Source organism: Paenibacillus sp. 2TAB23 (genome assembly GCF_052115165.1).
Taxonomy (GTDB): domain Bacteria; phylum Bacillota; class Bacilli; order Paenibacillales; family Paenibacillaceae; genus Pristimantibacillus.
This window is the reverse complement of record NZ_JBFRGD010000020.1, coordinates 115,344-158,198: the sequence shown is the minus strand read 5'-3', so window position 1 is coordinate 158,198 and position 42,855 is coordinate 115,344. Positions and strand designations below refer to the sequence as shown.

Sequence of the window (42,855 nt, the reverse complement as noted above, 5' to 3'; positions counted from 1 at the left end):
CAGTAGCAGACATAGCAGACAGTAGCAGACATAGCAGACAGTAGCAGACATAGCAGACAGTAGCAGACATAGCAGACAGTAGCAGACATAGCAGACAGTAGCAGACATAGCAGACAGTAGCAGACATAGTAGACATAGCAGACATAGCAGACATAGCAGACATAGCAGACAGTAGCAGACGGTAGTAGACGGTAGCAGACACTAGCTGACACTAGCTGACACTAGCTGACACTAGCTGACACTAGCAGACACTAGCGGACAAGAGGTATGCTCCTCTTCCTACGGTTATCGAGTAACCTAGTTTTGCCTGAGACATCTGGGTATATCCGAGTTGCCTCGCATAGTCTACACCATCATTGCTAATTGGTCATTCTACTGCAGAAACTGCAACATAGGGCGGTCGATACTGGATATGTCCCAGTTACTGAGTGTATCCGAGTTACAGGGTATATCCGAAGTGCCTCGTATAGTCTGCACCTGAACCATCTGGGAAGCTACGCTGCAGAAAGTGCAATAGAAACCTCACACTTGTTAGTATCTGAAGGGCTACGTTGTACTAGGTACAACGAAAAAATGAAATTCCGCTGAAACAAACTAGAATCGGTTAATTTCATTGCAGAAACTGCAATGTAGAGTAGGTGTTTGCTTGCTAATTGGTCATTCTACTGCAGAAACTGCAACGTAGGGCGGACGTTACCGGGTATGTCCCAGTTACTGAGTGTATAGTGCCTCGTATAGTCTGCACCATCTGGGTATAACCGAGTAGTCTCGTATAGTCTGCACCTGCACCATATGGGAAGCTACGCTGCAGAAAGTGCAATAGAAACCTCACACTTGTTAGTATCTGAAGGGCTACGTTGTACTAGGTACAACGAAAAAATGAAATTCCGCTGAAACAAACTAGAATCGGTTAATTTCATTGCAGAAACTGCATTGTAGAGTGGGTGTTGGCTTGCTAACTGGTCATTCTACTGCAGAAACTGCAACGTAGGCGAACGTTACTGGGTATGTCCCAGTATGCCCCAGTTACTGAGTGTATCCGAGTTACTGGGTATATCCGAAGTGCCTCGTATAGCCTGCACTAGCTGGGAAGCTACGCTGCAGAAAGTGCAATAGAAACCTCATTAGCATCTTTCATTGACAAACAATTTGAAATACAAACAGGAAAAGACCGGAAGCTCCCATGCCCCGGTCTTTTCTCTATCTGGTATCATCCGTTATTATCCATTAAGAAGCATTATTACTGCACGCGGTGCACGCCAATCATATTCAGTGATTGCCTCTCAATGGTTACGGCAACCAGATCTGTCTTCATGGTACCGTTATTATAATAGACAATAAATTCAAACTGAAGAGTACCATTGGGCAGCTTTGAAAACTCCTCTTTCCACAGCTCTCCCTTCCACTTATCGCGAGATACAGCGTCTACAGGCGTCAATACAGTCTCATAGCCACCCAGCTTCACCACTACTTTTTCTGCCTTCGTCGCGGTTCCCGTCAACGTCGTATTTGCCTCAAGCATAAACTTTTCACCAGCCCAAAAAACAGACTGGCCGCGCGGCGCATTCTCGTTGCCTGACGATTTTAAATTGAAAGCTTTGCGGCGCTGCTCCCACAGCTCGGTATGCTTCACGAGACCGGTCAACTGAAGCGGCAGCACTTGAACCGTTTTCGTCACTTGCACAGGTGCAGCTACTCCATCGTTTACGGTTAGGGTCATTCTCCACATGCCTGATGTGTCTAACTTCAGTGTTGGTCCTACTCCCTTGTATCCCGGGCTGGCAGATACATATGAATAGCTGCTTTTCTTACCAGCAGGATTCGTTAACTCGTAGAAAATGGAGAGAGTATCTCCATCCGGATCACTCGCTGTCGACAAGAAGGAGGTTAGATCTCCCTCATATATAGGCTTCGGCGTCCAATCGAAATCGGCCGTCGGTGGACGATAGGTAACGAAATAAATATAAGCAAATTCTCCTTCGTTGCCTGCGATATCATGATCAATGACTGTTAGACGGTATTCTTGCCCTGCTTCCAATCCGGCTACGCGATACTCTGTGCTCTCAAGAGCCAGCGGCAAGCTGTACTCCGCTTGGCCATCGCGGTTCAAATCGATGTTGGTTACGCTCCCGTTTGCATTTACCTTCTGCAAATAGAACTTCCGCGACGCATGTCCGGAGGATGGCATGGCATCTTTAAATAGTTCAAAGCTAACCGACACAGCTGTTGGCTCAATCGCCAATTGTTCGTTAACGTCAGAAGGTTTAACGGTGTCGACGAAGAAAAAACCGTTATTCGAATAGGGTCCCCATAAATAATTGTCATTGGACCTTGCTCTCCAATAATGCAATCCTTCAGCTAACGCAGCAGGTGAATAACTAGCAGCAGATGTAGCTAATTCGGTATCTGCTACTTTTACTCCCGAGCTGGCATGGAACACTTCATAGTCAATGGCCTTTATCGGATGATTTTCCGGATCTACCGTGAATACTCTCAGCAATGGACGGCTGCTCTTCGTGTAGACCGGCTGATTCGCATTCTCCCCATTGAAAGATAGCAAATAGGTTTGCGGAGGGAGATCAAGCACAAAATATCTGCTATTGCTTAAGTTCGACCAGACTCCTGAGGAACTGACCTGTCCATAAACCTTCACGACACGACCCGGATCGATTGTGTCCTCCAATATCGAATATGAACGTGCGTTGCCCTCATGTTCGAGATACAGAGCAGTTTCATTGTTGTCAGCATACGCAAGTACAAGACGATAGCTCTGCTGTGGATCATTTTGCGCATCGTAGTAAGTCCAATGTATAACAGGCTCTTTGGTCAGGACAGTAGGTGAAGCCGCCGTCAAGCCCGCGGGCGAGGTGATCGTCATGACCGGTTTCGTCTGATTAATGGGAACTATTGCAGCCTTATAAACGATCGACTGTCCCCAAAAGGACCATGCGCCATGTATATCTCTTACTTGCTCCTGAACGATAAGCTCAACGCCCGGGCGGTTATAATACTCGCGTTTTCCTTCAGCCCATGTAGCTTGGTCCGCCCAACGTGTCCGGAAAACCTTGTCCGCTAAAACATGAGCAATATCAGGATCATATGAGCTATCGAACGTTTCGTAATCAAGTGCTTCACCTTCAGCAAAAACCTTCCCTGTAAATCTGACATCCGGCTGAGCAACCGGTCGGCGATGGACATAAAGCAGCTTTTTCACAGGCTCTAACCATTTGCGATAGCTTGTTAATCCAGGATTGTCTTGTGCACGGAACTTTATTTCGTAAACACCAGCTTTTTCAAGGGCATTGATTGTTGTTCCGTAGGTTTGGGCATTATGCATGCTCATTCCTTCTGGGTTTTCGAAGAAATTCGGGTTATGGCTATAACTCCACTCTTCGGCCGCCTTTGGATCCTTTTCAATATCGCTAAACAGTTTCTCATAAGATATTGGATCATTTACGAGTACCGAATCATACGTTTCTTGCGTATACGTATCACCGTAATTGGTTTTCTTTACTTGCGTGAACGCAGCCGATGATTGACCTAGTGACATGAATCCAGATGCTCCTTTTGTGTAGGTGTTGTCTGTCACTTCTATTCGTTTCGTATTATTAATAAATACGTTTAGCTTGCCATTTACTGCTTCGATTTTGAATAAAAAAGTCGTAAACGGTGAACGAGTTACTGGAAYGGACTGAAGCACCGTCTTCACGCCATTTATTGCTTTATACAGAATCAAATGTGATTTGCTCCATTCAACACTGTACATGTTTTTTTCATTTTGAATGTGAAAGCCTGCGCCGATAATTTTATCGTTTTTAATATCGTTCACGCTGACATTAAATTCGAGCGCATAATTTTTCATTACGCTTCCAGCATCGTACAGCAAACCGCCCCAATTATCATCGAAAATACCTACCGTATTCGCATCAATATCTTGTAAACTCGTATTCCCGGATTGCGAAACCATAGGAACGACAATATGAGGCCAATGATGAGTATCAATAAAAAACACTGAACCATTAGGTAGAATAGGTGTTGTATAAACAGATCCACCACCACCCGGCCAATCAGACATTCCAGAAATATTTGACATAACGATATTGGTTTGCTGAGAGATATTAAAGATTCCATATCCATAAAACGACATCCTATTTCTTTTAACACTGACTACATCGCCATTTGGTAAAACGCCTGGTTGGTACGTTATGTTTATATATGAATTGTATCCGTACTCAGGAAACAAGTTGGATTTTAGAAGTAACGTTCCTATTTTTGAAAATAGGTATTGCGCGCTCCGATTCGTTAGTAGAATATTCCCGTCCGTCCTTACGACAGGACTAAAGTTTCCATATTGCGCTTCGTCGTATCTGTCGTAATAATCACTGTTCACGTATTTGTTAACAACGCTTAGATCATTGGCTTTGTACGTAGTAAGTGCATATCTCATTTCATCTCCATTTATGGATGAGACATTAACACGATAAACATACTGTCCATCATCACTGAGCGTTACGGGTGAACCTGATGAATGACCGTCTACAATTGGAGAATCAATCCTTACGCCGTTTGGAGAAATCTTTGTAATGACCGTTCCCGCGATATAAATGGTTCCATCAGGTGCGAAAAAAATCTCCGGAGTAAAAGAGAAGCCACCACCCGCATCTTTACTGTATTCGGGACCCGTAGCAACCCATACGACAGATCGATTTTCAAAACTGTATTTGTAGTAGTTTGTCTGAACCCTACCGTAACTCGTATCATTATGAACAACCGCAATGATAGCTGATTTAAAATCAGGTGTTAACTTAAACGATCCTAAGGATATCCATCTGCTATCAACGCCTGTTAGGTTAAACGTATGTACCTCTTTCGTTTGTCCTCTGTCAGCGTGAGTTGTTATTTTAACATATGATTGATCGATTAATTCTCTTCGATAGAATTTTTCATCTTCTAGTAATTCAGTATCCCATGTACTGCCTCCATCGAGAGTAAATGTTTCTCCTAATTGAGCACCTGTAACAGCATCTCTTATTGCATATTGAAAATTAGAATTCGTTGGGCCCCGATAATGCGTATACATTCGGTTGTTAAAAATAGTTGTTGAAGTTAACCGGTAGTCGAGATTATATTCACCATTGATATACGGCTGTATTTCCCATCCAGGCTTAACGACAAGATCTGATGGGAGTGAATATTTATTTCTATTATTAAGCCCCATTCCAGCATCAGGATATCGAAGGTTGAAGTTAACGAGCTGCCCGACCTTGGTGCTGATGGTAGAGCTATCCGCTTTCCAAGCTACTTTGTCAGCATTTCCACCCAAATATGGCCGCTTGGCTACCCATGAACGGAAAATCGATTGTGCGGTGTAGTTCGTTACGGGCGGGCTGCTATCTTCCCCTTGTCCAGGCTGCTGCGTGATCCCAAAAGCATTGAAGTTTACAGAAGGGGCATAGTTTAGAATATCTGTTGCGGCAATTCCAGATATGTCCGACTTCCCGTAATCCTCCGTTACGGTAGCTCGATATTGTCTTTTCCCTACGGTTGAATAGTTCAAGGAATGAGTGGTCTTATAGGCACCATCATAGATGATTTTCCAAGCTTCCTCGTCAAAATCCCCATTCCCGTTTGCATCATACCGCTCTTCGAGCTTTAAGTGCTCCAACTTGTCATAATCAGGGCTTTCGGCTTCCATATAGAGCATAAATCCATTGCTCCGATAGGCTTCTTCTGGTGCTACGATCTCGATGGTTGGAGGCAGATCAGGAACGACTTCAACGAGAAGATCAGCCCAATCACTTACCCTGCCCGTTGTGTCATATACCTTTCCTTCTAACAGGTATTCTCCAAGCGCTAGATGATTGGTTGTCGGAAAGTCTAACGTGTAACCCGATCCATTAACCTTTTTGTACCTTTTCTCCGATTTACTATGGTCAATGGTAACGCCCCGATCCGCTAAAGGGGTATACGAATTATTCAAGTGATACGGAAACGGAAACGGCCGCCCTTCTATCACCTTTGACGCGCCAGAAACAACGGCAACCGGCTTAGGATCAATGACGGTTAATGTAGCATCAGCTGTAGCTGATCCGCTGCTATCACTCACCGTGATTGTTGCACGATACGTACCAGGTTGTGTGAAGGTTTGATTGTGGTATTCATATTGACTCTTATCTGTAAAGAGTGGATCTAAGTTTGAAGAAAAACTCCAAGTAAATGAATCAAAACCGTCTGAGCTGTTGAGCAATGACGAAGTTTCGCTAGCTATGATTTTATCCGGTTCAAAACGAATGGCAGCTTTTAACTGGGGCCGTGGTGTTGGCGTAGGCTCTGCACTAGGCGCAGGAGTTGCACGATCATCAACATTAATCGTGAGCTGCGCCCACTCAGACACCTTTTTTACACTATTGGTTACGCGCAGCTCAACAAGGTATTTCCCTTCTATAGCAAAATCTTTAGCTACTGGTTTCTTCTGCAACGTCGTTCCTGAAGGAGTTTTGTATTTCCATTCTCGAATGGTGATGGCTTCCTTGCCTGGTGAATAGGAGAGTTTGTCATCCAGCTGGGGGTCTCCCGCAGGCTTAATGGTTAATTCGGGGGTTGTTCGATGGTCTCCCTCAAGGTGAGAGATGATGGCGATGGGTGTTGTGGGTTCATTCTTTTTATTGAATACGATTTTAAAATCCTTTGTATTATTGCTTTCGTTTGACTCGGCTACGGCTTCTCCAAAGTCTGTTTTGGCGGCGAAAGACTTAATGCCGCTTGCAGCAGAGGAGATATTTAAAGTGACTGTTTTGATTTGACCGGGAGGTACATTTGAAATGACTTCTGATTTAATGCTTGTACTATTAATACCTATGGTGAAGGCTCCACTGTTCGTTTTCCCTTGGTTCTTTGTAGTAATCTTAATTGGTACGATATCCCCGACCCAAGCATCTGTAGGAGTAATTAACTCGCTAATTATGAGATCTGGCTGTTTTTTTATTTCCAACTTATTTAATGGTGGAATATAAAACATTTCATACCACCATGAACCATCAGGTTGCCATATGTTCCACATTTGTACTATTCCTGGACTGAAATCAGTCGGGACTTGTTGTATGATTACATAATCTTTTAGTGTGTCACCTGTCCAACCCTTACCAGTTCTTTTATTATAACTCTCTATAAATGTTGCAGATTCTTTATAGGGATCGACTATTGACTCTAGCCATTTACGTGCATCGGGATGTATGGTGAATTCTGGCGTTTCAACTATGAATTTCTTTTTTCCTACTTGAGTATCCCAAGGATCTTTAACCCAATTCTTATCAACATTTAGAGTAGCCCTAGAATCACTTCGAAATAACCAGTTACGGTAAACAGAACCATTTATGTCATACCCAAGATATCGCCACTGCCCTTGATCGAATTGGTTATCAGTAGCACTAGCTGGTGTGCCAAAAACAACAGATCTCCCTCCTAGTCCGCACTTATTAGATAGATAGTTCCCATTAAGCTTATATTTTCCATTTGCTATGGAGGTTGGGATATTAAATTGATCAATGAGCGTTAATGAATCCTCATCATAACTGGTCGACAAAGGACAATCTTGAAAGCCAGCAGCTTGAACTGAAGCTCGGAGGAAGGTTATTACTAAAATAATACATAAAAGAACTATAAGATGCTTAGTCAGAAATATCCTCAAACATTTCACTCTCCGATCAGAATTACAACCCGTTTAGTATTAATACCCTTGTATGATTCAAAAGTACGATTATCAAATCTGGTTTCTATTGTAGACTCCGCGTTGCCACCTGCCGACTTATTAATTTTTAGATAAGCTGAATATGCTTTCTCGAAAGAAGTAGGATAATAATATTTTAAAAGATCTTTAACTATTGCTTGATTGGCTGCTGTTGGATCTGCAATGTTAATCGATGTAACTTTCACTGCATTCTTGTATTCAACTGTTAATGTATAATCAAAAAAATCTTCCGAGCCTTTTGAATTTATTACAACAGCTCCATCATGTCCGAACATGGAAGTTCCATTAAAACTCGAAAGGGATTTAATTAATGCGTTTACTTGTTCCTTAGTCTTCGGATATTCAACCACCTCAGCTGAAGTATTCTTCACCTTCAACGTATTCAAAACCATCACCACAGCCTCTGCCCGAGTAGCGCTCTTAGTACCACCCATCGATCCATCTGGATAACCCTTCATTATCTCCAACTTCTTAGCAACGGCTAAGTACCCCGACTTAACGCCTTCCGGATCCTTACTCAGCGCACGGATCGTCATACGAGCAATCTCCTCACGAGTAATCATCTTATTAGGTTCGAAATTATTCTCTTTGTAATCCCCAACCTTAATAATGGATTGCTTCAATCCAGTCGAAATGTACGAACGGAACCAACCGATATCATCGGTGAACGGTGTATCCGAATCAGCAACTTTAATTTTCATAGCAACGACTAGTGATTTAAGGAACTCCGCACGAGTCATATTAGCATTCGGCTTAAAAGTATTCGCATCATACCCATTAATCCAGCCCTGGCTAACCGCCGAATCGATTTGCGATTTCGCCCAATGCGTCTTCGTGTCCGTAAATGCTGCAGTAGCCGCATTTGCCCCTTGCGTACCTGTCAGCAGCGCAGCAGTCAATGTGAGAGCCACCATCATTCTTTTTATTTTTTGCATATTCAACCACTCCTCGTTTTTTTATATCCGTCATTCATTTGCTTTTTTCGCTATAATCACACAATTATTTACATTCACTTCTTATCCAATTCTTGCTAACATACCAATTTCCTCCTTTATCCCGCTCATCCTCCCCCATCCTTTTCACAAACATCGCTTAGCCATTCATTCCCCCACTCGGTATGCCACTCTCCCAAGGGCATCGCCGAATCCACGCAAAAAAAGCACGCCCCTCCCTCTAACGAGGGTGTAAGCGTGCTTCGCTATACCTTGTCTTAACTACAACAAATCTTACTTCAGGTCATGCAATCTGTCAATATCCGCCAATTCACTAAGCACTCGTCTGCGCGATAAGCGGCTTGTGCTTGAACAAAGGAACCAAGAGCAGCATCCCCAAAAACATAGCTGTACCGGCAACCGTATAAATACCGACGAGCGGAAAGACCAGCTTAAGCTGTCCAGCAACTAAGGTCATGATCACCATCATGCCCATGAACATAGGTGTAAGAACACCATTGACCCTTCCGGTATAGGATTCTTCTGACCATTGCAGAATCATTGTGCTAATCCCGATTTGAATCATTGGGAAACCCAAGCCTCCAATAAACTGCAGCACCAGTGTAAGAGGAATACTCGTCGACCAGCCAATGCCGAGCATGGTCAGCGAGCTGATTAACATGCCAAGCGCGAGCAGCTTCTGCGGTGCGACCTTCTTCACAACCACCATTACGAAACCGCCGCCGACAAGCATCGCAACCCCGTTAACCATAAGCATGTATTGCAAAAATTCTTTAGGCTGACCGAGACGCTCCAGCACGATGAATAAGCCGAGAGTGTTCGCGATACCGACTGCTATTCCAGCCAGCGCGAAGGTGCCTCCTAATGCTTTCAATACAGGACTGCGCCATACATAAGCGAAACCATCCTTCAGCTCCTGCCAGAAGTGTCTTTCGGCAACCACTTCTGTGCGTTCGATCTCGCGGTCACGCGGAATTCGGAACAAGACGACTGCTGATAGAAGAAAAGCAACGCCCATAACGCCAATCGAAACCTCGATGCCGAATTTTTGATACGACATAACACCGAGGGACGGTCCGAGTACCATAAAGATCGCGATTAACGACTGGAACATCGCCATGGCTGACTGCAATTGCTCGGCCGGAATATGCTGCTTGAACAGCTTCATCGCAGAGGGCTGCGAGAACTGCGACAATATCGCGGATACAAAAGTGGCAAAATAGACCATATGCCACGAGCCGTAAAGCAGCGTAATCAGCACGATCAGCACGGATATCGCGGATAAGAAATCGCACCATATCATCGTGAGCCTCGGCTTCCATCGGTCAGCGAACGTCCCGCCAATGAACGAGAATACGAATATCGGCAAAAATTCTACAAAGCCCATTAAACTAATTGCAAATGGATCCTCGTTCGTTTTGTCCGTCACATACATAAGAATGGCAAAGTTTCTTACCCAAATCCCGATTTGCAGCAATACGTTCGATAGCAAAATCGTTTGAAAAAATGTGTTGCGGAGCAAGCTTCCTCCAGCTCCGTTTACTCCTTTTGCAGACATTGTTCAAAACACACTCCTTATTCATTCAAAATTATTACGTGTTTCCGCTCACTTCTCCGGCATGGTAGCCCTTCTCGCCAAATGGCCGCAGCTTCTCCAGCCACTGCTCCTTCAATGCACCGACCTCCCGGTTGTATTGACGTACCATATCAACGGGCTGACGGCCCTCCGGATCCAAAACGTCTTTATAATCATAGCGAATCTTTTGATCCAATTTAACGGTCTCAAGAACGAGAAAAGAAAAGTTTTCACTTCCGAATTGCTTCCATTCTTTCTGCAGCTCTTTACTCGCATGGGTACCCATATTCAGCATAAATTGCTCTCTCCCCCACAGTGCGTCCAGATTGGTCGAGCCTCCGATATATAGCTTGCCATTGGCATTATTTTTAATTTGAAATACACCCATCACACGTTCGCGCTCCTGGTACTCAGCCGTTAATTGCTTGCGCTTCGCTTTATCCATTTTCACTTCATCCTTTCGTTTGTCTTCTTGCTGCTCTGTCATCATCTGCTCTGTCTTGATCTGCTCTGTCTTGATCTGCGCTTTCTGTTTGCTCTGCTTTCCTTGTTTAGCTTTCGCTTCCTGCTTCAAAGCAGTGCCTTGTACCTCTAGATCTTTTTTCTTTGGCGACGCTGCCCCTATGCTGCTGTCAGTTGCATCTTTCACCCAATAAGCACGCCCATCATCGCTTCGGTCAAGAAAGCCATATTCTATTAAATAACGTCTCAGCGTTACGTAATCCTCTTCCCAGAACGTAATCAACTTTTCGTTGACTGCCTTCTCGTTATACTTGGTTCCCTTATTGAAAAAGGAAGCGATATGGCGTAGGACAGCGATTTTCCGCTTCTCTTTGCGTGGAAACGAAGCAAGCGGACCATTCAGCCCTTTCGGCAAATATTGCTTCAGTAATGCAGCATTCTCATCTTCTGTAATGGCATAACGCTCATCCACCTGCGTGGCAGTACGATGAACGGGTACGAATCGCGGAGCAGCCGCGCCTTGCTCCATCATCTCCATTATGGCGAGCAGCAGCTTCGCTTGCTTCGCCTTCTCTTTCAGGACAAAGCGATGATTGCGAATGGTTGATGTGCTGCCCGCACCGCTAAGGCTCATGAGTTCTTGGTCCGACAGCTTGTTGGCAAAACCGCGGATGAGCTCCTTCTGCAAATCGGTCAAGCCGGTATGCCGCTTGTCGAGCTCCAGTAAATAATCAAGCATGGAGCCATGCGACTGTTTCACATGATGTCCAGCGTACTTTCTCGCTTCAAACCATCTCCCCGATGGCTCTTCCCGGAAAATCTCCCCGTCCTCGAAGCCTTCTCCGCATATGAGGCAATAATAATACCCTTCCGCTTCCTCATAGACATACCCCTGCTTCAACTCCTCAATCGAAGCATTCCAAAACCGTTCCTCCGAATTCATATTCAAACACCTCATTATTTTGTTTGTTTAATTTATAGACATTATATAATTTTGTTTGTTAAAATTCAATACAAATAGATAAACGTCTTTATTTTACACACATAAGGCATAAACCAGAGAGACGCCATTAAGCCATGTTTCGAGTTTTGTTGCATAAATTTTCATATTAGAGCATAATTATGCCGACACATTCATTTTGGAGGTTTATTTTCATATTAGAGAAATAGGTTGAGCTTGGAGATGGAGGTGGAGCATGGAGAAGGAGGTGGAGGCAATTAAGCTTCTATGTGAATCAGAGAACCTAGACGATTACTTAACCGAAACAGCCGAAGTGAATTATAACCATCCATTAATCATTGAGTTATCCTCTACATTGGCCAGATCGTCAAAAGATCCAATTGACTTTATTAAAAATAGCTACGAGTATGTTCGTGACGAAATTGATCATTCATGGGATATTCAGAGCTCAAGAGTCACTTGTACGGCCTCAGAGACGTTACTTTATAAAGAGGGCATTTGCTACGCAAAAGCGAACCTGCTGAGTGCACTATTGAGAAAAGCAGGCATACCCGCCGGCTTTTGTTATCAGCGGCTAACGTTAGGAGACACGCCGGAGAGCGGCTATTGCATTCATGCTTTGAATGGGGTCTATATCGCCAAGTACGACAAATGGATACGCCTCGACGCCAGAGGAAATAAAAAAGGGATACATGCCGAATTTTCAATAGACACGGAGCTGCTCGCATTTCCGATTCGATCCGACTATGACGAATTCGATTATCCACATATTTTTAAATTGCCAAACCCTAAGACAATCGAGGCATTACGGCAAAATACGGATTGCAAAACGATGTATCTCCATAGTCTGCCTAGTCAATTATAGCGATAACAGGTAAATAGGATAACTAAAATGCTGCTGCCATGGACGATACGTTCGCATCCATGACAGCAGCATTTTCAAAATCTAGGCCAATCTCTGTTCGGTATCTAAGCTTCTTTCCTATCCTTCGGAAGCAGCATCGCTAACATGCCAATAAGCGGCAGCAGGCTGCATGCCAGCATAACAAAGCTGAGCGAGCGGCTGTCAGCCAAGTGCCCAAGCACGACAGCGCCTAGCCCGCCCATGCCGAACGCTAATCCCGTAATTAAGCCGGATGCAGTGCCCACCTTGCCAGGCATAAGCTCCTGCGCATATACGACGCTTACGGAGAAGCCTGATTGCAGGATGAATCCGAGCAGCACAATCAATGGATAAACGAGCGGAAGCGGCAAATGAGGGAGCGCCAGCGCGAATGGAGCTGCTCCAAGAATAGACAGCAGCATCATTTTTTTGCGCCCAATTCTGTCCGCCAGAATCCCTCCTAGAAAAGTCCCTGCTACACCGGCCGCCATAAACAAAAACAGTGGAATCTGTGCTTGCTTGATGGTAATGCCATAAGATTCAACTAAAAAGAACTGATAGAAATTGCCGATCGCAGCGGCATACCAGGAACGAGCGAACACGATAAAAAACAGGATCGCAAGCGCAAAGCCGACAACTCGAGGCGCCAGAGAAGCTCTCGGTGCAACGCCGCTTGCTTTCCGCTGCTCTATCCTGGCCGCCTGCAAAGCCAGCTGTGACTTATACCAAGGCACGACCTTCATCAATATAATGATGGCAGCAGCGGCCAGCAGCGTACCCCATACCGCGCCTTTTTGACCAAGGGGGATAAAGATCCAGAGCGTCATTAACGGACCGAGCATTTGACCAAAATTGCCGCCGACCTGATAAATGGATTGCGAGAAGGCTCTGCGCGACCCTGCCGCTAAGTGCACGACGCGCGAGCCCTCCGGATGGAATACGGCTGAGCCGAGCCCCACGAATACAACGGCCAAGAGCACCAAATAAAAATTTGGAGCGAAGGCCAAACCGACCATTCCCGCCATGCTGGAGAGCATTCCGATCGGAAGCATCCAAGGGTTCGGCTTTTTATCCGAAATTAATCCAACAACTGGCTGCATGACCGAAGAGGTCATATTAAGGGTAAAAGCAATCCAGCCGATTTGGGCCATGCTTAGCTTGAGCGATTCCTCGAGTACTGGGAACAAAGCTGAAACGACTGATTGCATCATATCGTTCATGAGATGGACAGAGCTTATACATATTAAGATGGCATAAATCGTTGCGGATTTAACCGCCTCTTTGCTGCTATGTTGTGAGGCAAGGGGTGCTGACATGATTTCAGGACCTTCCTTTCTTGTCGAAAAGCCCTCATTTCCTTGTTCGGAGCATGCCGGGCCTAACCTATTTGGCAAATTTGATGCATACCGGGCTTTGCAATTGCAGCGAAGCTGCCGTCTTCGTTAATGTTCCATTCTCCGCATCGACCGCAAATACGGCAATGTTGCCTGTCTTCTGATGCGCTACCAGCAGGTGTCCGCCGTCAGGTGTAATCGCAAAGTTTCTCGGCGATTCGCCGCCGCAATCCACATGCTGGATCAAGCTCAGCTCGCCTGTTGCTTGATCTACGGAAAATACAGCTATGCTGTTATGTCCGCGGTTCGAGCTGTACAAATAACGGCCGGAAGCGCCCAAATGAATATCAGCCGCATCATTGTAGCCGCTGTAGCCTTGCGGAAGCGCCGAGATTGCTTTCCCTGCTGTAAGTATGCCTTGCTCAGCATCCACGTTCAATACCGTAATCGTAGAATCCAGCTCATTCATTACATAACCCGCTTGCAAGGTAGGATGGAAAACCAAATGACGCGGACCCGCTCCACGGTGAACTTTGCTGATGCCGTGAGGCGATAGCGAGCGCTTCTCTTCATCATAGCGATAGAGAACGATTGCATCGATACCCAGATCAACGGCACAGACGAAAGGCGATCCATTCAGCGGCACGATGCAATGCGCGTGCGGAGCATCCTGTCTTGCAGCATTTGGTCCAAGCTCGCCTGCATGCTGCCGAACCGATGCTGCAGCTTCCAGCTTCCCATCCGCCGCAATCGGAAGAAGAGCGACATTTCCGCCTGTATAATTGGCAGCGTACAGCACCTTCCCTGCGGAATCCGAGCTAATGTAACAAGGATGCGCACCGTAAGTAAGAACACGATTTTCCGTTTTAGTGAGCGTTCCGGTTGCTCCATCAATCTCGAATGCAGCAACCGAGCCACCGCTCGCGTCCGCTGTCGCTTCTGTTTCACTTGCCGCGTATAAAACTTCCCCGTTTGGATGAAGCGCCAAGTACGAGGCATTCTCCAGACCGCTCACTTCTTGAATAATAGCAAGCTCGCCGTTCTGTTCATTGAAAGAACAAACATGTAAGGTATGCTCCTCAGCCGATCCGTATGATCCGATATACAGCGTTTGCACGCTTGTCGGTTGTCCATTTTCATTGCTCATTGATATCCAACCTTTCTGGCTTTTTGGCATTACAGTGACCATAGCACATGCTGCTTCAGCAAACAATGTCTTTTTTTTATAAAAGACTTCACAAATACTATTGTGACATGTTACAATGTAAGCGCTAACAATCAGTGGTTCACATTTCTAAAGGGGGAATTGAGATGATGAATGTTGTACTGAGCGAACGGAACGTGTATGAGGATTTCGAGCTGGAGTCGGATGTGCTTTACTTCAAGCTTGGTACGCAGGGGCTCGTAAGCTTTCACGGCAGAAACTACAATATAAAGAAAAGAATGACTGCCGAGCAGATTACACAGCTCACCAGCGAGCGCAGCTTCTATCCGGTAAGCTCCAATTGTTACATTAATATCGGTAAAATCAAAATGATCGAAGGCGGATCCATTTTCTTCGACTCAGAGATAACCGATTCCAAGCAGCTTCCTGTCAACCGCCGCAAGCAATTCGTCATTCAGCAGCTTTTCTCGCAGCGCGCAACGAGCAAAGATTTACGAATCACGCAATAGCAGGCAGAGCAGCCGTCCTATTCCGCAGTAAGCGGTATAGGGCGGTTGTTTGTTTGGCTCCGTCCTGCTATTCTAAGGTTGGATACGTTTTTTGCATATATGCTGTGACGCGTTAAGCTTTTATTCAAATACTTTTTAGGAGGATTTCCATGTCTGTGCAAGGACAAGCTTTCGAACAATTATTTCATGACGAGCAAGCCGTTTGGCTGCAATGGGGTGCATATGAAGCGGCCGTTTTGCCGGCAGTAGGCGCCAATCTCATCGCCTTCCGCGATAAAGTAAACCAATATACATTTCTACGCGAGCCTTCCCTTGAGGAAATGGACGGCTTCCGCGCAAGCCCAGGCGTTCATGGCATTCCGGTCCTATTCCCTCCGAACCGCTATGAGGATGGAACCTTCACTTGGAACGGCAGAACCTATACCTTCCCAGTGAATGAAGCGGCAACCGGCAATCATTTGCATGGATTTCTGCATACTGCCGCGTGGAGCGTCGTGGATTTCGGCACAAATAAGACCGAAAGCTACGTTTCGCTCAAAATTGCTATCGACGAAACCCACCCGATCTATGCTTACTTGCCGCACCGCTTCTCCGTGAGGCTCCGCTACTCTTTGAACGAAAGAGGACTGCTTCAGCATGTATCGGTACATAATGAAGGAACCGAAGCTATGCCCTGCTTGATCGGCTTCCATACGACAATCAATGCGCCGTTCGCTCCAGGCAGCACCGCCGACGACTACCGCTTCACGCTCACAACCGGCAAGCGCTGGGAGCTGAGCGAGCGCATGCTTCCGACTGGCAGCTACCAACCGCTGCTGGCTGACGAGGAAGCGATGAAAACGACGGGTATTTCTCCTTTCTGGGCATCGATGGACAACCATTACACAACTGAGCCGCAGAACGGCCGCAACCTCATGGAGCTGACCGATACGCGCACGGGAGTCAAGCTGGTATATGATATCGGTACGGCCTATAAACAATGGATGATCTGGAACAACAAAGCAACGCCGGGTTTCTTCTGTCCAGAGCCGCAGCTTAATCTGGTCAACGCACCGAACGTTGATCTGCCTGCTGAACAAATCGGACTAGTTTCCCTTGAGGCAGGCGGTATTTGGGAAGAGACAAGCCGCTTGTACGTGAAATAATAAACCAAATGCCAAGGTTAGCAGCGAGACTCGCTGCTAACCTTTTTTTACGCTAAAGGACGAGAGTGACTATTGCCCTGAAAGACTGTAAAATGTAAGAATCACCCCCTCTATGTCGAAATTTGAAGGGAGACTATCATGCGATCATCCATATGGAAGATTCTCGTATTTGCATGCCTCATAACCGTGATCCTTATAGCAGCGCCTCAGCCCGCTGTCCACGCAGGTTTCTTTGACAGGATTAAAGACATATACAACACCCCTGAGAAAATCAGTGAGCTCGAACAGCAGTATATTGAAGCGAAAGAAGAGCTCGCAGCACAGCAGCAGAAACTTGCGGAATCTGCCAAAGCGGCAAAGGAATATGCGATGGAGCAGCAAAAGCTCCTCGAACAGAATGAGCAATTCCGGCAGCAGAACGAGCAGCTCATCGCTCAGAATGCTGATATGCAAGCCGAGATGGCGCGTATGAAGCAGGAGCGCCAATCCTTTGTGAGCAAGCTGATTTACACAGTCGTCATCCTAGCAGCCGTATTTGCTGCTTATATTATCTCCATACGAATCTGGCGCTACCTTGTATGGCGCAAGCAGCGTGGCACGCGCGGCAGAGGCAGAGGCATCAGCGGATGAAGATAACCGTACCTGCACAGACAGGCCATGTCCATATTCAACTCTCTGCACCGGACAAGCTTCATGTCCTCCATCCCAAATCCATTATCGCCTACCAAGGCGATCCGCAAAGCCGTGAGGACCGTTTCATGGACCTTGCCGGCATGTATCGCAAGAAGCGTTGGATTCGTTCCATTCTTTCGGGTCCATCCGAGTTTATTATCGGCTTGCCGGCAGGCTGTTCCCTTGAAACGGTCCATATCGAAGAGAAAAGCGATCTGCTGTTTGATTTCCGACATGTGATCTTCTTCTCTGACGGGATGAAGCTGAAATCGGTCATTCAGAAGCTTAAAAACGCTTGGATTACCAAAGAGTTCGTCCGAATGCGCTTCTCTGGTCCCGGTCAGCTTGGCCTTATAACGGCCGGTGATGTGAAATCGATACAGCTGCATCCCGATCATCCTCTCTACGTTGAGACGGGCGCTCTTGTCGCTTATCCCGAGAATGCCTCTATTCAGCTTTCAGTCTATGGCAATAAGCTGGCAAGCCAGCATATGAACGTTCAGTGGGAAATTCGCGGTTCGGGCCCCGTTCTCATTCAAACGGGCTCACGCGATACCGAGCTGGAGGAACAGCTTCAGAACGGCGGCTTCATCCGAAGAATCCTTCGCGAGGTACTGCCTTTTGGCGGTATTTATATCAAATAAAAGAGGCTGAACGCACGTCATCGGACGAGCGTTCAGCCTCTATTTCAATTAAACACCTTGCAGCGTGAACCGATGCGCATAATTCTGATTCGCATACAACGTATATTCTTTCTCCGGCCGCTGACCCCAGCTGTCATGCCCGCCTACGCCTGTTTGCTTATGGTTGACGCGAATGACCGTTTTGTCACTCTCTGGCAGCAGATGGATATGATCATGTTCTTCAAGCTCAGAAGGCGTGTAAGGGAGCACGTTCAGCTCAAAGTGCGGCGCACCTTTCAGGACAAGCCCTTCGCCTGCCGCATTCGTAATTGCTGCATGGCGTACGTCCATCTTGTTCCCGCATTCCTGAGGCCGGATGTAAGGCACGAACTGATCGCGGACCTTGCCGCTGTATATTCCAAGCTTCCCGCCCGTCTGGCGGTCCCAATAGGTTTCGTCAGGACCTTTGCCGTACCAGCTGATTTGGTTATACTCGGCAGGCATGTGGAACAGAACGCCGACCTCCGGAATTTCCGGCAATTTCGCTCCCGGCTGCAGCTCTTCATACACGCTGATTTCACCGTCTCCGCTCACCGAATAGATGAAAGACAACAAGGATACAGCTGTCGTTGGCAAGCTGTATTGCACGCGTATCGTAACGCTGCTGGCACCAGCATCCCATGTCATCGCACGCAGCTCGCGCTCTGCTCCCGCTTCCCTCCACGTCGCGCAGCGCTCATGCTGCTGATTGCCGCGGTCATTATCGGTGTAGGCGCGCCAGAAGTTCGGCGCAAGCTCCTTGGACAGACGCTCCTTGCCTCTCCATTGATACGCACTCAAATTTCCGCTTGCCAGCTCAAACCGCGCTTTGAAGCTCTCTCCGCTTATGATAAGCGCTTCGGAAGTCTCTTCCACTTGAATGGTTGGCTTGGCCGCTGCCGCACCAATCAACAGCTTAACCGGCGCTGGCAACACAAACTGTTCAAACGCAATTTCGTGGCCAGCTTCAGCCCAAAGCGTATTCTCCTTCAAGAGAAGCGAAGCGGTAAGCACCGCTTCATCTTCTGCCCGTGCAAGCTCAGGCAGCTCGTATGGAATCGCAAGCGACTCTACTTGTTCAGCAGCAGCGCCAGCCTGCGCCGTTCCCGATTGTACAACCTCTCCGTTAACGGCAACCTGCCATGCAAGCGTGAATTCATCAAGCGAGCTGAATAAGTGGCGATTGGTGATTTGAATTAACCCGCTTTTCAGGTCAACCGCTTCGAATTTAGCATTCTGGTAAACCTTCTTAACCTCTTGAAGCTTCGGTGATATCGACCGGTCCGCAAAAATAATGCCGTTCCCGCAGAAATTGCCGTCATGCGGCGACTCGCCGAAGTCTCCACCATACAGCATTTTGGATTGTCCGTCCTCATCGGTTACCCGAATCGCCTGATCGATCCAATCCCAGATGAAGCCGCCTTGCAGAATCGGATACTTCTCGAATACCTCCCAGTAGACGTGCAAGCCGCCGCATGAATTGCCCATCGCATGGCTGTATTCGCACAGAATGAACGGCTTCTTCGGATTGCTGCGCGCATATTGCTCCACGCCTTGAGGACTCGTATACATATGGCTCTCGATATCCGACGCCGCTTCCGAAGCGCGCCAGTGGAAGACGCCCTCGTAATGAACGACACGAGACGGGTCCGCATCGCGAAGGAAATCGTGCATTTTAATAAAATTGTCTCCGCCGAAGGACTCATTGCCAAGCGACCAGATGACGATCGAAGCATGGTTCTTGTCACGCTGGAACATCGAATTGCAGCGATCCAGAACAGCACCCGTCCATTCCGGCAAGCTTCCGGGCACAGCCGCTCCCAGCTCTTTCTGGTCATAGGACCATGCGCCATGCGTCTCCAGATTCGTTTCATCGATAACGTATAAGCCATATTGATCGCAAAGCCTGTACCAAAGCGAATCGTTCGGATAATGGGAGGTACGTACCGCATTAATATTGTACTGCTTCATGAGCAGAATATCCTTCAGCATGTCCGCCTCATTAATCGCCCTGCCCGTATCGCAGGAAAACTCATGACGGTTAACGCCTTTGAACATAATGCGCCGTCCGTTGATTTGCATAAGCCCGTCTTTGATTTCGAACTTGCGGAAGCCAACCTTGCAACTGATCGCCTCATACAAGGTTTCATCCTCTGCTTTCAGGCTAAGCACGAGCGTATATAAATTCGGATGCTCCGCGCTCCACTTGAGCGGGTTTTCAACCGTTGTGCTCAACTGGACTGCTGTCAATCCTTCGCCTTCAACCGACGACTGTACGGTCAACGGAGATTCGAACACGGCGGTGCCATTCCCGTCATACAGCACAGCTTCGACGGTCAGGCTTCCGAGCGGCTTAACGAAATAATTCAGCAGCTTTGCGTCAATGATGAGCTCCGCATTACGGTACTGCTCATCCAGCTCTGTTTTGACGAAATAATCGTAAATATGCGCTTCCGGCGTCGTATACAAATACACCTCACGGAATATGCCGCTCATCCGCCAGAAATCCTGATCCTCCAGCCAGCTCGCATCGCTCCAGCGGTATACCTCTACTGCAAGCTTGTTCTCTCCCTCTGCGAGGTACGGAGTCAGATCGAATTCAGACGGCGTAAACGTATCCTGGCTGAAGCCGACAAGCTCCCCGTTCAGCCATACGTAGAATGCCGACTCTACGCCTTGGAAGCTGATAAATACCGGTTTCCCGCTCCAGCCGGCAGGCACCGTGAACGTACGCGCATACGAGCCGACCGGATTGTATGCAGTCGGAGCGAACGGCGATTTAATATCCTCGTTGCCGTCCCAAGGATATCTAATATTCGTATACTGCGGATAATCATAGCCTTGCAGCTGCCAATGGGCAGGAACCTTAATGCTGTCCCAATCGCTATGGTCGAAGTCCGCCTCATAGAAGTTGGCAATCCGTGCATCGGCATTAGGCGCAAACGCGAATTTCCATTCGCCGTTCAACGTCAAATAGTTGCTCGACTTGCTATGGCTTCCTTCAAGCGCCTCCTCCACTGTATTAAAAGGCATTAACGAAGCATGAGCATCCATTCGGCCGATCCGATAAATTTCAGGGTTGTTGTTCCACTCCGGGTAACCGTTTGCAGGCGGTGAGTAAACGAGCTTCTTTCGCATAAATCCATGCACCTCATTACGTTTAAATTATATGATATTCACATTATAGTTCATTAGGAATGCACGTTTAATAAAAGAATTTTAATATTCTATATAAAAATATGAATATCTTAATCTTTTCTACTCCCGCTGGTCCCCATCATTTTACCCAGTATTTACCGCTAAAATTAAAGCGCTTACTCTATTAGAATGGATGAGCAGGCCATCTTTATACATAGAAGGGAAGAGACCCCATGAAAAAAGGCATGAAACAGCTGCTTTGCAGTGCCGCTGTCTTCGCTCTTTTGACCACAGCTCCTTCGATCAGCTCCGCCGCTTCCTATACCGTACAGCCGAGCGACACTCTATGGATCATTGGCGCCAAGCACAGCACGACCGCTCAGCAGCTGAAGAAGCTAAACGGTTTGACCTCTGACTCGCTTGCCATTGGACAGAAGCTGCTCGTTCCTGTCCCGCCGGAATTTGTTCCCGCAACGGTTCTGCAAGGCGATACGATGTGGAAGATTGCCAAAAAAACAGCCATCCCGCTTCCGAAGCTGATCGCTGCCAACCAACAGCTCACGAACCCGAATAACATATGGGCCGGTCTTGATATCCGTATTCCGAAGCTGCCAGGCCAATATGCAACCGGTGTGTTTCCGCTGCCGAAAGGCACTTATACGCCATTCTCCAACACCTATGCAGATTCTCGCACTTGGTCGACGGACGGCACCGAAACCCGAAGCCATGAAGGCGTCGATATTCTGGCTCCCAAAGGAACTGCCGTTTACAGCGCTCTCCCCGGTACCATCGTTAACGCAGGCTGGAATGAGTACGGAGGCTGGCGGGTAACCGTCCGCGTCGATGCCGCCACCACGTTTTATTACGCCCATTTGTCCAAATATGCAGCAGGCATCAAGGAAGGCGTCAAAGTATCAGCCGGGCAATTGCTCGGTTATGTGGGCAGCACCGGCTATGGACCAGAAGGCACCGAGGGTAAATTCGTTCCGCATCTCCACTTCGGTATTTATAAAAGCTCGCCCAGCTACCGCTCGATTGATCCCTACCTCATGCTCAAATGGTGGTCGCTATAAGCTGCCATGCAATCAAAAAGGTCGATCTGGCTTATTCGCCTGATCGACCTTCTTTCTCCCCTCTTACAGCTGAAGCTGCTTGAGGTTATAAAATTCCCCTTTGCTTGCCATTAGCTCCTCGAAGGTGCCAACCTCGGCAATCCGGCCATGCTTCATCACGACAATGCGGTCTGCGTCGCGAATCGTTGACAGGCGGTGCGCGACGATGAAAGTCGTACGGCCCTTGATCAGCTCCTGCATTGCCTTCTGTACATGAAACTCCGACTCGTTGTCGAGAGCGGATGTCGCCTCATCCAATATGATAATGCTCGGCTGGCGCACGAGCGCGCGGGCGATCGCTATCCGCTGGCGCTGGCCGCCGGAGAGCTTACCGCCATGCTCGCCAACCATCGTTTCCAAACCATTGGGCAGTTGTCCGATAAACTCGGAGAGATTGGCCATATCAACTACGCGCTGTACCTGCTCATCCGTAATATCGCGCAGTCCGTAAGTAATGTTGTCGCGAATCGTTCCCGAGAACAAGATATTCGTCTGCGGCACGACAGCCAGATGCTTGCGGTAGCTGCGCAGATCGATATCCGCGAGATCAATGCCGTCCATCATCACTTTCCCGCCAGTGGGCTGCAGGAAACCGATGACGAGATTAAGAACCGTCGATTTGCCCGCACCGGATGCGCCAACGAATGCAATGCACTCGCCAGCCTCCACGTCAAGCGTCACGTCCTCAAGCACATGATGCTCGCTGCCTGGATAAGACAGCTCGACGCCTCGGAACGAGAATTCGCCGCGCACGCCAGCCAGCTTTCTCTTCCCGCTGTTATTCTCGATATCGGTCGATACCAATATCTCTTTGATCGAATGAATGGATTCGAGCCCTTTTGCAATTTGCGGATAAATATTGATTAGTCCAGTAACAGACCCTAGGATCATAGCGAAAAACCCTTGGTACATGACAACATCGCCAACCTGGATTTCACCGTTATACGCCAGATAGGCGGTAAAGATCAAACAAAGCACCTGAAAAATTTGGAACGTGACCCAGTTCGTCGATCCAAAATAGGCTTCTACCAAATCAAGTCGGTAGCCCTTGCCTTGGATATTGCGCAGCGTCGAGTCGATCCGCTCAATTTCTACCTTTTCTAATCCATGTGCCCGCGTTATTGGAATCATCTCCACCATCTCTGACACTCGCGAGGACATTTGTTCGATTTCCTTGCGGAACTCCTTGTTCGACTTTCTGATTTTGCGGCGGAATATCGTCACAATCGTGATCGACATTGGAATCGTTAGGACAAAGAACAAAGAAACGACCCAGCTGCTGTTCAGCGTAATGACAAAAGAGACAATAATATTCACGACGGCAGGAGCGAGCGCGATCATGAATTGCTTCGACATCATCTCTACCGCTTCTACATCCCTGAGTACCTTGGACTGAAGCTTGCCTGCAGGCAGCTCGCGGTGCTGGTTGATCGAAAGCTGCTGGAGCTTCCGGACAAGCGCGCTGCGAAGTCCCGCTTCCACGTATCTCACCGCGCGGCTTAGAAAGGATATGTAAGCGGCATGAGTCGGTATATTTTGCAAAATGACAATCAGGATGATGAAGAAATTAATCCAAATCCCGCTGATCGAATGCTTCGCCGGGTTTGTCGCGATGTTGATAATGTTCGCGGTAACGATCGGCAGCACGTATATCGGCGCGCTCTTGATCAGCAGAAAAAACAACGAAACAAACAGGTTTGCGAAATTTCCTTTGTATAGAGAAAACAAAAACTTCAACGGACTCGCATCCTGCTCCAGCGATGCGTTTTCGAACGTACTGGCTAGCCCTTTTGCAGCTGCGCTCAAGCGGGCTTTTTCCACTCTCTCTGACATTGCTCTACCCATCCCTCTGTAGCTCTGTTCGTTTATAAACGCGTGTTTATTCCAAGCACTACGGCACAATATTACGCTCATATTGTGCAGCTGTAAAGATGTTTTCTTGCACTTCTTATATTCATTTTGGCTAATTGCCTACCGATGCTTGCCTTTATAGTCCTTCGGCGTCTCGCCTGTCATTTTTTTAAACAGTTTATTGAAATAAACGGGGTCGCTGTAGCCAACCAGCTGTGATATCTCATAGTTTTTCAAATTCGGATGGTCCGTCAGAAATTGCTTGGCTTTCTCGATTCGAATATCAATCAAATAATCGGTGAGCGTCATCCCCGTCTCCTGCTTGAATAAGCGGCTCAAATAATTAGCGCTCATGCCGACCGTTTCAGCCATGCGCTCCATCTCGAAGTTTTTGCCGTATTCCTGCTCCAGAATGGATTTCATCTGCTCAATGACATGATGCTCCTTTTCCTTGGAGATCGCTTCAGCAAGCTGCGGAGTATCGTTCGCTTCTACAATCTGCGCTTGCTCGCCGCGTTCTTGCTTGATTCTAATAAGCAGATCATATAAATTCGACTTGTCGACAGGCTTCAGCAAATAGTCGCGTACGCCATGGCGGAGCGCCTTGCGCGCGTATTCGAATTCACTAAATCCGCTTAGCACGATCGTTGCTACCTTCTTGTCCCGCAGATGCTCAATAAGCTTCAAGCCGTCCATCATCGGCATTTTGATATCTGTTATAAGGACGTCGAGCTCACCGTCACCCAGCTTGGATATATGTGCCCACGCATCCATCCCGTTGCTGTAAGAACCGATAACTTGGATATCCAAGTCCATTTTCGTCAAAATTTTTTGCAGGCCAAGCCTAATGAATTCCTCATCGTCCGCGATAATAATGTTCACTCATGCTCGCTCCCTTCGCGTGATCCACCTCTAGTTTGCGCTAAAATCCGCATGACCGCAATGGAAAGAAAGCGGGCGGTTATTTCACCGCACCGCTTGTCACACCCGCGAATATATATTTCTGTAAGAACAGATAAAGAATGGCTGTTGGAATCATGATGATGAGTATCGCTGAAGAAATCATTTGCCAATCCCCGCTATTCACTCCGAAGAATCGCATGAGCGAGGTGGAGACCACGACATGCTCGGCTCGCGGCAGGTAAAGCAGCGGGATGAACATATCATTATAGATACTGATCGTCTTTAGGATAACGATCGTCGCCGTAGCCGGAGCAAGCAGCGGGAATATAATGGAGCGGAAGATTCGGATCAGGGAGGCACCCTCCAGCATCGCGCTTTCATCCAGCTCGTTCGGAATATTGCGAATGAATTGCAGGTAAATGTAGATTTGAAGGATATCCGCCCCTACGTAAATCAGAACAGGTCCCATCAGGTTGTTCGTTAAGCCAAGGGTTTGGATCGTCTTGTAGTTGACCACCTGTGTCGTAATCGCCGGGATAATCGTTGCGAACAGGAACAGGCCGACGATCGGTCCCTTGAATTTGAAATCAAAGCGTCCGACTGCATAACAGAAGGCTGATCCGATCAAAATATTCAAAATCAGCGTAATCGCAATGATGAATAGCGTGTTTCCGAATGCTTGCAGCATATCCGCCTGCTTGAACGCTTGGGCGAAGTTTTTCAAGTAAAGAAAGCTATCCGGCATATCGATCGTCGACTTGGTATGGAATTCATCCTTCGTCTTGAAAGCGTTGACCACGATAATATAAGGCGGGAATAAAATCGCAAATGCCGCCAATACTAGGCTGAAATATTTCACTGTGTCCCAAAGCTTATTGGATTTATTCATCGATTATTCCCCCTTTCCTTTCAACAAAAAGCGCTGAATCGATAAGACGATAACAACAAAGAGCAGCAAGACTACGCTCATCGCGGATGCAAGACCGTAATTGTTGAACTGGAAGGCTGTTTCGACGATTTTCATAACGAACGTTTCGCTTGAACCAGCAGGTCCGCCCTTGGTCAAGATATACGGTAAATCGAAGACCTCCAATGCACCGGTAACCGTGAGGAACAAATTGAGCTCAATGATTTTGTAGATGTTCGGAAGCGTGATGCTTTTGAATTTCTGCCAGCCATTCGCCCCGTCAATGGATGCCGCTTCATAAATGTCATTCGGGATAGACTGAAGCGCCGCTAGATAAATAACCATATTGAAGCCCATGAATCGCCAGAAGCCGATGGAAGCAAGCGTGTAATTGACGAATGAGCCGTTTCCGAGCCAGCTCGTCTTGGACAAAGCATCGAAACCGAGCTGTCCGAGCAGATAATTCAAGGAACCGTTAGTCGTATCGAATACGTAACCGAATAAGTATGCTACAGCAACGCCGTTAAGGATGTACGGTAAAAATAGCAGCAGCCTAAAAAAGTTTTTCCCTTTAAGCTTGCTGTTCAGCACGACTGCAAAATAGATGGCCGCGATGTTCTGTACGATTCCGACAGCGAAATAGGCAAAGTTATGTTTAAATACGCCGAAGATAGCCGGATTGGCAAAAACTTCTTTGTAATTGGACCATCCGATCCATGGTTTGTTGGAGCTTAGTCCGTCCCAGCTAGTGAAACTTAACCGAATGAGTTCGAGCGCCGGATAATAGGCGAATGTCAGCAGCAGCAGCAGCGGCAATGCGACGAATCCAATGACTACGTAATTTTTCTGTGTTTTGAAAGGCAATCTGCTAAACATGAGACAACCCCATCCTCCCTGCTTCCTTCTAATCGGAATGGGCAGGATGGAAAACCGTTACCCGGTGTATCCATCCTGCTTGCACCCTTTACAGACCTAGATCTTTTTTCGCTTTTGCCCATGCCGTGTTCACTTTATCGAGTACCTTTTGTGGATCCTTCGACAATACGAACTCTTGAACGACAGCCGCTTGGTCTAGCTGTGCTTTGTTTTGAATTTCAGTGGCAGCGTCGACTGGAGCAGCCGGCTCGAAAAATTTAGGGCTGAAGCTATTGAATTCAGTAAGCTGCGGAAGCTTGGATTCTTTATCCTTCAGCGTTGGGATGAAGCCTGCGAAATCATCGTAGCCCGATTCCTCGATCATCCACTGAACGAATGCTTTTCCTGCTTCTACGTTGCCGTTTTTGTTAACCGCGTAGAAGAAATCCGGATTAAGCGGTGCTTTTGCTTCGCCAGAGTTGTCGACAGGGAATGGGAAGAAACCAACATCCTCGGCAGGAGCGCCGTTTTCAATAACTTGGTTGATGACCCAGTTGCCAAGCAGATACATACCGAATTTACCGGATGCTACGTCTTTTTTCGATTGCTCCCAGTTTGTCGAGTTAACGTCTGCTTCAAGGAAGCCTTTGGTATGCATTTCACGAATAATGCTCCATGATTTGCCGTATGCGTTATCCATTGTGTAAGGCGTGTCGCTTTCAGCACGTTTATTCTGGTGGTCAGAAGCGCCAGCTAGCAGGGTTGGCATATCGTTGACCCAAACGTCTAACGGCCATTTGTCTTTGAAGTTGGAAGCGAGCGGCACGATGCCTGCGTCCTTCAGCTTCTGGGATGCTGCAAGGAACTCGTCGTATGTTTTCGGAAGAGCGGTGATGCCTGCTTTCTCGAATGCTTTCTTGTTATACACGATACCTACCGTCGAACCGCCGGAGGAAATGCCATACATCTTGCCTTCCTGCGCTTTCAAGTCCTTGAAGTGGATGTCGCCAGAGAAAGTGATATCGTCGAGCGGAGCGAAATAATTCGGAAGCTCGGCATTCGGAATCGTCGGCGTGAATACAACATCAGGGAAATCGCCGGAAGCGATACGAATTTTCAGTGTTTTGTCGTAGTCGGTAATCGCTTCGAACTTAAGGTCTACGCCTGGGTACTTCTCTTCAAAACGTTTTTCGTAGTCCACGTATTGCTTGTCGATCATATCTGTACGGTTGGTTAAGAAAACGACTTCGCCCGTAATTTTGGTTGCTTCCTCTGTACCGCCGTTTTCTGGCTTGTTTGTTGCCGCATCATTCGAACTTGGCTTGTTTGTTGCTGCATTCTCATTTGTGTTAGCATTATTTCCGCCACAAGCAGCAAGACTTGTTAGCATAACTACCGATGCAAGTGCTAACGAAACAGTTTTTTTCATTTTTAAAATCCCCCTTAGATCGTTTTGATTCCGCTTACAAATTGATAATAACGCATTATTCGCAGATCTAAAATGGTTTAAAATATGATTTATAGTCTTCAACTGACATTGTTTGAAAACGCTATCTTCCGCTTAAAAGCTGAAATAACAGCAAATTGCATCCTTGATTTGCGCTATTAAATGAAGCAAAACAGCAAAACTCCCGCATAGCTAAGAAAGGTATTGCAAACATTCCTTAAATCATGTTTACTTGTTATATAACAAAAACATTAATTAGCAATAACAAAAATAATTCATAAAGCGAGGCGACACGAATGACGAACCAAACGGCCTATATCGGCGGCATGACTTGGGGCTGGACAGGCGTACGCGGTACTTGGACCGGACCAAAAGCAGAGCAGTCCATGGCGCTTATGGCCGAACGATTGAACGTGAATTGGACGGCAATAGCGCTGGGCGCTCTTCAAGAACATGCACAGGCAACTGAAATCAAATTTGGCGAAGCCCCTACCGTTACAGATGACGAGGTGCTTAGTGCGATCCAGCTAGCCAAGTCACTTAATCTAAAGGTCTGCTTAAAGCCCGTTGTCAACTGTGCGGATGGAACATGGCGCGCTCATATTAATTTCTTCGATCTCGACGTACCTTGCGAGCCCAAATGGTCCGATTGGTTCGCTTCCTATACCACGTTCATTCTGCACTACGCGCGAATCGCGGAGGAAACAGGCTGTGAAATGTTTTGTATCGGCTGCGAGATGGTCCAAACGGATCGCCGGGAAACGGAGTGGCGCAAGCTGATAGCGGAGGTCCGCAAGGTTTATTCCGGAATTGTCACGTACAACTGCGACAAATACCAAGAAGGCCAAGTGAAATGGTGGGACGCTGTCGACGTTATTTCCTCCAGCGGCTACTACCCGATCGGAGATTGGGAGGATCAGCTTAATCGCATTGAGAAGATTGTCTCTGCCTACGACAAGCCATTTTTCTTCATGGAAGCAGGCTGCCCTAGCCGTGAAGGCTCGCAGCATATTCCGAATGATTGGGGTCTGCCTGGTGCTCCAAGCGAAGAAGTCCAGCGGCAATTCTACGAAACGATGTTCGGTGCATCCGATAAGCGGGACTGGGTCGGGGGCTTCATGCTCTGGGATTGGCCGGCTCGGCTATATGAGGAAGGCGATGCGGCAGCTAATGATGATTACTGCATGTATGGCAAGCAGGCTGAAAAAACCGTTCACGATTATTACGCAAAGAAGACCAATGAGTCAACGATAGGAGGAACGATCTCATGAATGAGAGCAACCAGCAGTGGTTAAGCCGCATTCAACAAGAGCTTGAATCCAACATTCTCGGTTTCTGGATGAAACATACGGTCGATGAGAAAAACGGAGGTTTCTTTGGCTATATAAGCCGTGATCTTACCGTTAACCATGAGGCTAGCAAAAGCTTGGTGCTTAACACCCGTATATTGTGGACCTTTGCTTCCGCATACCGCTTGACCGGGAACAAAGCCTACCTGCAGATTGCCGACCGTGCTTACCGCTACGTCAACGAGCACTTTGTCGACTCTGAATACGGCGGGCTTTATTGGATGGTTGATTGGGCAGGACAGCCGCTCGAAACCAAAAAACAGGTTTACGGCCAAGCCTTTGCCATCTATGCCTACTCCGAGTATTACCGGGCTACTGGAAACGAGGAATCACTGAAGCAAGCGATTGAGCTTTTCCATACGCTTGAGCGTTACAGCTTTGACGAGCAGTATCAAGGTTATTTCGAGGCGCTAACACGCGAATGGCAGGAAACCGATGATAACAGCCTGAGTGAAAAGGATTTGAATGAGAAAAAATCCATGAACACGCATCTGCACGTCATGGAAGGATATACGAACCTATACCGGATTTGGAAATCCGATGAGCTGCATGCCAAGCTGAAATCGCTCATTGAGATTACGATCAAGCACATCATAAATCCGGCAAATGCGCACTTCATTCTATTTTTCGACGAGCAATGGAACTACAAATCCGAGCATATTTCCTACGGCCACGACATTGAGGGCAGCTGGCTGCTTGTAGAAGCGGCTGAGGTGCTGGGCGACGAGGCTTTGCTTGCAGAAGCTAAGGAAATTGCAATCCGGATGGCTGAAGCCACTTTGAACGAAGGCGTAGACAGCGATGGCGGATTATTGAACGAGGCTGGTCCGAATGGCTTGATTGATACGCATAAGGATTGGTGGCCGCAGGCCGAAGCCGTCGTTGGGTTCTACAACGCCTTCCAAATGACCGGAGAAGAGAAATATCGCGACGCGGCTTTAAACTCATGGTCGTTTATTGAACAATTTATCGTTGATCAAACGTACGGCGAATGGCATTGGAGCGTTAACCGAGACGGTGCTCCGAGCGACAACGCCGAAAAGGTCAGCCCTTGGAAATGCCCGTATCATAATGGACGCGCCTGCTTTGAAATGATCGAACGTCTAAGCGGCGCAGCTTCAACACACTAATTCAATTATAATGGAGGATTATATACATGAGTAAATTTACTGAACGCAAGCAGTTGCTGACAGAGCGGTACGAGGCTCTTGTCACGCAAAAGAACGAGCCAGAAGCACTTGGCAACGGCGTATTCGACCGTTATGTGCATCCTGTCCTAACGGCGGCGCACGCACCGCTCGCTTGGAAGTATGACTTTAACCCCGAGACGAATCCTTTCTTCATGGAACGCCTTGGCATACACTGCGTTTTTAATCCAGGTGCGATATTCTTAAACGGGAAATATCATCTGGTTGCCCGCGTTGAGGGCAACGACCGCAAATCCTTTTTCGCGATTGCCGAGAGCGACAGCCCTGTAGATGGCTTCCGTTTCTGGGAGCATCCGATTCTTCTGCCAGAAACGGACAATCCGGACGTAAATGTCTACGATATGCGCCTTGTTCAGCATGAGGATGGCTGGATTTACGGCTTGTTCTGTACCGAGAGAAAGGATCCCGCTGCCCCAAAAGGCGATCTATCCAGCGCAATCGCTCAATGCGGTATTGTAAGAACGAAGGATTTGAAGCAATGGGAGCGCCTTGCCGATCTCAAAACGGCATCGAATCAACAGCGTAATGTCGTGCTGCATCCGGAGTTCGTAGACGGCAAATATGCCTTTTATACACGCCCTCAGGATGGCTTCATCGATACGGGTTCAGGCGGCGGCATTGGCTGGGGACTTTCAGATACGATTGAAAATGCGGTTGTTGCGCGTGAGGTTATTATAGATGAGCGTCACTACCATACAATTAAAGAAGTGAAGAACGGCCAGGGCCCTGCACCGATCAAGACCGATAAAGGCTGGATTCATATCGCTCATGGCGTTCGCAATACAGCGGCAGGCCTGCGTTACGTCCTTTACGCATTCTTATCCGATCTGCAGGAGCCTAGTAAAGTAACCCATCGCCCAGGCGGCCACCTGCTTGCGCCGGAAGGCATAGAGCGCGTCGGCGACGTTTCGAACGTTGCGTTCTGCAACGGCGTCATTGCTCGGGACAATGGCGACGTATATATCTATTATGCTTCTTCGGATACTCGCTGCCATGTAGCTGCTACAACGGTAGACCAATTGCTAGATTATTGCCTGAACACGCCGGAGGACCCGCTGCGCTCATATGCTTGCGTAGAGCAGCGCATCGCGTTGATCGACCGTAATCTGCAGCTTCAAGGTTAATCCATATGTTCAAAAGGAGTGTTCATTAGGTGTTAATCCATCTAATGGACACTCCTTTTTTCAACCATTGTCTACGATACGTTCCCCTTCACCTACCGGGGCTTCGAAGCCATTCAGAAATCGGGTTAATATCTCCTCCGTAATCGGAAAAGCTGCATTGGCATCAAATCGTTGGCTGCGAATCCGAAGCCGTTCCCGGAGCACATCAGTCCGAACCTTCATCCAGACGAGCGCCCATTCTCCTCCAGCTGCCTCAATAATCCGCTTATATTCCTCTCGCTTCTTTCTCTGCCAGAAGCTGAAATCTACGACGACGCTGCTTTTTTCTTGAATAAGCGCAATCATGCATTCACGAAGCTTCAGCTCCGCATCTATTTTGAATTGCTCATAATGCTCTGCCGAATAGTCAATACCGAAGCGCCCGTTTGTCGACCAAATCTCCTCGTCAATGGATAAGCGGACAAAACCATGGTCTTCTAATTGCTTCGCGTAGGTCGTCTTGCCTGAGCCAGCTACTCCGCACATCATCACCGCCAGTGGAGCAGCAATCGTCCCTATTCGTGAGATCCACTCCGACTGATCAAAGCTCCTCATATCCAGCCTCCTTTTTTGGCCTGCTCCAATTGTTCCAAATAAGCAGCCCTACGATTACGGCAGCAAAGGAGGCGCCCATATAGCTCCACACTTTCTCCCAGCTAATCTTCCCTCCACCGTATACACCTTCGTATTTCGCTTTAATGAACCTGTCATCGCTTACCTTTACCGCAATCGCGTCAGTGCGTTCTATCCTGTTAATGGCGTAATACTCCGTACCTACTGGATAATAATTAGAGAAATGACCCGAATAAATCCCCTCTTCGTCGGAATACGACGTTACCTTGCCTAGCGCGTTTCCGATTTGGGAAGCTTCAACCGGGATATCCGTTATGGAATAGGAATTTCCGTCATAGACAACGAAATGTCTTGCCCAATCCGCATGGACCGTTCCTATTAGAGTAAAAGCGCTTATGATCCATATAACGATTATATATGATCCCATTTTCCCCAATAGCATCCTCCATCCTTTCATAGCTGCATTATACTAGGGCAGCCTCAAGAAATTCGATTTCACTTAAAACTTTATCTTCCTCGTCTAGCTCCCCATCCTCTTCGCCAACTGAAAAAAAGGCGATTTGATGCTCTTCCGCCGTCAAATCGCCTTCATCTATAAGAACTTCGCCATCACCATATCCGAAAGTTCGGATAACGTGACCATTAATCGCTTTGCACCAAGCATAATAGCTGGAGACCCTATACTTTCCAAAATTACGAAGTAACCGCCTGCCCCGTCGATTCCCGGTACAGCAGCTCGCCTGCAACCAAAAGCTTCTCCATGGGCTCCTGCTTGCATTCGATGCGAGCAATTAGACGGTCGACGGCACGTTTGCCAAGCGTTTCCTTAGGCACATGCACGGTCGTAAGCGCAGGCGACATTCGGAATGAATCCTCTATATTATCGTATCCGGTAACCGACACCTCATCCGGCACCTTGATGCCCAGCTCTTGCAGCGCTTTTACCGCACCGATTCCGATCATATCATTAGCGCAAAGCAGCGCCGTTGGGAGCGACTTTGTCTTGATTCTTTTGATCGCCCATTGCTTTATCGGCTCTTGAAATTGCTCATGCTCGAAGCCTTCTACAGATAAATAATAATCACTGCTTATCGAGTAGCGCGATGCTTCCTCCATATGCTCCTCAAGTGCGCTTCGGAAGCCGAGAAAACGGTCCTTAAAACTCCGGGAATAATGAATATCACCTACAAAACACAGCTGCGCATGACCTTTTCCGATCAAATGCTTGGTCAGACGGTACATGGATTCATAGTTGTTCGTGAAAACCGTATCGCTAGGAATGAGCATATCTTCATGATCCACCAATACCATCGGGAGGCCGATCCTGTGCACCTCAAGCAGCAGCGGCGTCGATATTTCTCCAACGCCAATTAAACCGAGAATGCCGTTCGGATTCAGGAAATGCAAGAAATGATCGACGCTTTGCTCGGAGACGATGACCATGCCATAGCCGCCTTCTTCCAGCTTGGCTGCAATGCCGTCCAGAATCCGTCCCCAATAGAGCGACTCTTTCGTTTGGAAACGAATGTTCGGCATGAGCACAAGCACCGACTGCTTGCCTGCGGCAGGCGTCTTAGGAAGCTGCTCGAGCTTCATCGTTTTGACATACGCATTTTTTTGAGAGAAATAACCCAGCTGTGATGCCGCCTGAATGACGCGCTCCTGTGTTGCTTCGCTGACTCCACCCTTGCCGGATAGCGCCTTGGAGACAACAAACTTTGAGACACCTAAATAATCGGCAATCTGCTGCATGGTAACCTTCTTTGACATTGAAAAACTCCACCTTAACTTTCGGTAATGGTTCGTGCTGCTTTCCATCGCTCGTTATATTTGTCGAACACTTCCTGCAAGTCAGGAGCAGCTATCCAATCCTGAATAAAATCACCCGACCAGAATGCGATTTGTGCCGTATTTGCGATTTCGAGCAGCAAATCATTCGGAACGCGGCGTTCTAAAAATTCGCTATTGAAGGACAAAAACTGCTGGAATTGCGGCAAAGACGGAGTCATCGCTTCATTGACTGGCAGGAAACCGGAATCGTCAATATAACCGGAATCATTCACAAAAAACTTTACCCAAGCTTCAGCAAGCGGTTTATTCTCGCTAAACTTGCTTACGCCCAAAAACCAATCCGGACTTAATGGCGCATACCTTTTCTCTCCATTATCATACGGGAATGGAAAAAAACCGATATCCTCTGACTTGGCGCCGGCGGCGATCACTTGATTGATGACCCAATTTCCCATCAAATACATGCCTGCTCTACCGCTTGCCAGCTCTGTCTTGGAAATTTCCCACTGATTGGTGAGCAGCTGCTTCTCCACGTAATCCCGATCGATTAACGTTTTGGCGATAGAGATCGCTTGTCCCCATGGATTGTCGATTTGCCACGGACTGTCCTCATTCACCATATTATTCAAATAGTTGGCGTCTCCCGTTATATAGCTGACCAAATCCTCGCCCCAAGTCATCAACGGCCACTGGGCGCCATAATTCAAATAGACCGGAACAATACCTGCTTCCTTAAGCTTTTCGCAGGCTTCATAGAATTCGTCGAGCGTCGTCGGTACATCCTTGATCCCAGCTTTTGCAAAAGCCTCTTTGTTATACACAATGCCCGTTGTAGACGCCCCCGTTGCAATGCCATAACGAGCGCCTCCGAAAGCTTTGAAATCGGCAAAACGAACATTTTCGAAGAGACTGTCATTAAGCGGCTCGAAATATTCCGGCAGATTCTCGTTTTTTATATTGTTGGGCAGCAGGAGCACATCTCCCAAATTGCGTGTAGACAAACGAACCATTATATCGCTGGCATAATTAGGCACGCCCTCGAATTTGACAGTTACGCCGGGATGCAGCTCAGCAAATCGATCGGCATAGGTTTGGAATACGCCATTCTCCACAAGGTCAACGCGATTGGTCAAGACGGTCAACGTCGCAGCGCGCTCCGTCTGCTCCGATTTATCCGTAGGCTCGCTCTCCGCCCTGCCGCCCGGCAAGCTATTGTCGCAGCCCGCTATGCATAAGCCCAATACAAGAATAACGACCATGACAATGGACTTGTATTTATTCATTCCGCTTCTCTCCCTAGTTCGATTGGAAGCTGTAACATCACCTCGGTGCCCGTTCCCCGTTCACTGGTTACCTTCAGCCCATAAGCATTCCCGTAATGGAGCTTGATGCGCTCGTTTACATTTTTCAAGCCAATTCCGCCCGACTTCCGTTTCACGCCAGAATCTTCTACCCCAGCGAGCGAACGATTTAGCCGGTCCAAGGTTTCCTCATCCATGCCAAGACCATCGTCCTCGATACGCAGCCAGAAGATTTGCGAGGTTTGCTCGCTGCTAATTCTAATCCGCATGAATGCCTTGCTGTCATCCATCCCGTGATAAATAGCGTTCTCGACGATAGGCTGAAGCACAAGCTTAATAATCGGATATCGATGCAAAGCTTCGGCTACCTGGATGTCCAGCTGGAAGCGGCCCGGATATCGGTAATTAAGCATTTCCACATAATTTCTCATATGCAGCAGCTCATTCTCCAAGGTGACCTCCTCATGCAGGTCGCTAATGCTGTAACGCAGCAGCTTTCCTAGAATAGCGATCATGTCTGCCGCAATTTGGTCGTCATTCAGCTCCGCTGCCATGCGGATCGATTCGAGCGTGTTGTACATGAAATGAGGATTAATCTGGCTCTGCAGCGCATGCAGCTCAGCTTCCTTCTTCTTCTTCTCAATGACATAAATATCTTGAATAAGATGGTCGATACGTACAATCATGCGGTTGAACTGGGTACCCAGCTGTCCAACCTCATCCCGGTATTTCACCTGAAACTGCACATTGAAATCACCCTCTTGTACATTCCGCATCAAACGCATCATTTTGCGAAGCGGATTCGTGAGCGCGAACGAAAAGACAAATGAAATAAAGAGCGCAACGATAATCGTAATAATCGTAGCAATCCACGTCACCCGCCGGATTACGACCGCATCCTTTGTCAGCTCGCTGTTCGCGATGGACGTCATAACCTTCCATTCCGTATTCGGCGACGTCGTATATATGTATAACCGCTTCACGCCATCTCGCTCGTAATAGAAGCTGCCTTTTGTCCCCTTGGCAAGCGCGACAGTCGGATCATTCGCGATATTCGTCGCCATCCGCGACTTGTCGCTGTCATATACGACGTTGCCGGCTTCATCCATAATGACTGAATCTCCATTCGTTACCTTATCGAGCTCACTCATCTGATCCTCAATGACGCTAATATTCGCATCCACAGCAATTAGGCCGAGCGGCTTCAACGATTTGTCGATGACTTTGCGAACGACCGTAAACGCATATTTGGTGCTCTGCAAGTTGCTCGTATATTTCTGCGTACTAAATAACAGCGCTTCGCCCCCAGAGCTTTGCACGTTCTCGCGCCAGTTCTCATAGCTTTCCTTCACATTCAGCCGAATRCCGCCGCCGGCAGTCGAATAATAGCCATTTCCGAACTGGTCAAAAATATAAACGGAATTGGCACCTCGCTTTATCGTATTGATAAACGAGATGTTCCCCTCGATCCCCCGCTGAATAACGAGCAGCTGGTCAAAATCATCGGGCAGCTGGCTGCTGTTATCGCCCGCCGCCTGCTGCCGCTGCTCGTAATACGCATTGGAACGCATCAAATTTTGCTTTATATCGTCTTGATAAGCGGGAATCGAGGATATGCGTACCATATCCTCGATATAATCGTCGACGCGAACCATCATGTTCTCAAGCATCTTAGTCGAATATACGATCGTTTTCTCTTCGATCGAGCGTGAATAGTTGCTATAGGAGATGTAGCCGATAAACGATAATGGCAGCGTAATCAGAAGCAGAAAGACGATAAACAGCTTCCGTTCCATTCTCATGCCGCCAATAGCCGCCCATATGCGCCACAATCGTTTTTTTGGACTCATCCTCATACTCCCTTAATCTAGATGGCAGGCATGACATTTCCGCCGTTCACTGGAATATATGCCCCTGTAATAAAGCTCGCAAGATCCGATGCCAGAAATGCGACCGTATTCGCAATTTCCTGATCGGTTCCTCTCCGTTTAAGCGGGACGCTCTGCGCATAGGGATTGTTCTCGTCTATTCCGCTCGCACGGTCGCGATCGCTGATTGTCCAACCCGGAGCCACCTGGTTAACCGTGATTTGATGCTCTCCCGCTTCCTTTGCAAGTACGCGGTAAAGACCGTCCATTCCGCGCTTGCCGGCCGTATAGGCGGATTGGTTCGGAAAGTTCTGCATCGCGCATTCCGTATTAATCCCTATGACCCGTCCTGCTTTCCGATCTATCATCGCAGGCACGAACGCTTTGGCCAAAAAGACGCTTTGCAGCACGCAGGATTCGAATTGGCTGACGTAATCCGCGATAGGCTGCTCCAGAATGCTTGTCCATTGGTACTGAATGACCGCATTGGCAACTATGATGTCAACGTGACCGAGCTCTTCGGCAACCGCCGACTTCATCTCATTCATTTGCTGCTCGTTAGTCACATCCGCTTGAACGATCATGGCGCGCCTGCCGAGATTCGTTATTTCCTGCATTAGCTCTCTAGCCTTCGCTTCGTTATTATTGTAATGCAGTACGATGTTAGCGCCGCAGCCGGCAAGCGTACGAGCCATAACACGGCCCAAATCGCCGGTTGCCCCAGTAATTAAAGCTGTTTTATTCGAAAGATCGATTTGCATAGTCTGATTCACCCTTCTAATTGAGAGAGATTTGTTAGATCATTTCTATATAATTATGCTACCAAAAAAACAACCTTTTATAAAGCGTATTCAAAAAATAACGCTTCAGCTGGTCAACTGGAGGAACGAACGTAAAAAAGCGTGATGCCCTGAAGCATCACGCTTTTTCTCAACCGGTATTAGTTCAAAGCGTTCAGTGCTGCCGCATCAAAATTTCTCAGCTCATCCAATCGTCCATCACGAACCTTGGCCGCCCATTCATAGTCCGCAAGCAGCGCTCTTCCTACCGCCACAAGATCAAACTCTCCGTTTTCCAATCTTTCGAGCAGGCGAGCCTGCGCGGAAACACCTGTGCTGCTCCGAAATTCGTTATCGAGGCCGATAGAGCCGACCGTAATAGTCGGTTTACCGGTGAGCTGCTTCGTCCAGCCTGCCAAATTCAGCTCTGAGCCCGCGAATTCCGGCTCCCAATAACGCCTTGTCGAACTGTGGAAAACATCGACGCCCGCGTCAACGAGCGGAGCCAAAAACGAAGAGAGCTGCTCTGGCGATTCTGCTAATTTCGCCTCGTAGTGGCCATCCTTCCACTGCGAGAACCGCAGCACGATTGGAAAGTCCGGACCTACGGCTTTGCGGCAAGCTTCGATAATCTCTACAGCAAAGCGGGTGCGTGAAGCAAGATCGCCGCCGTAGCGATCCGTACGTATATTTGTTTTGTCCCAGAAAAATTGGTCGATCAAATAGCCGTGCGCCCCATGAAGCTCAATGCCGTCAAATCCGATCCTTGCTGCATCGGCTGCGGCCTGTGCAAAGGCAGAGATCAGGTCCGCGATTTCATTTTCGGTCAATGGCTCCGTTATTTTCTCGCCGGTCAGATTGAGGCCCGAAGGGCCGATAGGCAAAGCTTCTGGATTGGGGAGATCTCCAATCTTGCGCGTCAGCCCGATATGCCACAGCTGAGGAATGATTTTCCCGCCGCCCTCATGCACGGCTTTCGCCACATTAGCCCAGTGCTGAAGCGCTGCCTCGCCGTGGAAATTCGGAATATTGGGGTTGCCGCCCGCAGCAGGGTGATTAATCAGCGTTCCTTCCGTAACGATAAGACCGACTCCGTTTTCGGCTCTGCGGCGATAATAAGCCGCAACATCCTCTGTCGGCACGCCGTTTGGAGAGAATCCTCTTGTCATTGGCGCCATCACAATGCGATTGGCCACCTCTAGATTTTTAGACTTAAAAGGCTTGAATAACGATTCAACCGATGCTTCGCTTTTTGCATTAGACATATGGACTCCTCCTTTATATTCGGTATACTTTTTAGTTACAGTTATATGCCCGTTTATCATATCATTTATTTCCGTCAATTCCCAGTCCTTTAATGAAATGAATCGCATCCGCCACCTGAAAACAGCATAAAAAAAAGCTGTAACAAGGTCATTATTAACCTTGTACAGCTCATTTAACCTTTATTCGACTTTCTCCTCAGGAGGCAGAAGCACGATCTTCCCTTCTCCAAGCTCGACCCGCAATTTATTCGAGTTCTTTACGCCAATTGATTCCAAATAATTCGCGGGGACCTGCAAGCGGCCAGCTTTATCCAGTACAGCATACTCCACATGCGTCCCTTCTTCCGCGTTCTCTTCCTCCAGCGCAGCCAGCTCCTCGGCGTACGAACGCTTTCGCAGCATCTCTGACGAGATTTTGCCGTCTCGAATTGCAGCTACCCGGTCCACCTTCTTCGCAAGCTCCGGATCATGCGTGACGATTACGACCGTAATGCCTATCGTTCGGTTCAGCTCGCGGAACAAATCGAGAATTTGATTAGCCATTCGCGAATCGACGGAACCTGTCGGCTCATCCGCGAGCAGCAGCTTGGGATGGTTAGCGAGTGCAATCGCGATCGCAACTCGCTGCTGCTCGCCTCCCGACAGCTCATACAGCTTATTGGATGCCCGGTGACTAAGTCCCACGGCATCGAGCAGCTCCTTGGCACGCCACCGTTTGCGGCTGCCTGTCARCAAGATGGGAAGCTCGACATTCTCAAGCGCCGTCAAATAAGGAATCAGATTCCGAGCATTATTCTGCCACACGAATCCGACGCTCTCCCGCTTGTAGCGCACAAAATCACGTTCCTTGAATTTCAGCATGTCTCGTCCGTCAACCGTCAGCTTGCCCGCTGTGGGACGATCCAGACCGCCTAGCATATTCAGCAGCGTCGACTTGCCGCTTCCGCTATTGCCGATGATCGCCATCAGCTCGCCATGCTCAATATGGAGATCGAGACCTTGCAGAGCGAATACTTCCAGATCGGCGGTTTTGTATATTTTGACAAGCCCTTCGCAATGAATCATCCGTCAATCCTCCCCCAGCTTAATCGCTTGATGAATGCGCAGACGCGACAGCATATAAGCGAGTATGCCAAGTCCAACGACAAGCATGAAACCTACCAGTACATAAATTCGCATGAGATCGGAAGCATCGAACATCACCTTGAACGGCGGTACGAGACTGCTTGGGTTGAAGGCAATCTGGAAGTTGGGTACATACAGCCGGCTTGCTATATTGCCGACGGCAATTCCAATTAGAACCGCAACGCCTGAAGTCAGGAGCTGTTCAACGGCAAGCATTCCGATAAGCTGCTTAAGCGATAAGCCAATGGCTCGCAAAATACCGTTTTGCAGTGTTCTCCCCCGCAGCGACAAGACCCAATACAATAAAAATCCAATAAAGCTTACTAGAATCGATAGGACGAAGCCTAAAGTTAGAATGCCATTAAGCGCCATAAGAAAAGGATCATTTTTAGCTGCCACAAGCGCTTCTCTCGTATTTACGATGTTCGTAACGGGAAGCTTGGACTGCTTAAGCGATTCATAGAATACAGCCGTTGATGTCTCCGGCTTCAGCTTTATCCAGACATCATACGGCTCTAACGCCAGCTGTACCTGAATGCGGGGCAAGTGCCCTACGATCAGCATCGGCGCATTTCCCTTTGAAGACTCGTCGCTTACGTCTACGCTCCCTATCGCCGGGTTCGGATTAAAGGTCGGGAAATATTCGATAATGCCGTATACTTTGAACGGCTGCTGCGGAACGTCGCTCCAGCCGACCCAGATCGTGTCTCCCGGCTTCACCTTATTTTGCTCCGCAAGCGTTTTGGAGATGAGAACCGCCTGCGAGTCTGCGGCAAGCAGATTCAAGTAGTCATTGATCGGATAATCCAGCAAGCTGTCACGGAACCATGTCGTTTCACCGAATTCATCGGTATCAATGCCAATGAGCGTCGCTGCCCCCGTGCCTTCGTTCACGCTGAAGCTTGTTTCCTTCGTGAACACTTTAGCCGCTTGCTCGACTCCTTCAAGCGTTCGGAAAGGCTCGAATGCCGGCTCCAAATAGTGCACCGGCGCCTGCACGGCGGGCGTCTCCGCCTGAGGCTGTCCGGGTCCTGCTGGCGGCGGCGCATCGTTTATCCACTGCGATGTCAATACGATCTCGGCCCCGTTGCCGTATCGAATGCGGTCCTCCGTATTATTGTTGATCGTTCTGGCTGCAGAAGCGCTGAATACGCCTGTCGCAATCGTCATAATAAGGAAGATCATCAGGAACTGATACTGCGAGCTGGACCTTCCCACCTGTATCAGTGTCGCGTAGACGGAGGGCGGCCACCACTTTTTGCCGAGCCAGTAGACCAGCCGCAGCACCCATGGATACAGGCGGAGCAGCAGCAAGCCTGCTCCCATAATAAACAAAGCCGGCACGACAAACTGTAGCGGATCAATATTCAGATCGCCTGCGTTAAGCCCCAAGCTTTGCAGGTCAGCCAATCTTTTCTTGAACGTGTAGAGACCATAAATGGCAAGCGCAAGCGCTATGACATCTAGAAACATTTTGTGCCATAGCGGTGACTTCAAGAGACGTGCTAGCTGCTGCTTATGTCCGACTATGGAAACTCGTGTCGCCATAATAATCGGAATTAGCATGATCACAAAGCAAGCGGCCGATGAAATCGCACCATAGCGGTAGGCTTCCTCGGTCAGCCTAATCGGCAGACGGACGCGCTGCACGAATTCAAGAAAGCCGTTCGAAGCGCCAAGCATACCCGTCAGAGCTACACCTATCAGCGGTCCTATGCCAAATGCGATACCGCATAGAATTAGCCCTTCCACCGCATAGGAGGTAATGATCTGCCAGCGGGCTGCCCCTCTGCTCCGAAGTACTGCAATCTCATTCTTCTGCCTGTCGGCAATCAGATTCGAAACCATGAACATGTAGAAGCCTAGCATGATCAGCACGGGAACGTTAAGCGACCACATGAGCGTACGAAGCTGATCCGCTCGTTCCAAATATTTGGCGATCGTATCCAGCGCCGGCGTTTCTGACACGGTTTGATACAAGGACACATTGTTCAACAGCACATTTTTTATTTTATTCGTAGTCTGGACAAAGTCATCAACAAATCTTAGCTCCATCTTCGAATAATCCAATACGAAAAACCAGCCGACGGACGCGACAGGCAAACGAGCCTCCTGCATAAGCTGCTGCTTCGCAACCTTGTCACTGATGAT

Annotated in this window: 30 protein-coding genes (1 of these 30 cut by a window edge); 9 read left to right on the top strand and 21 right to left on the bottom strand. The window is 48.0% G+C overall.

The annotated features are described in order from the left end of the window. Window positions 1-1,240: 1,240 nt before the first annotated feature. From AB4Z29_RS24540 to AB4Z29_RS24525, 4 genes are all read right to left on the bottom strand, one after another. Window positions 1,241-7,687, bottom strand: coding sequence for an Athe_2463 domain-containing protein (locus tag AB4Z29_RS24540; RefSeq protein WP_441945614.1), 6,447 nt, complete (start codon window positions 7,685-7,687; stop codon window positions 1,241-1,243). 5 nt (window positions 7,688-7,692) lie between these two features. Continuing rightward, a complete protein-coding gene (locus AB4Z29_RS24535; protein ID WP_441945613.1) occupies window positions 7,693-8,682 on the bottom strand; it encodes an S-layer homology domain-containing protein in 990 nt (329 codons plus the stop codon). Window positions 8,683-9,013: 331 nt separating this feature from the next. Then, on the bottom strand, window positions 9,014-10,258 hold the full coding sequence (locus tag AB4Z29_RS24530; RefSeq protein WP_441945612.1) for an MFS transporter: 1,245 nt from the start codon (window positions 10,256-10,258) through the stop codon (window positions 9,014-9,016). A gap of 34 nt (window positions 10,259-10,292) precedes the next feature. Further along, entirely contained in the window at window positions 10,293-11,681 is a 1,389-nt protein-coding gene (locus tag AB4Z29_RS24525; protein WP_441945611.1) for a DUF2087 domain-containing protein, read from the bottom strand. Between the two features lie 253 nt (window positions 11,682-11,934). Between AB4Z29_RS24525 and AB4Z29_RS24520 the strand changes: the two genes are divergently transcribed. Then, on the top strand, window positions 11,935-12,564 hold the full coding sequence (locus tag AB4Z29_RS24520; protein ID WP_441945610.1) for a transglutaminase-like domain-containing protein: 630 nt from the start codon (window positions 11,935-11,937) through the stop codon (window positions 12,562-12,564). 104 nt (window positions 12,565-12,668) lie between these two features. Here the strand turns inward: AB4Z29_RS24520 and AB4Z29_RS24515 are convergent, their stop codons facing one another. Then, window positions 12,669-13,898: an MFS transporter gene (locus AB4Z29_RS24515; protein WP_441945609.1), complete on the bottom strand. Its 1,230-nt coding sequence runs from the start codon at window positions 13,896-13,898 to the stop codon at window positions 12,669-12,671. Between the two features lie 67 nt (window positions 13,899-13,965). Then, window positions 13,966-15,063, bottom strand: a complete 1,098-nt coding sequence (locus AB4Z29_RS24510) for a lactonase family protein (RefSeq protein WP_441945608.1) — start codon at window positions 15,061-15,063, stop codon at window positions 13,966-13,968. A 164-nt stretch (window positions 15,064-15,227) separates the two neighbouring features. Here AB4Z29_RS24510 and AB4Z29_RS24505 point away from each other — a divergent pair, with 164 nt between their 5' ends. The 4 genes from AB4Z29_RS24505 (at window position 15,228) to AB4Z29_RS24490 (ending at window position 18,051) form a co-directional block, all read left to right on the top strand. After that, window positions 15,228-15,590 (top strand): hypothetical protein, encoded by a 363-nt coding sequence (locus AB4Z29_RS24505; protein ID WP_441945607.1) that lies wholly within the window; start codon window positions 15,228-15,230, stop codon window positions 15,588-15,590. Between the two features lie 149 nt (window positions 15,591-15,739). Then, window positions 15,740-16,735 carry an aldose 1-epimerase gene (locus tag AB4Z29_RS24500; protein WP_441945606.1) on the top strand — a complete coding sequence of 332 codons (996 nt, stop codon included), beginning with the start codon at window positions 15,740-15,742 and terminating at the stop codon, window positions 16,733-16,735. A 138-nt stretch (window positions 16,736-16,873) separates the two neighbouring features. Continuing rightward, a complete protein-coding gene (locus AB4Z29_RS24495) occupies window positions 16,874-17,365 on the top strand; it encodes a hypothetical protein (protein ID WP_441945605.1) in 492 nt (163 codons plus the stop codon). Continuing rightward, window positions 17,362-18,051 (top strand): AIM24 family protein, encoded by a 690-nt coding sequence (locus tag AB4Z29_RS24490; protein ID WP_441945604.1) that lies wholly within the window; start codon window positions 17,362-17,364, stop codon window positions 18,049-18,051. The genes AB4Z29_RS24495 and AB4Z29_RS24490 overlap by 4 nt, the downstream gene beginning before the upstream one ends. A gap of 48 nt (window positions 18,052-18,099) precedes the next feature. Here the strand turns inward: AB4Z29_RS24490 and AB4Z29_RS24485 are convergent, their stop codons facing one another. Next, a complete protein-coding gene (locus tag AB4Z29_RS24485; protein WP_441945603.1) occupies window positions 18,100-21,207 on the bottom strand; it encodes a glycoside hydrolase family 2 TIM barrel-domain containing protein in 3,108 nt (1,035 codons plus the stop codon). A gap of 233 nt (window positions 21,208-21,440) precedes the next feature. Between AB4Z29_RS24485 and AB4Z29_RS24480 the strand changes: the two genes are divergently transcribed. Next, a complete protein-coding gene (locus AB4Z29_RS24480; RefSeq protein WP_441945602.1) occupies window positions 21,441-22,280 on the top strand; it encodes a LysM peptidoglycan-binding domain-containing protein in 840 nt (279 codons plus the stop codon). 63 nt (window positions 22,281-22,343) lie between these two features. On the opposite strand, the gene AB4Z29_RS24475 is transcribed toward AB4Z29_RS24480, so the two are convergent. The 5 genes from AB4Z29_RS24475 to AB4Z29_RS24455 all read right to left on the bottom strand — a co-directional run bounded on the left by AB4Z29_RS24475 (window position 22,344) and on the right by AB4Z29_RS24455 (window position 28,264). Next, on the bottom strand, window positions 22,344-24,152 hold the full coding sequence (locus tag AB4Z29_RS24475) for an ABC transporter ATP-binding protein (protein ID WP_441945601.1): 1,809 nt from the start codon (window positions 24,150-24,152) through the stop codon (window positions 22,344-22,346). Between the two features lie 138 nt (window positions 24,153-24,290). Then, window positions 24,291-25,052, bottom strand: a complete 762-nt coding sequence (locus AB4Z29_RS24470) for a response regulator transcription factor (RefSeq protein WP_441945600.1) — start codon at window positions 25,050-25,052, stop codon at window positions 24,291-24,293. Window positions 25,053-25,131: 79 nt separating this feature from the next. Beyond that, entirely contained in the window at window positions 25,132-25,962 is an 831-nt protein-coding gene (locus tag AB4Z29_RS24465) for a carbohydrate ABC transporter permease (protein ID WP_441945599.1), read from the bottom strand. A gap of 3 nt (window positions 25,963-25,965) precedes the next feature. Beyond that, complete coding sequence (locus AB4Z29_RS24460) at window positions 25,966-26,856, bottom strand: carbohydrate ABC transporter permease (RefSeq protein WP_441945598.1); 891 nt, start codon at window positions 26,854-26,856, stop codon at window positions 25,966-25,968. A gap of 88 nt (window positions 26,857-26,944) precedes the next feature. Then, window positions 26,945-28,264 (bottom strand): ABC transporter substrate-binding protein, encoded by a 1,320-nt coding sequence (locus tag AB4Z29_RS24455; RefSeq protein ID WP_441945597.1) that lies wholly within the window; start codon window positions 28,262-28,264, stop codon window positions 26,945-26,947. Window positions 28,265-28,578: 314 nt separating this feature from the next. On the opposite strand from AB4Z29_RS24455, the gene AB4Z29_RS24450 reads away from it, so the two are divergent. From AB4Z29_RS24450 to AB4Z29_RS24440, 3 genes are read left to right on the top strand one after another with little or no spacing between them, the layout of a single operon-like run. Continuing rightward, complete coding sequence (locus AB4Z29_RS24450; protein WP_441945596.1) at window positions 28,579-29,553, top strand: glycoside hydrolase family 113; 975 nt, start codon at window positions 28,579-28,581, stop codon at window positions 29,551-29,553. Then, a complete protein-coding gene (locus tag AB4Z29_RS24445) occupies window positions 29,550-30,761 on the top strand; it encodes an AGE family epimerase/isomerase (protein WP_441945595.1) in 1,212 nt (403 codons plus the stop codon). Before AB4Z29_RS24450 ends, AB4Z29_RS24445 begins: the two co-directional genes overlap by 4 nt. Window positions 30,762-30,787: 26 nt before the next feature. Beyond that, window positions 30,788-31,963, top strand: a complete 1,176-nt coding sequence (locus AB4Z29_RS24440; RefSeq protein WP_441945594.1) for a glycoside hydrolase family 130 protein — start codon at window positions 30,788-30,790, stop codon at window positions 31,961-31,963. Window positions 31,964-32,023: 60 nt separating this feature from the next. On the opposite strand, the gene AB4Z29_RS24435 is transcribed toward AB4Z29_RS24440, so the two are convergent. From AB4Z29_RS24435 to AB4Z29_RS24395, 9 genes are all read right to left on the bottom strand, one after another. After that, window positions 32,024-32,557 carry an AAA family ATPase gene (locus AB4Z29_RS24435; RefSeq protein ID WP_441945593.1) on the bottom strand — a complete coding sequence of 178 codons (534 nt, stop codon included), beginning with the start codon at window positions 32,555-32,557 and terminating at the stop codon, window positions 32,024-32,026. Further along, window positions 32,544-33,002 carry a hypothetical protein gene (locus AB4Z29_RS24430; protein ID WP_441945592.1) on the bottom strand — a complete coding sequence of 153 codons (459 nt, stop codon included), beginning with the start codon at window positions 33,000-33,002 and terminating at the stop codon, window positions 32,544-32,546. Before AB4Z29_RS24430 ends, AB4Z29_RS24435 begins: the two co-directional genes overlap by 14 nt. 266 nt (window positions 33,003-33,268) lie before the next feature. Further along, entirely contained in the window at window positions 33,269-34,345 is a 1,077-nt protein-coding gene (locus AB4Z29_RS24425) for a LacI family DNA-binding transcriptional regulator (RefSeq protein WP_441945591.1), read from the bottom strand. Between the two features lie 14 nt (window positions 34,346-34,359). Next, window positions 34,360-35,649 (bottom strand): ABC transporter substrate-binding protein, encoded by a 1,290-nt coding sequence (locus AB4Z29_RS24420; RefSeq protein WP_441945590.1) that lies wholly within the window; start codon window positions 35,647-35,649, stop codon window positions 34,360-34,362. Then, complete coding sequence (locus tag AB4Z29_RS24415; protein WP_441945589.1) at window positions 35,646-37,517, bottom strand: cache domain-containing sensor histidine kinase; 1,872 nt, start codon at window positions 37,515-37,517, stop codon at window positions 35,646-35,648. Before AB4Z29_RS24415 ends, AB4Z29_RS24420 begins: the two co-directional genes overlap by 4 nt. A gap of 17 nt (window positions 37,518-37,534) precedes the next feature. Next, window positions 37,535-38,296, bottom strand: coding sequence for an SDR family NAD(P)-dependent oxidoreductase (locus AB4Z29_RS24410; RefSeq protein ID WP_441945620.1), 762 nt, complete (start codon window positions 38,294-38,296; stop codon window positions 37,535-37,537). A gap of 179 nt (window positions 38,297-38,475) precedes the next feature. Then, window positions 38,476-39,579, bottom strand: a complete 1,104-nt coding sequence (locus AB4Z29_RS24405) for an NADH:flavin oxidoreductase (RefSeq protein WP_441945588.1) — start codon at window positions 39,577-39,579, stop codon at window positions 38,476-38,478. A 180-nt stretch (window positions 39,580-39,759) separates the two neighbouring features. Beyond that, window positions 39,760-40,644 (bottom strand): ABC transporter ATP-binding protein, encoded by an 885-nt coding sequence (locus tag AB4Z29_RS24400; protein WP_441945587.1) that lies wholly within the window; start codon window positions 40,642-40,644, stop codon window positions 39,760-39,762. Between the two features lie 3 nt (window positions 40,645-40,647). After that, on the bottom strand, window positions 40,648-42,855 hold the 3' portion of the coding sequence (locus AB4Z29_RS24395; RefSeq protein ID WP_441945586.1) for an FtsX-like permease family protein. It continues 672 nt past the right edge of the window; the window shows 2,208 of its 2,880 coding nt (coding positions 673-2,880); its start codon lies beyond the right edge, outside the window; its stop codon occupies window positions 40,648-40,650.

Bases quoted from the DNA above. Each gene is read 5' to 3' on its own strand.
- AB4Z29_RS24485 (WP_441945603.1), bottom strand. From the start codon at position 21,207: ATGCGAAAGAAGCTCGTTTACTCACCGCCTGCAAACGGTTACCCGGAG.
- AB4Z29_RS24445 (WP_441945595.1), top strand. From the start codon at position 29,550: ATGAATGAGAGCAACCAGCAGTGGTTAAGCCGCATTCAACAAGAGCTT.
- AB4Z29_RS24500 (WP_441945606.1), top strand. From the start codon at position 15,740: ATGTCTGTGCAAGGACAAGCTTTCGAACAATTATTTCATGACGAGCAA.
- AB4Z29_RS24440 (WP_441945594.1), top strand. From the start codon at position 30,788: ATGAGTAAATTTACTGAACGCAAGCAGTTGCTGACAGAGCGGTACGAG.
- AB4Z29_RS24480 (WP_441945602.1), top strand. From the start codon at position 21,441: ATGAAAAAAGGCATGAAACAGCTGCTTTGCAGTGCCGCTGTCTTCGCT.
- AB4Z29_RS24465 (WP_441945599.1), bottom strand. From the start codon at position 25,962: ATGAATAAATCCAATAAGCTTTGGGACACAGTGAAATATTTCAGCCTA.
- AB4Z29_RS24490 (WP_441945604.1), top strand. From the start codon at position 17,362: ATGAAGATAACCGTACCTGCACAGACAGGCCATGTCCATATTCAACTC.
- AB4Z29_RS24450 (WP_441945596.1), top strand. From the start codon at position 28,579: ATGACGAACCAAACGGCCTATATCGGCGGCATGACTTGGGGCTGGACA.
- AB4Z29_RS24425 (WP_441945591.1), bottom strand. From the start codon at position 34,345: ATGTCAAAGAAGGTTACCATGCAGCAGATTGCCGATTATTTAGGTGTC.
- AB4Z29_RS24510 (WP_441945608.1), bottom strand. From the start codon at position 15,063: ATGAGCAATGAAAATGGACAACCGACAAGCGTGCAAACGCTGTATATC.
- AB4Z29_RS24520 (WP_441945610.1), top strand. From the start codon at position 11,935: ATGGAGAAGGAGGTGGAGGCAATTAAGCTTCTATGTGAATCAGAGAAC.
- AB4Z29_RS24525 (WP_441945611.1), bottom strand. From the start codon at position 11,681: ATGAATTCGGAGGAACGGTTTTGGAATGCTTCGATTGAGGAGTTGAAG.
- AB4Z29_RS24530 (WP_441945612.1), bottom strand. From the start codon at position 10,258: ATGTCTGCAAAAGGAGTAAACGGAGCTGGAGGAAGCTTGCTCCGCAAC.
- AB4Z29_RS24420 (WP_441945590.1), bottom strand. From the start codon at position 35,649: ATGAATAAATACAAGTCCATTGTCATGGTCGTTATTCTTGTATTGGGC.
- AB4Z29_RS24405 (WP_441945588.1), bottom strand. From the start codon at position 39,579: ATGTCTAATGCAAAAAGCGAAGCATCGGTTGAATCGTTATTCAAGCCT.
- AB4Z29_RS24455 (WP_441945597.1), bottom strand. From the start codon at position 28,264: ATGAAAAAAACTGTTTCGTTAGCACTTGCATCGGTAGTTATGCTAACA.
- AB4Z29_RS24475 (WP_441945601.1), bottom strand. From the start codon at position 24,152: ATGTCAGAGAGAGTGGAAAAAGCCCGCTTGAGCGCAGCTGCAAAAGGG.
- AB4Z29_RS24495 (WP_441945605.1), top strand. From the start codon at position 16,874: ATGCGATCATCCATATGGAAGATTCTCGTATTTGCATGCCTCATAACC.
- AB4Z29_RS24515 (WP_441945609.1), bottom strand. From the start codon at position 13,898: ATGTCAGCACCCCTTGCCTCACAACATAGCAGCAAAGAGGCGGTTAAA.
- AB4Z29_RS24460 (WP_441945598.1), bottom strand. From the start codon at position 26,856: ATGTTTAGCAGATTGCCTTTCAAAACACAGAAAAATTACGTAGTCATT.
- AB4Z29_RS24535 (WP_441945613.1), bottom strand. From the start codon at position 8,682: ATGCAAAAAATAAAAAGAATGATGGTGGCTCTCACATTGACTGCTGCG.
- AB4Z29_RS24430 (WP_441945592.1), bottom strand. From the start codon at position 33,002: ATGGGATCATATATAATCGTTATATGGATCATAAGCGCTTTTACTCTA.
- AB4Z29_RS24435 (WP_441945593.1), bottom strand. From the start codon at position 32,557: ATGAGGAGCTTTGATCAGTCGGAGTGGATCTCACGAATAGGGACGATT.
- AB4Z29_RS24505 (WP_441945607.1), top strand. From the start codon at position 15,228: ATGATGAATGTTGTACTGAGCGAACGGAACGTGTATGAGGATTTCGAG.
- AB4Z29_RS24410 (WP_441945620.1), bottom strand. From the start codon at position 38,296: ATGCAAATCGATCTTTCGAATAAAACAGCTTTAATTACTGGGGCAACC.